The organism is Mesorhizobium sp. BH1-1-4 (assembly GCF_020165665.1).
In the GTDB taxonomy this organism is placed as follows: Bacteria; Pseudomonadota; Alphaproteobacteria; order Rhizobiales; family Rhizobiaceae; genus Mesorhizobium.
The window spans coordinates 1-54,345 of record NZ_JAIUIN010000027.1 but is presented as its reverse complement, the minus strand read 5'-3'; the positions used below and the strand labels follow the sequence as shown (position 1 = coordinate 54,345).

62 protein-coding genes (1 of these 62 only partly in view) are annotated in these 54,345 nt (G+C 64.2%); 32 read left to right on the top strand and 30 right to left on the bottom strand.

Features of this window, described 5'->3' with window-relative positions; genetic code table 11:
* Together LB569_RS28400 and LB569_RS28395 are read left to right on the top strand one after the other, a co-directional pair.
* Positions 1-81, top strand: partial view of a hypothetical protein gene (locus tag LB569_RS28400; RefSeq protein ID WP_224694944.1) — the end only. It extends 327 nt beyond the left edge of the window; only the last 81 of its 408 coding nucleotides appear in the window; the start codon falls outside the window, past its left edge; the stop codon is at positions 79-81.
* Between the two features lie 72 nt (positions 82-153).
* Positions 154-873 (top strand): helix-turn-helix transcriptional regulator, encoded by a 720-nt coding sequence (locus tag LB569_RS28395; RefSeq protein ID WP_208699615.1) that lies wholly within the window; start codon positions 154-156, stop codon positions 871-873.
* Positions 874-937: 64 nt separating this feature from the next.
* Here LB569_RS28395 and LB569_RS28390 read toward each other — a convergent pair whose 3' ends face one another.
* The 4 genes from LB569_RS28390 to LB569_RS28375 all read right to left on the bottom strand — a co-directional run bounded on the left by LB569_RS28390 (position 938) and on the right by LB569_RS28375 (position 4,648).
* Entirely contained in the window at positions 938-1,633 is a 696-nt protein-coding gene (locus tag LB569_RS28390) for a DUF1013 domain-containing protein (protein ID WP_015315358.1), read from the bottom strand.
* Between the two features lie 146 nt (positions 1,634-1,779).
* Entirely contained in the window at positions 1,780-2,862 is a 1,083-nt protein-coding gene (locus LB569_RS28385; protein WP_224694943.1) for a helix-turn-helix transcriptional regulator, read from the bottom strand.
* A gap of 266 nt (positions 2,863-3,128) precedes the next feature.
* Positions 3,129-3,269 (bottom strand): DUF1127 domain-containing protein, encoded by a 141-nt coding sequence (locus LB569_RS28380; protein WP_064987068.1) that lies wholly within the window; start codon positions 3,267-3,269, stop codon positions 3,129-3,131.
* 368 nt (positions 3,270-3,637) lie between these two features.
* Complete coding sequence (locus LB569_RS28375) at positions 3,638-4,648, bottom strand: NAD(P)H-quinone oxidoreductase (RefSeq protein ID WP_224694942.1); 1,011 nt, start codon at positions 4,646-4,648, stop codon at positions 3,638-3,640.
* Between the two features lie 121 nt (positions 4,649-4,769).
* On the opposite strand from LB569_RS28375, the gene LB569_RS28370 reads away from it, so the two are divergent.
* The 3 genes from LB569_RS28370 to LB569_RS28360 all read left to right on the top strand — a co-directional run bounded on the left by LB569_RS28370 (position 4,770) and on the right by LB569_RS28360 (position 6,594).
* Positions 4,770-4,964: a DUF1192 domain-containing protein gene (locus LB569_RS28370; protein WP_224694941.1), complete on the top strand. Its 195-nt coding sequence runs from the start codon at positions 4,770-4,772 to the stop codon at positions 4,962-4,964.
* An 87-nt stretch (positions 4,965-5,051) separates the two neighbouring features.
* Positions 5,052-6,299 (top strand): MFS transporter, encoded by a 1,248-nt coding sequence (locus LB569_RS28365; protein WP_140707964.1) that lies wholly within the window; start codon positions 5,052-5,054, stop codon positions 6,297-6,299.
* A 31-nt stretch (positions 6,300-6,330) separates the two neighbouring features.
* Positions 6,331-6,594, top strand: a complete 264-nt coding sequence (locus LB569_RS28360; protein ID WP_140707962.1) for an ArsR/SmtB family transcription factor — start codon at positions 6,331-6,333, stop codon at positions 6,592-6,594.
* Between the two features lie 32 nt (positions 6,595-6,626).
* On the opposite strand, the gene LB569_RS28355 is transcribed toward LB569_RS28360, so the two are convergent.
* The 4 genes from LB569_RS28355 to LB569_RS28340 form a co-directional block, all read right to left on the bottom strand.
* Positions 6,627-7,091, bottom strand: coding sequence for an SRPBCC family protein (locus LB569_RS28355; protein WP_224694940.1), 465 nt, complete (start codon positions 7,089-7,091; stop codon positions 6,627-6,629).
* Between the two features lie 11 nt (positions 7,092-7,102).
* Positions 7,103-7,438 carry an ArsR/SmtB family transcription factor gene (locus tag LB569_RS28350; protein ID WP_137930819.1) on the bottom strand — a complete coding sequence of 112 codons (336 nt, stop codon included), beginning with the start codon at positions 7,436-7,438 and terminating at the stop codon, positions 7,103-7,105.
* A 5-nt stretch (positions 7,439-7,443) separates the two neighbouring features.
* Entirely contained in the window at positions 7,444-8,100 is a 657-nt protein-coding gene (locus tag LB569_RS28345) for a glutathione S-transferase family protein (protein ID WP_224694939.1), read from the bottom strand.
* 117 nt (positions 8,101-8,217) lie between these two features.
* The gene (locus LB569_RS28340) at positions 8,218-9,054 is read right to left on the bottom strand and encodes an alpha/beta fold hydrolase (protein WP_224694938.1); all 837 of its coding nucleotides are present in this window, start codon (positions 9,052-9,054) and stop codon (positions 8,218-8,220) included.
* Positions 9,055-9,147: 93 nt separating this feature from the next.
* Between LB569_RS28340 and LB569_RS28335 the strand changes: the two genes are divergently transcribed.
* The 3 genes from LB569_RS28335 to LB569_RS28325 all read left to right on the top strand — a co-directional run bounded on the left by LB569_RS28335 (position 9,148) and on the right by LB569_RS28325 (position 10,577).
* A complete protein-coding gene (locus LB569_RS28335) occupies positions 9,148-9,669 on the top strand; it encodes a winged helix-turn-helix transcriptional regulator (protein ID WP_140707952.1) in 522 nt (173 codons plus the stop codon).
* 76 nt (positions 9,670-9,745) lie between these two features.
* Positions 9,746-9,979, top strand: a complete 234-nt coding sequence (locus LB569_RS28330) for a hypothetical protein (RefSeq protein ID WP_135863133.1) — start codon at positions 9,746-9,748, stop codon at positions 9,977-9,979.
* 166 nt (positions 9,980-10,145) lie between these two features.
* Entirely contained in the window at positions 10,146-10,577 is a 432-nt protein-coding gene (locus LB569_RS28325; protein WP_224694937.1) for a GlcG/HbpS family heme-binding protein, read from the top strand.
* Positions 10,578-10,580: 3 nt separating this feature from the next.
* Here LB569_RS28325 and LB569_RS28320 read toward each other — a convergent pair whose 3' ends face one another.
* The 3 genes from LB569_RS28320 to LB569_RS28310 form a co-directional block, all read right to left on the bottom strand.
* Complete coding sequence (locus tag LB569_RS28320) at positions 10,581-10,982, bottom strand: hypothetical protein (RefSeq protein ID WP_140707948.1); 402 nt, start codon at positions 10,980-10,982, stop codon at positions 10,581-10,583.
* A gap of 216 nt (positions 10,983-11,198) precedes the next feature.
* The gene (gene rpmF / locus LB569_RS28315; RefSeq protein WP_008834724.1) at positions 11,199-11,381 is read right to left on the bottom strand and encodes a 50S ribosomal protein L32; all 183 of its coding nucleotides are present in this window, start codon (positions 11,379-11,381) and stop codon (positions 11,199-11,201) included.
* Between the two features lie 141 nt (positions 11,382-11,522).
* Positions 11,523-12,284 (bottom strand): transglycosylase domain-containing protein, encoded by a 762-nt coding sequence (locus tag LB569_RS28310; protein ID WP_224537657.1) that lies wholly within the window; start codon positions 12,282-12,284, stop codon positions 11,523-11,525.
* Between the two features lie 78 nt (positions 12,285-12,362).
* Between LB569_RS28310 and LB569_RS28305 the strand changes: the two genes are divergently transcribed.
* Positions 12,363-13,280: a polyprenyl synthetase family protein gene (locus LB569_RS28305; RefSeq protein ID WP_224694936.1), complete on the top strand. Its 918-nt coding sequence runs from the start codon at positions 12,363-12,365 to the stop codon at positions 13,278-13,280.
* A gap of 170 nt (positions 13,281-13,450) precedes the next feature.
* Entirely contained in the window at positions 13,451-15,790 is a 2,340-nt protein-coding gene (locus LB569_RS28300) for a response regulator (protein WP_224694935.1), read from the top strand.
* Between the two features lie 7 nt (positions 15,791-15,797).
* Here the strand turns inward: LB569_RS28300 and LB569_RS28295 are convergent, their stop codons facing one another.
* From LB569_RS28295 to LB569_RS28275, 5 genes are all read right to left on the bottom strand, one after another.
* A complete protein-coding gene (locus LB569_RS28295; protein ID WP_224694955.1) occupies positions 15,798-16,550 on the bottom strand; it encodes a Stf0 family sulfotransferase in 753 nt (250 codons plus the stop codon).
* A 56-nt stretch (positions 16,551-16,606) separates the two neighbouring features.
* Positions 16,607-17,158: a phosphotransferase-like protein gene (locus LB569_RS28290; RefSeq protein ID WP_224537648.1), complete on the bottom strand. Its 552-nt coding sequence runs from the start codon at positions 17,156-17,158 to the stop codon at positions 16,607-16,609.
* Between the two features lie 28 nt (positions 17,159-17,186).
* Positions 17,187-18,041 (bottom strand): lytic transglycosylase domain-containing protein, encoded by an 855-nt coding sequence (locus LB569_RS28285; protein ID WP_224694934.1) that lies wholly within the window; start codon positions 18,039-18,041, stop codon positions 17,187-17,189.
* Positions 18,042-18,046: 5 nt separating this feature from the next.
* Positions 18,047-19,300: a flavodoxin-dependent (E)-4-hydroxy-3-methylbut-2-enyl-diphosphate synthase gene (ispG, locus tag LB569_RS28280; protein ID WP_224694933.1), complete on the bottom strand. Its 1,254-nt coding sequence runs from the start codon at positions 19,298-19,300 to the stop codon at positions 18,047-18,049.
* Positions 19,301-19,630: 330 nt separating this feature from the next.
* A complete protein-coding gene (locus LB569_RS28275) occupies positions 19,631-19,810 on the bottom strand; it encodes a YdcH family protein (protein ID WP_127278461.1) in 180 nt (59 codons plus the stop codon).
* A 239-nt stretch (positions 19,811-20,049) separates the two neighbouring features.
* Between LB569_RS28275 and LB569_RS28270 the strand changes: the two genes are divergently transcribed.
* The 6 genes from LB569_RS28270 (at position 20,050) to LB569_RS28245 (ending at position 23,899) form a co-directional block, all read left to right on the top strand.
* Positions 20,050-20,253 carry a YdcH family protein gene (locus LB569_RS28270; protein ID WP_140707933.1) on the top strand — a complete coding sequence of 68 codons (204 nt, stop codon included), beginning with the start codon at positions 20,050-20,052 and terminating at the stop codon, positions 20,251-20,253.
* A gap of 294 nt (positions 20,254-20,547) precedes the next feature.
* Positions 20,548-20,748 (top strand): hypothetical protein, encoded by a 201-nt coding sequence (locus LB569_RS28265; protein ID WP_224694932.1) that lies wholly within the window; start codon positions 20,548-20,550, stop codon positions 20,746-20,748.
* A gap of 46 nt (positions 20,749-20,794) precedes the next feature.
* A complete protein-coding gene (locus LB569_RS28260) occupies positions 20,795-21,334 on the top strand; it encodes a sigma-70 family RNA polymerase sigma factor (RefSeq protein WP_224694931.1) in 540 nt (179 codons plus the stop codon).
* A complete protein-coding gene (locus LB569_RS28255; protein ID WP_224694930.1) occupies positions 21,331-22,230 on the top strand; it encodes an anti-sigma factor family protein in 900 nt (299 codons plus the stop codon). Before LB569_RS28260 ends, LB569_RS28255 begins: the two co-directional genes overlap by 4 nt.
* Before the next feature lie 98 nt (positions 22,231-22,328).
* Positions 22,329-22,826 (top strand): 5-(carboxyamino)imidazole ribonucleotide mutase, encoded by a 498-nt coding sequence (gene purE, locus LB569_RS28250; RefSeq protein ID WP_140707925.1) that lies wholly within the window; start codon positions 22,329-22,331, stop codon positions 22,824-22,826.
* The gene (locus LB569_RS28245) at positions 22,823-23,899 is read left to right on the top strand and encodes a 5-(carboxyamino)imidazole ribonucleotide synthase (protein ID WP_224694929.1); all 1,077 of its coding nucleotides are present in this window, start codon (positions 22,823-22,825) and stop codon (positions 23,897-23,899) included. The genes purE and LB569_RS28245 overlap by 4 nt, the downstream gene beginning before the upstream one ends.
* A gap of 11 nt (positions 23,900-23,910) precedes the next feature.
* Here LB569_RS28245 and LB569_RS28240 read toward each other — a convergent pair whose 3' ends face one another.
* Positions 23,911-24,330 carry a lysozyme inhibitor LprI family protein gene (locus tag LB569_RS28240; protein WP_224694928.1) on the bottom strand — a complete coding sequence of 140 codons (420 nt, stop codon included), beginning with the start codon at positions 24,328-24,330 and terminating at the stop codon, positions 23,911-23,913.
* 243 nt (positions 24,331-24,573) lie between these two features.
* Here LB569_RS28240 and ykgO point away from each other — a divergent pair, with 243 nt between their 5' ends.
* From ykgO to LB569_RS28225, 3 genes are all read left to right on the top strand, one after another.
* Positions 24,574-24,699, top strand: a complete 126-nt coding sequence (ykgO, locus tag LB569_RS28235; protein WP_006327841.1) for a type B 50S ribosomal protein L36 — start codon at positions 24,574-24,576, stop codon at positions 24,697-24,699.
* A gap of 111 nt (positions 24,700-24,810) precedes the next feature.
* Positions 24,811-25,458 carry a tetratricopeptide repeat protein gene (locus tag LB569_RS28230; RefSeq protein WP_224537629.1) on the top strand — a complete coding sequence of 216 codons (648 nt, stop codon included), beginning with the start codon at positions 24,811-24,813 and terminating at the stop codon, positions 25,456-25,458.
* A gap of 112 nt (positions 25,459-25,570) precedes the next feature.
* Positions 25,571-26,638, top strand: a complete 1,068-nt coding sequence (locus LB569_RS28225) for an alpha/beta fold hydrolase (protein ID WP_224694927.1) — start codon at positions 25,571-25,573, stop codon at positions 26,636-26,638.
* A 64-nt stretch (positions 26,639-26,702) separates the two neighbouring features.
* Here the strand turns inward: LB569_RS28225 and LB569_RS28220 are convergent, their stop codons facing one another.
* The 3 genes from LB569_RS28220 to LB569_RS28210 form a co-directional block, all read right to left on the bottom strand.
* Positions 26,703-27,437, bottom strand: a complete 735-nt coding sequence (locus tag LB569_RS28220) for a L,D-transpeptidase (protein WP_224694926.1) — start codon at positions 27,435-27,437, stop codon at positions 26,703-26,705.
* Positions 27,438-27,650: 213 nt separating this feature from the next.
* Positions 27,651-29,084 carry a pyruvate kinase gene (gene pyk, locus LB569_RS28215; protein WP_224537623.1) on the bottom strand — a complete coding sequence of 478 codons (1,434 nt, stop codon included), beginning with the start codon at positions 29,082-29,084 and terminating at the stop codon, positions 27,651-27,653.
* Positions 29,081-29,527, bottom strand: a complete 447-nt coding sequence (locus LB569_RS28210; RefSeq protein WP_411970260.1) for a DUF1036 domain-containing protein — start codon at positions 29,525-29,527, stop codon at positions 29,081-29,083. Before LB569_RS28210 ends, pyk begins: the two co-directional genes overlap by 4 nt.
* 286 nt (positions 29,528-29,813) lie before the next feature.
* On the opposite strand from LB569_RS28210, the gene LB569_RS28205 reads away from it, so the two are divergent.
* From LB569_RS28205 to LB569_RS28195, 3 genes are all read left to right on the top strand, one after another.
* Entirely contained in the window at positions 29,814-30,611 is a 798-nt protein-coding gene (locus tag LB569_RS28205) for an N-formylglutamate amidohydrolase (RefSeq protein ID WP_224694925.1), read from the top strand.
* Between the two features lie 11 nt (positions 30,612-30,622).
* Positions 30,623-30,931, top strand: a complete 309-nt coding sequence (locus LB569_RS28200; protein WP_224694924.1) for a DUF1244 domain-containing protein — start codon at positions 30,623-30,625, stop codon at positions 30,929-30,931.
* A gap of 98 nt (positions 30,932-31,029) precedes the next feature.
* Entirely contained in the window at positions 31,030-32,211 is a 1,182-nt protein-coding gene (locus LB569_RS28195) for an MFS transporter (protein WP_224537616.1), read from the top strand.
* Here the strand turns inward: LB569_RS28195 and LB569_RS28190 are convergent.
* Positions 32,169-33,083 (bottom strand): LysR family transcriptional regulator, encoded by a 915-nt coding sequence (locus LB569_RS28190; RefSeq protein WP_224694923.1) that lies wholly within the window; start codon positions 33,081-33,083, stop codon positions 32,169-32,171. The two genes, LB569_RS28195 and LB569_RS28190, sit on opposite strands and share 43 nt — an antisense overlap.
* A 127-nt stretch (positions 33,084-33,210) precedes the next feature.
* Between LB569_RS28190 and LB569_RS28185 the strand changes: the two genes are divergently transcribed.
* Together LB569_RS28185 and LB569_RS28180 are read left to right on the top strand one after the other, a co-directional pair.
* Complete coding sequence (locus tag LB569_RS28185) at positions 33,211-33,420, top strand: DUF680 domain-containing protein (protein WP_140702289.1); 210 nt, start codon at positions 33,211-33,213, stop codon at positions 33,418-33,420.
* 146 nt (positions 33,421-33,566) lie between these two features.
* Positions 33,567-34,526: an SDR family oxidoreductase gene (locus LB569_RS28180; RefSeq protein WP_224537611.1), complete on the top strand. Its 960-nt coding sequence runs from the start codon at positions 33,567-33,569 to the stop codon at positions 34,524-34,526.
* Positions 34,527-34,591: 65 nt separating this feature from the next.
* Here the strand turns inward: LB569_RS28180 and LB569_RS28175 are convergent, their stop codons facing one another.
* The 5 genes from LB569_RS28175 to LB569_RS28155 all read right to left on the bottom strand — a co-directional run bounded on the left by LB569_RS28175 (position 34,592) and on the right by LB569_RS28155 (position 42,511).
* Entirely contained in the window at positions 34,592-34,750 is a 159-nt protein-coding gene (locus LB569_RS28175; RefSeq protein WP_140702293.1) for a DUF3309 family protein, read from the bottom strand.
* A gap of 96 nt (positions 34,751-34,846) precedes the next feature.
* Positions 34,847-38,023 (bottom strand): efflux RND transporter permease subunit, encoded by a 3,177-nt coding sequence (locus LB569_RS28170; protein WP_224694922.1) that lies wholly within the window; start codon positions 38,021-38,023, stop codon positions 34,847-34,849.
* A gap of 78 nt (positions 38,024-38,101) precedes the next feature.
* Complete coding sequence (locus tag LB569_RS28165; protein ID WP_140702296.1) at positions 38,102-39,277, bottom strand: efflux RND transporter periplasmic adaptor subunit; 1,176 nt, start codon at positions 39,275-39,277, stop codon at positions 38,102-38,104.
* A gap of 794 nt (positions 39,278-40,071) precedes the next feature.
* On the bottom strand, positions 40,072-41,202 hold the full coding sequence (locus LB569_RS28160) for a patatin-like phospholipase family protein (RefSeq protein WP_224694921.1): 1,131 nt from the start codon (positions 41,200-41,202) through the stop codon (positions 40,072-40,074).
* 220 nt (positions 41,203-41,422) lie between these two features.
* A complete protein-coding gene (locus LB569_RS28155; protein WP_224694920.1) occupies positions 41,423-42,511 on the bottom strand; it encodes a citrate synthase/methylcitrate synthase in 1,089 nt (362 codons plus the stop codon).
* 93 nt (positions 42,512-42,604) lie between these two features.
* On the opposite strand from LB569_RS28155, the gene LB569_RS28150 reads away from it, so the two are divergent.
* Complete coding sequence (locus LB569_RS28150; RefSeq protein ID WP_224694919.1) at positions 42,605-43,747, top strand: citrate synthase; 1,143 nt, start codon at positions 42,605-42,607, stop codon at positions 43,745-43,747.
* Positions 43,748-43,767: 20 nt separating this feature from the next.
* Here the strand turns inward: LB569_RS28150 and phaR are convergent, their stop codons facing one another.
* Together phaR and LB569_RS28140 are read right to left on the bottom strand one after the other, a co-directional pair.
* Positions 43,768-44,376: a polyhydroxyalkanoate synthesis repressor PhaR gene (gene phaR / locus LB569_RS28145; RefSeq protein ID WP_224537600.1), complete on the bottom strand. Its 609-nt coding sequence runs from the start codon at positions 44,374-44,376 to the stop codon at positions 43,768-43,770.
* 81 nt (positions 44,377-44,457) lie between these two features.
* On the bottom strand, positions 44,458-44,691 hold the full coding sequence (locus LB569_RS28140) for a hypothetical protein (RefSeq protein WP_140702304.1): 234 nt from the start codon (positions 44,689-44,691) through the stop codon (positions 44,458-44,460).
* On the opposite strand from LB569_RS28140, the gene LB569_RS28135 reads away from it, so the two are divergent.
* The 7 genes from LB569_RS28135 (at position 44,672) to LB569_RS28105 (ending at position 52,736) form a co-directional block, all read left to right on the top strand.
* Complete coding sequence (locus LB569_RS28135; protein ID WP_224537598.1) at positions 44,672-45,850, top strand: acetyl-CoA C-acetyltransferase; 1,179 nt, start codon at positions 44,672-44,674, stop codon at positions 45,848-45,850. The genes LB569_RS28140 and LB569_RS28135 overlap by 20 nt on opposite strands.
* Positions 45,851-45,971: 121 nt before the next feature.
* Positions 45,972-46,697: an acetoacetyl-CoA reductase gene (phbB, locus tag LB569_RS28130; RefSeq protein WP_140702307.1), complete on the top strand. Its 726-nt coding sequence runs from the start codon at positions 45,972-45,974 to the stop codon at positions 46,695-46,697.
* A 192-nt stretch (positions 46,698-46,889) separates the two neighbouring features.
* Positions 46,890-47,126 (top strand): hypothetical protein, encoded by a 237-nt coding sequence (locus LB569_RS28125; protein ID WP_224694918.1) that lies wholly within the window; start codon positions 46,890-46,892, stop codon positions 47,124-47,126.
* A 298-nt stretch (positions 47,127-47,424) separates the two neighbouring features.
* Complete coding sequence (locus tag LB569_RS28120) at positions 47,425-50,814, top strand: helicase-related protein (RefSeq protein WP_224694917.1); 3,390 nt, start codon at positions 47,425-47,427, stop codon at positions 50,812-50,814.
* A 13-nt stretch (positions 50,815-50,827) separates the two neighbouring features.
* A complete protein-coding gene (locus tag LB569_RS28115) occupies positions 50,828-51,214 on the top strand; it encodes an RNA-binding S4 domain-containing protein (RefSeq protein ID WP_140702310.1) in 387 nt (128 codons plus the stop codon).
* Positions 51,215-51,446: 232 nt separating this feature from the next.
* Complete coding sequence (gene fdxA / locus LB569_RS28110) at positions 51,447-51,785, top strand: ferredoxin FdxA (protein ID WP_015315302.1); 339 nt, start codon at positions 51,447-51,449, stop codon at positions 51,783-51,785.
* 369 nt (positions 51,786-52,154) lie between these two features.
* The gene (locus LB569_RS28105; protein WP_006327799.1) at positions 52,155-52,736 is read left to right on the top strand and encodes a CarD family transcriptional regulator; all 582 of its coding nucleotides are present in this window, start codon (positions 52,155-52,157) and stop codon (positions 52,734-52,736) included.
* Positions 52,737-52,815: 79 nt separating this feature from the next.
* Here LB569_RS28105 and LB569_RS28100 read toward each other — a convergent pair whose 3' ends face one another.
* On the bottom strand, positions 52,816-53,583 hold the full coding sequence (locus LB569_RS28100; protein ID WP_224537591.1) for an amino acid ABC transporter ATP-binding protein: 768 nt from the start codon (positions 53,581-53,583) through the stop codon (positions 52,816-52,818).
* Positions 53,580-54,260: an amino acid ABC transporter permease gene (locus LB569_RS28095; protein WP_027041978.1), complete on the bottom strand. Its 681-nt coding sequence runs from the start codon at positions 54,258-54,260 to the stop codon at positions 53,580-53,582. The genes LB569_RS28100 and LB569_RS28095 overlap by 4 nt, the downstream gene beginning before the upstream one ends.
* Between the last annotated feature and the right edge of the window lie 85 nt (positions 54,261-54,345).

Genomic DNA, 54,345 nt, shown 5'->3' with positions numbered 1-54,345 from the left:
AAGACGCCGACAACGAGGAAATTGTCCTTTGGCGCGGAATTCGTTGCCGCGCAGCGCAAGCGCGAAGGGCTGAAACCATAATGCATGCCGTTTGGAAGTGGATCCGGTCCGGGAGCCACGGCATGCATAGGGAAAACACTGGGGAAGCAAACGATGCGCCGCGCCGACAGGCTCTTTCAGATCGTGCAGCATCTGCGTGGTGGCCGTCTGGTCACCGCCCAGAAGCTCGGCACATGGCTCGAGGTTTCCGAGCGAACGATCTATCGCGACATAGCCGACCTGCAGTCGACCGGCGTGCCGATCGACGGGGAGGCTGGCGTTGGCTACATGATGAGGGAGGGTTTCGACCTTCCGCCGCTGATGTTCACGCGTGACGAGATCGTGGCGCTGGTCGCCGGCGCCCGCATGGTGCGCGCCTTCGGCGGTGCCGCCATGGCGCGCGCCGCCGACGAGGCGCTGGTCAAGATCGGTGCCGTGTTGCCCGACGCCGAGAAGGACCGCATCGCCCGCACCGAGATCCATACGCCGATGTGGGTGGTCAGCGACGCCGCCCGCGAGGCGATCGACCTGATCGAACGCGCGGTCGAAAAGCGCCAGGTGCTGACCATCGACTATTCCGACGAAGCCGGCCGCGGTACCGCGCGCGACATCAGGCCGCTCGGCCTGTGGTTCTGGGGCAAGGTGTGGACGCTGGTCGCCTGGTGCGAGATGCGCGATGATTTTCGCGCTTTCCGCATCGACCGCATCGCCTCGGTTGTCATCGCCGGCCGCGTCTTCAAGCCGGAACGCGGCAAGCAGCTCGCCGATTTCTACCGGGCGGTGGAGCGCAGCGAGGACTACGGCATGGCGCCGGACCGCGCGGCGCGAAGCTGAGATTTGCCGGATCGCACAAAAAAGCCCGCTCGAAGCGGGCTTTTTTGTCGAACTGGCGAAAAGCCTATTCCTCGTCGTCCGTATCGGTGTCCTTCGACTTCAGCGCCGACAGCTTGGCGAAGACGGCGTTGGCGTCGAGCTCCGCGTCCTCGTCCTTCGGCTTCTCCGGCGCCGGCACCAACCGCTCGGTCAATGCCGCCGGCAGCAGCGTGTCGCCGACCGGCTGCGCCTGTTCGCGGCCACGCGAGGCGCGGTTTACTTCCATGTCGAGGTCGATCTGCGAGGCGAGACCCAGCGTCACCGGGTCCATCGGCTGCAGATTGGCTGAATTCCAATGCTTGCGTTCGCGGATCTGCTCGATCGTCGACTTGGTGGTGCCGACGAGGCGCGAAATCTGCGCGTCCTTGAGTTCGGGATGATTGCGCACCAGCCACAGAATGGCGTTGGGCCGGTCCTGGCGCTTCGACAGCGGCGTGTAACGCGGGCCCTTGCGCTTGGATTCCGGCACCCGCACCTTGGGGTCGGAAAGCTTCAGGCGCTGGTTCGGGTCCTTCTCGGCGCGCGCGATCTCGTCGCGCGTCAGCTGCCCGGTCATGATCGGGTCCATGCCCTTGATGCCTTGCGCCGATTCGCCGTCGGCGATCGCCTTGACCTCGAGCGGATGCAGCCCGCAGAACTGCGCGATCTGCTCGAAGGAGAGCGCGGTGTTGTCGACCAGCCAGACGGCGGTCGCCTTGGGCATCAGCAGCGTATTGGCCATGTGCAAAAATCCTTCTCGTTCGCCCGCGTTCCCGCGCGGGCGGTGGTTTAGAGCCACCAAAATGGGAAATTCGCGGCCTGTATAACCGTTCCCTGCCTGCTTCGCAACGTTTTTGGATACACCCGCCTGAAACCGCGCACCGGTCGCTAGCGGAATGGCTCCGTGCCCTTGAGCAGCGCGACAAGCTGGCTCTGTTGGCGTGTTCCGGTCTTGGCGAATATCCGTTCGAGATAGGTTCGCCCGGTCTTTACGGTGATGTTGGCGCTTGCCGCCGCCTCCATCAGGGTTCGCCCTTGCGAAAGCGCCGAAGCCAGGCGCGCCTCGGCTGGCGTCAGGTCGAACAGTCCGGCGAGCAGCGTTGGCGACGGCACCATGGAACTGGCGTTCACCGCCGTCGCCGCGACCAGGATGTCGGCACCCGAGAATATCTCGTGTGCGGAACGGCGCAGCGGCAGAACATGAAGGATCAGTGGCGCCCTGTCGGCCGCGGCCGGAACCGGGATGGACCGTACCGAGGGTTCGGTTTCCCCGCGCGCGGCCAGGACGGCCTGCTGAAACAGGCGATTGGCATCAGCATCGGCGATTGCCATGCCGCCAAAAGCGACCGGCAGGAAGATCGAGCCCATGCTCTCGAACAGCGAATTGGCGGCGAGCACATACCCCCTCGACGAGAGAATGGCCGCCGGCAGCCCCATGGCGGTCATGACGGCAACGGTTCCCTTGGCGCGCTCCAGACCAAGCCGCGCGGCGATCAGGCTGGCGCGCGCCATGGCGGGCCGCAGACTATCGAGCACATCGAAACTCGCCGCGTCGTAGCGACCCTCGCCAAGCCTTCGCTGGAAGACAAAGATCGCCAGTTCGCCACTCGGCATCGGGATCGCGGTACAGGTATGCGCGCCGATGCCAAGCGCGCGCAGGCGGACCCGGATCGGGTCGTTCTCGATTTCCTCGGCTGTCAGGAAACCCTCGACATCGACGAAGCTCGCCGGCTGCACCGCGCACATGCGCGAGACCGCCGTGGAGAACTGCAGCGTATCGCCCAGAAGGAATTCGTTCAGCAAGTCCTGCAGCAGCGGCACCGTCCTTCCGCGTACCGGCTGCTCATCGGCAAACAGGAACACGGCGCCACCCACCGATGCGGAGACGCTATTTATGCCTTCCAGCACCTCCGGCCATAGGTCCGGAACGAAAGCAGCCTCGTAGATCTTGTCGTTAAGATCATCCAACATGGGCGTGGAAGCCTCTGGCGATGCCTGTCTGCCGGCGTGATGACCACGCCCTCACGCAGCCGCCGGTCCCCGCGCGGCAAGATGCCATGTTGAAAACAGAGGTCAAGCCGCCTGATGCTTGACAGGGATGACAGTGGCTCAAGCCGACTACCCCCAAAAGACAAAACCCGCCGGACAGGGTCCAGCGGGCTCGGAACCGGCGACGACAAGCGTGCGCGGCGGCTCTGCATTGCGACCCCTGCCTTGCGGCGGGGTCGCGCTTGCAATCAGATCGCCTGGCGGGCGATCCGTTCGATGTCGGCGCGGTTGATGCCGAGGTCGCTGAGCTGACGTGCGTTGAGGCGGTTCAACTCGCGAACGGTCTCGTTGTACATGCGCCAGTTACGGAAAGCGCGGATCGGGTTCATGGTAGTCCTCCTGAATTGGGTTCGTTTCGATGTTGCTTAAATAGTGATCATCGATGAGGACTTGAACGGCTGATTTTGCATGGCAATGATGCAAATGCTGCATTGCACCATTAAGCTTCTGTTCATCTTGTGGGCAGGGGACGACGGGCGCTGAACCCGGCCGTGTGGAGATTCAGGTCAGGCCGAGCCGAGAATGGTGGCTTCCGAGAACCGGAGCGGAGTGTACTTAAAATACGTGAGCACCGGCCTACGCCGGCCGAAGCCTTATCTTACTCCCTCGCCACTATCATGAATGCTTCGGCCGGCGAAGGCCGGAAGCGCAAGAGGCCGCCTTTCGCAGGTCGGCCTCGCCTGAATATCGGCACGGCCTAGCCCACGTCGAGCACGATCTTGCCGATATGATCCCCGTCCTCCATCCGCTCGTGCGCGCGCCAGGCATCGGTGAGCGGGTAGATCATGTCCATGACCGGCGCCACCTTGCGGGTGCCCAGCAGAGGCCACACCTGCGCCTCCAGCGCCGCCGCGATCGCCGCCTTGAATTCGACGGTGCGCGGCCTCAGCGTCGAACCCGTATGGGTCAGCCGCTTGACCATGATCTTGGAAAAGTCGGCGCTCGCCACAGCGCCGGCCTGGACGGCGATCTGCACGATACGGCCCTCGACCGCCGCGGCCTCGTAGTTTCGCTGGACATAATCGCCGCCGACCATGTCGAGGATGACATTGGCGCCCCGGCCTTCGGTCGCCTCCTTGACGGCGGCGACGAAATCCTGCTCGCGATAGTTGATTGCCCGGTCGGCGCCGAGTTTCAGGCAGGCGTCGCATTTCTCCTTGCTGCCGGCGGTGGTGATGACATAGGCGCCGAAGGCCGAGGCAAGCTGGATCGCCGTGGTGCCGATGCCCGACGAGCCACCATGCACCAGCAGCGTCTCACCCTTCTTCAGCCCGCCGCGCTCGAACACATTGTGCCAGACGGTGAAGTAGTTTTCCGGCACCGCCGCCGCCTCGGTGTGGGTGAAGCCGGCCGGCAGCGGCAACACGCTGCCGGCGTGCACCTTGACATATTCGGCATAGGCGCCGCCGGGCGTGAGCGCACAGACCCGCTCCCCGATGCGCCAGCGCGATATCTCGTCGCCAAGGGCCGCCACCTCACCCGACGCTTCGAGGCCCGGCAGGTCCGATGCGCCGGGCGGTGGCGGATAGGCGCCCTTGCGCTGCTGGACGTCGGGCCGGTTGACGCCGGCGGCATGCACCTTGATCAGGATTTCGCCGGGGCCGGGCAGCGGCACGTCGCGCGTCTCCGGCTTCAACACCCGCGGCCCGCCCGGTTCCGAGATCGCGATCGCCGTCATCCGTGCCGGAATTTTCTGTCCGCTCGCCATGAAGTTTCCCGTCTTTCCTCGCCAGCTTTTACCGGCTGTTTGCATCGACACCCCTGCCCTATGTATGCTGATTGCCAAATCAGGCAAATGGCCAATCTGGTCTGGCGGAGGAGGAGCGACGATGGCGATCTTCGACGACGAACCCAAGAAAAAGGCACGCCCGCACGAGATCGGGCAGGATCTGTCGCTGCTGTCCGTCGATGAACTGTCCGAGCGCATCGGCATTCTGCGCGACGAGATCGCCCGGCTCGAGGCCGAACGCGAGACCAAGGACAACACCAAGTCGGCCGCCGAGGCGCTGTTCCGCCGCGGATAATTGCTGACGTGGCCGTCCGCCGCCGAAAAGCCCGAATGCGACTGTCTTCAAACCTGCGTCCCTCCCAGCCCTCAGCCGGATCAAAAAATGCTCGCAGCCTACAGACCGATCCTTTCCCTGCTTCGCGGCACCGCCTTCCTTCTGGCGGCATCGGGACTGCACGGGCTGCTGTTGCCGCTGCGCGGTCAGGTGGAAGGGTTCTCGACCGCTTCGCTCGGCCTGATGGGCACGGCCTGGGCCGGCGGCTTCGTCACCGGCTGTTTCTTCGCGCCGCGCATCGTGCGCCGTGCCGGACATGTGCGCGCCTTCGGTGCCTTTGCCGCGTCCGGCGCCATCGTGGCGTTGCTGACCGGCCTGGTCATCGATGAATATGTCTGGATCCTGCTGCGCGCCTTCACCGGTTTCACCATGGCCGGCGCCTTCATGGTCATCGAGAGCTGGCTGAACGAGAAGGCCACCAACGAAAACCGCGGCACCGTCTTCGGCCTCTATATGATGGTCACCTATGCCTCGATCATGGGCGGCCAGATGATCGTCGCCGGCGGCGACGTGAAATCGGCGTCGCTGTTCATGATCACGGGGATCCTGTTCTGCCTGTCGCTGATCCCGACCGCCGTGTCGACGGCATCGCATCCCAAGCCGCTGCAGGACGTCAAGCTCGACGTCAAGGGGCTCTACGCCAACTCGCCGGTGTCGGCGATCGCCTGCCTCCTGATCGGCATCGCCAACGGCGCCTGGGGCACGCTTGGCGCGGTCTACGGCGCCCGTATCGGCATTTCCACGGCCGAGATCGCCTTGATGATGAGCCTGGTGGTCGTCGCCGGGGCCGCAATGCAGCTTCCGGCCGGGCGCCTCTCCGACAAGACCGACCGGCGCTTCGTGCTGGCCGGTGCCGCCTTCGGTGCAGCGCTGTTCGCGCTCCTGATCTTCCTGTTCGAACCGCGTTCCGGCGTCTTCGTCATCGTCTTCACCGCCGCCTACGGCGCTTTCGCCTACACGCTCTATTCGATCGCCGTGGCGCATGCCAACGATCACGCGCGGTCGGAGGATTTCGTCAAGGTGTCCGGAGGTCTGCTACTGCTTTACGGCTTCGGCACCATGATCGGCCCTTTGCTGGCCGCCGCCCTGATGAGCTGGATGCGCCCGGAAGGCCTGTTCCTGGCCACCGCCTTCGCGCATCTGTCGCTGGCGGGGTACACGCTGCTGCGCATCAGCCGCCGCGCGCCGGTGCCGATCGAGGATCGCGATGCCTTCAAGACACAGCCGGCCGACCGCTCGGTGACCCCAGAAGCATTGCGGCTCGATCCGAGAAGAAAAGCAGAAGCAAACAGTTGAGATTTGAAAAACTTTGCCTCACAAATGAGGCATGATGTTTTCCGACGCCTTCATGGCGATCGCCGATCCCAATCGGCGCCATCTTCTGGAAGAACTTCGACGCGGTCCGAAGACCGTCAACGAGTTGGCGTCCGGGTTGCCCGTCTCACGCCCGGCCGTATCGCAGCATCTGAAAGTGTTGCTCGACGCTGGATTGGTCAACGCCAAGGCTGAAGGCACAAGGCGTGTCTATACGGTGAGCAACGCGGGTTTCCTGAAACTCAACATCTGGCTCGATCAATTCTGGGAAGCCTGACCGTTTTCTGGCCGCGGTGCTCGCCCGCCCGGTCAGGATTGCGAATTCACGAAGGCGCCGAGCGCATCGAGCAGCTCGCCCGTTCCATGCTCGCGCGTGGCTGACGTGTCATGGCCGTCGAAGAAGGCGCCCTGCTCGGTCATCACCAGCCGCGTGCCGCCGTTTTCCGCGACAAATTCGATGGTCGCCAGCGACACCGAGACGCGGGTTTCGCCAAACAGCAGATCATAGCTGTAGACGATGCGCTGGTCCGGCACGATGTCCTGATAGACCGCGTTGAAGAAATGCATCTGTCCATCGCTCGGGCAGCCGGCATTGACCTCCTTGCCGCCGACACGGAAGTCCATTTCGTGCCGGCTTGGCGCCGGGTCATGGGGATCGACGAACCAGCGCCGCTTGGCATCCGGGTCGCTGAAGGCGGAGAAGACCTTCGCCGGGGCCACCGGATAACTCCGCTCGACGACAAAGGTGGAATGGACAACGGATCGTTGGCTCACTGGACTCTCCTTCATGTTTCGTCCTTGGTCTCGGCCAGGAAATCGCCGAGCCGATCCAGCCGGCGCTCCCAGGAGAGGCGCCGCTCGTTGATCCAGTGCTCGGCCGCTCGCAGCGCCTTCGGTTCGATCTGGCAGGTGCGTACACGCCCGACCTTTTGCGTGCGCACGAGGCCGCTCGCCTCCAGCAGATTGAGGTGCTGGACGACCGCCGACAGCGACATCGCCAGCGGCTCGGCCAACTGGCTCACCGAGGCGGGGCCGCGAGACAGCCGGTCGACCATCTGCCGCCGCGCCGGATCGGCGAGCGCCTGGAACATCAGGTCGAGCTGGGCGGGATCGTGCAGCATCGCGGTCAGCCGTTGTTGTAGGGGAAGAACTTGAAGTAGGGCTGCGCCTCCTCGATCACCCTGGTGAAGGCGGCGCGCTGCATCAGCCGGTCGTGATAGCGCTTCACGGCGGGATATTTGTCGCCGAACGGCTCGACCTTGTTGGCATAGAAGAGCGCCGGAGACGCCGCGCAATCGGCCATGGTGAAGGCATAGCCCACGGCCCATTCCCTCGACCGCATCTCCTGCTCGATGATGGCGTAGGAATTGCGCAACTGGCCGCGCGCCTGTTCGACGCCGTATGGATCGGTCTTGTCCAGCGGCCGCAACCTGTCGCCGACGATCTTCTGCATCGGCTCCTGCACATAGAAATCATAGAAGCGGTCGGCCTGGCGGATCGCCAACGCAAGGTCGATGTCGGCGGGCACGAGGTCGACCGGTCCCGGATAGTGCGCGGCCAGATACTCCACAACGATGGTCGATTCCAGCACCGTGCGGTCGCGTGCATCGTCGCGCAGCGCCGGCATCTTGCCGGTCGGCGAAATCTTCAGGAAGGCCGCTCGCGACCGCTCATCGCCGAGATCGACGATGACGGGCGCAAAGGGCGTGGCGTTCTCGTAGAGCGCGATCAGCGGCTTCCAGCAGAAAGAGGCCAGCGGATGGAAATGCAGCGTCAGGGACATTATTGGACTCGTCTGTTTCCGTGGCAACACTGAAGCATTCACTTAACTATTGCGGTGAGCCTCGCTCGTCAAGGCTCACCCGCAAAGTCTCACCCGGCAAGTCTCATCCGGCAGATCTCAACTGGATCGGACGTGGTCGACGATGGCCGCTTCCATCTCGGGCCAGTCATCCGCGTGCAGTTCGTGACCACCGCCCTCGACCCGAAGGAGTTTCGCGCCCGCAACAGCCTGGGCCAAGGCCTCGCCATGCTCGACCGGAAAGATCGGATCCGACGTGCCGTGGATGACCAGAAGTGGCGCCGCTATTTCGTGCAGGCGGCCCTTCCACTCGTCACTGCCCTTGAGCATGAAATGATTGGTTGCGCTAAGGAAGCCGCCGGACCTGGCATAATCCCGTTCGATGAACGCTCTCGTCGCGGCCTCGTCGAACGGATGGGCGGTGCTGGCGATCGCCCGCGCATCACTGACCATGAAGTCTATGACCTCCCGGCGGCCGGCCCAGTCGACTTTGGCGCCAGCGGCCGAATGTTCCAGATAGGCATCGGTCGTTTGTGGCAGGTGTGACGTGTCGATCCCCACGGGCGAACTGCTGATCACGGTCAGCGACGCGACGCGCAAGGGGTGCCTGAGCGCGACGCGCTGCGCGATCATGCCGCCCATCGACATGCCCGCGACATGCGCCTTGCCGACCCCGTGGCTGTCGAGAACGGCAATCGCGTCGTCGGCCATGTCGTCGAAACTATAGGGCGGCTGGCCCACCGGATATTTGGTCGACCGGCCGGTGTCGCGATTGTCATAGCGAATCACATACAGGCCAGCATTCGCCAGGTTCCGGCAGAAGGCCTCCGGCCACCAAAGCATCGAAGCCATCGCCCCCATGATCAACAGCAGCGCGGGATCCGACGGATCGCCAAACGCTTCGGATACGATCTCGGGACGGTCTTTGCTCGTCATTTCGTGGCCCTCCTCTTCTGCTTGCATTTTGCAATCGGTTGCACGATAATAAAACCGATACGATAATGCAACTGGTTTTGCGGAGAGAATCGAATGCCCCTCGATCGCCGGTCCGGCTGCCCGATCAATCTCTCGCTCGAGGTGTTCGGCGACCGTTGGAGCCTGATCATCCTGCGCGACATGATTTTCGGCGGCAGGCGCCATTTTCGCGAGCTGCTCAACGGCTCGATCGAAGGCATTGCTTCCAACATCCTCGCCGACCGGCTGAAGCGGCTGATGGAGCTCGGTATGCTGACCAAGGCCGACGACCCCAGCCACAAGCAGAAGGCGATCTACAGCCTGACCGAGATGGCCATCACCCTGGTGCCCATCCTTGCTCATCTCGGCGCCTGGGGCCGCATCTGGCTGCCGACCAGCGAGGAACTCTCGATCCGCGCCGAACTGCTGGAAAAGGGCGGACCGCCAATGTGGGAGAAATTCATGGACGAGTTGCGCCATGAGCATCTCGGCACACCCCTCGACACAGCGCCCGGCCCTTCTGTCCGCGCGACGCTGCAGGCCGCCTATCAGGCGGTGGTTGCCGCGAAGGCCCTCAACGCCAGCCCGGCCGCCTGACCAACTATTTTCCCCGTTGAAAGGCCGGCTCTGCTACAAGGGGCCAAAATCACACTTGACGGGATTGGATAGACTCTTGGTTGAGAACTCTAGGGACACTGCCCGCGCGCGTGCCGATCTGCGCTTCAAGAAGCAGGAAGAGGCGGCTACGGTTCGTCAAAAAGCCATGGCCGAATATGTCGCGGAGAGCGACGCCCGCAAGGCCAAGACCGACAAGCTGCGGGCGCTGCGGCTCGCCAAGGAAGCCGAAGATCTGGCCAACACGCCTGCCGCGCCTGCCAAGAAGCCGGCCCGCGCCAAGAAAAAGTAACGCCCCACCTCTCCGGCAATTTTCCTCACCCTCAATCGAACGATCGTGACGCCATCCGACAGGCGCGCCTTCGTCCCGCTGCTTCACAGGAAGCAATTTCAACCGAAACCGGGATAGCCTTATCAGGCCGACAGCCCATGATCGGGCTGTTCAACAGGAGATTGCCATGACCGCGCTGTCGCTCGAAAAAGCCATCGAGATCATCAATGCAGCCTTCACCAGGGGCGCCGATCTCAAGCTCAAGCCGCTCGGCGTCTCGGTGCTCGACGCCGGCGGACATCTGGTCGCCTTCCAGCGCCAGGACGGCGCTTCGTTCCTGCGCCCGCAAATGTCGGCCGGTAAGGCCTATGGCGCGCTGGCCATCGGCATGGGCTCGCGCAAGGTCGAGACCTTCGCCAAGGAGCGCCCGCATCTGGTTGCCGGCATTTCCGACGTGTCGGGGGGCCGCGTGCTGCCGGTCGTCGGCGGCGTGTTGATCCGCGACAAGGCCGGCTCCGTCATCGGCGCCGTCGGCATTTCCGGCGACACGTCCGACAATGACGAGGCGGCCGCGATCGCCGGCATCGAAGCCGCCGGTTTCACCGCCGATCCGGGCTGAACCTCAGTTTAAATTGATGTCGCGACTGGCCGACCGCATCGATACCGCGAATCCCGCCAGCACGTCGAACAGCGCGATGATCGTCAGCGTGAAGAAGATGGAGTGCGCGGCACCCTTCACCAGCAGGAACTCGACCAGGAAAGCGACGAAGACCAGCGTCGACAGGAGATGATCCATGATCGAGGCGCTCGTCGTGCGCGCCGACTTCACCATCTCAAGGAACAGGAAGATGAGCCCGATCAGCACGATCAGATCGCCGAGCGTCATCGAGAACACCCCGCCCGACATCATCCTGAACGAGAAGATCTCGCTCGCCCATGGATCGTCGCCGCCGCCGAATATTCCAAGCAGGCCGAGATTGTAGAGCACGAAAGGCACGATCAAAAGCGGGACGGCACCGAACATCTGGCGTCTCCATATGGGGGCACCCTCTGTAAAAGACGCCACGGGCACGGCGTCAAGATTTTTCGTGCGTGGCCGCAAACACGGTCGAAGACCGGATGCAACAACCATGTCAGCCGGGTGCGGAGCAAAGCAGCCTGCCCGCGCGCTGCCGCCGAACGCAAAAAGACCGGCCAAAGGCCGGTCTTTTGCAACTCAGTCGCTCGGGGAGAGCTGGTCTCAGCTTTCCTTGGGCGTCAGCACCTGGCGACCGCGATACATGCCGGTCTTCAGGTCGATGTGGTGCGGGCGGCGCATTTCGCCGGAATTCTTGTCCTCGACATAGGTCGGGGCCTTGAGGGCGTCGGCCGAGCGGCGCATGCCGCGCTTGGACGGAGAGGTTTTGCGTTTCGGAACGGCCATGGATATGCTCCACTACATGGTCAAAAGCCCCGCCCGCCCTCGTGAAAGGGCCATGTCGGGGCCTAAATCTGAGAAAGTCGGGTGCCTATACACGCCTGACACCGTTTTGGCCAGCGCTGCGGTGAATCTTTTTTGTACCGGCTAGTCGAGACAGCCGACATAGGCGCCTGACCGGCCGGCGCGCCGTTCGATCAAATTGGCGAGCCGTCTGAGGCCGGGCCCGGGTTTTGCCGGATTGCGGGCGATCGGATTGGGCAGCGTGACGGCGAGAAGCGCCGCCTGCCGTCTGGACAACTGCTTTGCCGGAATGCCGAAATGGTGCTGGGCCGCCGCCTCGATGCCGTAGATGCCCGGTCCCCACTCGGCAATGTTGAGATAGATTTCCATGATGCGCCGTTTCGACATCACCGCGTCGAAATAGACGGCCAGCGGCAGTTCGACGACCTTGCGCACGCTGCCCAGCGGCCGCGACCAGAGGAAGAGGTTCTTCACCGTCTGCATGGTGATGGTCGAGGCGCCGCGCGTCGCCTCGCCGGCCAGCGCATCGTCGACGACGCCCCTGAGTTCGCCGAGATCGACACCGCGGTGGAAGCAGAACTGCCCGTCCTCCGACATGATGACCGAATTGGCCAGCACCGGCGCCACATCGTCGATCGACACCCAGCGCCGGTCGTAGCCGGAGAAGGTCGCCAGATCCTTCAGCATCAGCGTCGACACCGGATGCACGAAGGACGGCAGGTAGAGAAAGGTCAGCACCACCGGGACAAGCGCCAGCACGGCGGCCACGACGATGCCGCGCCGGACCCAGCGCTTGAGACCGCGGCGGTTCACGCCTCGCGATCTCGTCGCCATGTCCAGCTTTTCGGTTTCATGATCGACGATCGGTTCCGCCAAGCCGCCCAACCCGTGCCTCTCCTTGCTCCGGCATAATGGCGCTTGCCTTCTTGCGCAACGTCTGAGTGTCGGCTACCGGTCCCGGCCATGACGAATGACGACGAAATGGCGTTCGAAATGGCGCTCATCAGACGGGCCGCGGCCGTCGAGGTGATGCTGCGTCGGTTGCTCGACGACCGTCCGCTTCCGGGAGAGATCGTACGGCCCGATCGTCTGATGGCGGCGATGCGCCACGGCGTGCTGAACGGCGGCAAGCGCCTGCGCCCCTTCCTGGTCATGGAGAGTGCGGCGCTGTTTTCGGCCGATGGCGAGGCGGCGCTGCGCGTCGCGGCCGCGCTCGAATGCGTGCATTGCTATTCGCTGATCCATGACGACCTGCCGGCGATGGACGACGATGATTTGCGCCGCGGCCAGCCGACCGTGCATAGGGCCTTCGACGAGGCCACCGCGATTCTTGCCGGGGACGCGCTGCTGACGCTCGCCTTCGACATTATCGCCGACGAGGTGACCGTTCTGCCGGCGGAGCGGCGGGCAGCCCTTGTGCTGGCGCTGGCCCGCGCCGCCGGCGCCGGCGGCATGGTCGGCGGCCAGAAGCTCGATCTCGAAGCCGAGCAGGCGCGGCCGGACGAGGCTGGCATCATAACGCTGCAGGCGATGAAGACCGGCGCACTGATCCGCTTCGCCTGCGAGGCGGGCGCAATCATCGCCGGCACACAATCGGAAGACCGCGAGCGGCTGGGCGAATTCGGTTCGGCGATCGGCCTTGCCTTCCAGCTCGCCGACGACCTGCTGGACTTGACGGCCGACGCCAGGCAGATGGGCAAGGCGACCGGCAAGGATGCCGCCGCCGGCAAGGGAACGCTGGTGGCGCTGCACGGCGCGGATTGGGCACGCAAGCAGCTCGACGGTCTCGTCGGCCAGGCGCACGCGCTGCTCGAACCCTATGGCGAAAAGGCGGTACTGCTCAAGGCCGCCGCGACTTTCGTGGCAACCCGCAACAGCTGACGACAGGCCCATATCGGTTGCCCATGGTCGACCGCTCGGCGTCACCGTATCGATCCGATCCGCCGCGACCCGCCAGGGCATGCATTGACCTGCGGTGCGCCAACGAAATCTTAATGTAAATGAAGCGTAATCCCGACCATTAAAATAATGCGTATGTGTTGGGGTTGCGCATGCCGGAATATTCTTCCTTCATCCGGTCCGTCCGGATACGTTATCTCTCCGGATTGTTGGTTTTCGCGCTGGCTTCAGCCGCCATCATGGTTGCGCTCAACCGCGTCAATTCCTTGCGCCATGAAATCGATGCGCTGAGCAGCAATCTCGTCGTCTTTACTCGCGACCTGCGCAACGCCACCAGCTTCGCCGAGACAACCAGTTCCGCCTGGCGGGTCGAGACGCGCGATGCGCTGACAGCCTCGGCGCGTGACCATTCCGAGCGTCTGACCGGCGAGATCGAGACCCTGACCGCCCAGCTCGCCGCGATCCGACCGCGTCTGTCGGCCAAGACCATCAACGAGCTCGCGGCTGCCTCCGTCAATGGCGATCTGTTCTGGTCGCCGCGTGACATGGTTCGCAACTTCAACCTGATGTCGGTGGCGCAAAAGACCGACGAATGGAGTTCTCGCGAAATCCGCAACCAGAACGACCTGTTCGTTCAGCCCATGTTGGTGCGTGTCCGCACCGCGATGGACGACGAACGCCATCTGGCGGACGCCTCCAGCGACCGGCTGCTTTTGTGGGCGAGCGGCCTTTTGTTCGCCGTGCTCGCCATCGTCGCCTTCTGGATCTTCCGACCGATGGAGCAGGCGATCCGCCGCGCCTTTGCCCAGTCGGCCGAATCCTTGTTCAAGGCCGAGGCGGCCGACCGCGCCAAGTCGGAATTCCTGGCCAATATGAGCCACGAGATCCGCACGCCGATGAACGGCGTGCTCGGCATGGCCGAATTGCTGGCCAAGACCGAGCTGACCCCACGCCAGAAGACCTTCACCGACGTCATCGTCAAATCCGGCAACGCGCTGCTCACCATCATCAACGACATCCTCGATTTCTCGAAGATCAACGCCGGGCAGCTGACGCTCGACCCTGCTCCTTTCCGTCTCTCCGAAGCGGTCGAGGACGTGGCGACGCTGGTCTCGGCGCGCGTTGCCGAAAAGAACCTTGAGCTGATCGTGCGGGTCGACCCGCGCCTGCCGGCCTATGTCGTCGGCGACGCCGGCCGCTTCCGGCAGATCGTCACCAATCTGGTCGGCAATGCGGTGAAGTTCACCGAGAAAGGCCATGTGCTGATCGATGTCGGCGGCGAGACCGTCAACGACGTCGTCCAGCTCAAGCTGCGCGTCGAGGACACCGGCATCGGCATCCCGGCCGAGAAACTGCAGAACGTGTTCGAGAAATTCGCTCAGGTCGACGGCTCCTCGACCCGCCGTCACGAAGGCACCGGCCTCGGGCTCGCCATCGCCGCCCGTCTCGTCGACCTGATGGCCGGCAAGATCGGCGTCGAGAGCGAGATCGGCCGCGGCTCCGTCTTCTGGTTCGCCGTGCCGCTGCCCGTCCACCGCGCCGAGGCGCGCGACGCGATCGTGCCGGTGGATGTCACCGGCGCGCGTGTGCTTGTCATCGACGACAATCCGGTCAACCGCGAGATCCTGCTCGAACAGCTCAGAAGCTGGAGCTTCGACTGCGCCGCCGCCGAAAGCGGTGCGGTGGGGCTCGCCTTCCTCGATCGCGCCTGCCAACTCGGCGCCAGCGTCGACTGCATCATCCTCGACTATCAGATGCCCGGCATGAACGGCGCCGATGTCGCCCGCGCCATCGCCGCCGACAGCCGGCTGTCGGCCATCCCGATCGTCATCCTGACCTCGGTCGACCAGGTCGATTTCGGCAAGATGATCATCGACTTCGGCATTGCAGCGCACCTGACCAAGCCGGCGCGCTCCGCTGTCCTGCTCGGCACGGTCATCTCGGTCATCCAGAAGGCACGCTCGCAGGTCGGCAAGGCGCAGTTCATTCGCGAACCGGTCCAGTCATCCCCCCAGCCGCCGGCACCTGCCTTCACCGTCATCCGCGGTCCGGCGCTGCCGGTTGCCGCGGCGCCGGAATCGGCCGCCGCGCCGAACAGCCCGATCGACATCCTGATCGCCGAGGACAATGACGTGAACCAGATGGTGTTCGGCCAGATCCTCAACGGACTCGGCCTGAGCTACCGCATCGCCGGCAATGGCCGCACCGCGGTCGAGATGTACCGCTCGCTGCATCCGAGGCTGATTCTGATGGACGTCTCGATGCCGGAAATGAACGGCTACGAGGCGACACGCGCCATCCGGGCGATCGAGGCTTCGTCGGGCGGCCACATCCCGATCATCGGCGTCACCGCGCATGCGCTGAAGGGCGACCGCGACAAGTGCATCGAGGCCGGCATGGACGACTATCTGCCGAAGCCGGTTTCGCCCGATCGCCTGGGGACGAAAATCGGCACCTGGCTCAGCGAGACGGTGGTGGCGAAGACGGCTTAGCCATCCCTTAGCCAGCGGCCTCCAGACGATAGCGGCGCATCCAGTCGAGAGTTGTCTCGTCGGCAAGTTTCGCGACACCTGGCCGCACCGCCTCGGCATCAGGCGTTTGAACGCCGAGAGCCTCGCAGATGCCGAGCAATGCCGCTGCCGGGTCGGCCGAGAGTCGCTCATAGCCAATCCGCAGCGGGGTCAGGCCTTGCGCCGCGAACCAGGTGTTCCAGGCCGCGTCATAGGCTTCGAGCTCGGCAAGCTCACCTTTGATCCGCTCGAAATCATATTGGGGTTCCTGTGCCGGCCCGACCCTTTCGATCTCGGTGCCGTCAGGCGCAATGTGCCAAAGACCGGTCTGCTGTGCCTTGATCAGCGAGACAGCCTGCGCGAGCTTGTTCTCGCGCGAAAGGTGTATGTAGAGAACGCGGCCAAAGGCTCTTTCGAAACGCGCTGTGTCTGACGCAAGCCCGGGATAGACTTGGTCGAAAATCGCCGACAGCTCACCCAGGTTTTCGCGCATCAGTCGCAGGCCGAAGACATCTGTCCCGCCCTTGCCGGCGGCGATCGCGGCTTCGAGATAGGCAATATTGAATTCACGCTCGCCTATCGTATCGCGACCGGGCAGCTTCCATTCCTCGGCCCATTCGGCCACGTCCTGTCGCCGATAGAAGGAGTGAGGAGCGCCTGATCTACCGGTGGATTCCAGCAGCTTGCACAGCAAAGTGCTGCCGGTTCTCGGCGTGCCGCAGATAATGTATGCCTCGAACATCCCGTTGCCCTTGTCGTTCATCGCAGGCAGGGCGACCCCGGCCAGTCCGCCACCGCCTATAATTGAAATCGTTGCTGGATGCGACGGGCGCATTCCAATGGAGAATGCACACTGGTGTCGACTTCGAGATCGTAGCGTATCCCCTCGTGCACGCGTTCGAACTGCCAGCGCGCCAGCCCCGGCAGCCTGTCGGCTCGCAGCGCTTCGCGCGCCTCGAGCACATTGAGGGGCGCCATGACGCCGACCAGATGCAGGTCGAAATCCGACAGCAGGTCGATATATTCCTGTATTTCGCCATTGCAGAGCACGTCATCGACAATAAGATTGTTGCCCTGCCCAGCCATGGCCGCAACGGCATGGCGCATGCCGCGCAGGGTTTTCTCGCCCACCGGCCCAGTCCTGATGACGACCGAAGGCTTGCCGTCCTGCCGAACGGTTTCGTAGGCAAGGCCGTCGGCATGGTCCTGCAAGGCGTCGGGCAGCATCTCGAGAAAGCTGTCCATCTGAACATGCAGAAACGGCTCGGTGGTTATCCCCTGCAATGCCTTGGCTGTCGAAGACTTACCAGCACTGCCGACGCCGTTGAGCAGAACGATCCTGGCTCTCATGGTAAGGCCTCTTTCGGACATGAGCCGGCTACCGGTTCCGCACCACCACGCAGGCGCCGCCGACGCTTTGCAGCTTCTGACAGATGACATTGGCGGCGGCGCGGTCGTCGATTCCGATCCTGACGGCGTAGATGCCGCGCCGGCCGATCGGCGTGCGCACCCGGCTGACCACCGGATCGTGACCGCTGAGCAATGCCGGAAACCGGCTCCGCACCCTGAGCCACTGGCTGATCGCGGCACTGCGGCGGAAATTGCCCGCCACCTGGACGCCCCATGGCTTGATGTTGATCGAGGCCATCGCCACGGTCTTCGACATGATCACCGGCAGCTTGCGGCAGGCAGTCGCGAAATCCAGCTTGGCATCGAGTGGTTCGACTTTACCGGCATAGGCCCGGTCGGTGAACTTGTCGACCGGCTCGCCCATCACGTCGAAGACATAGCTTTCCGTCTCCATCGGCAGGAAGCCACCAGAATTCAGCCAGCGCGACACCCGGCTCTCGCCGGCATTGTAGGCAGCGGCCGCCAGACCGAGATTGCCATAACCGGCCTTCATCTCGGCCAGATATCGAGCCGACGCCGGGATCGCCTGGTTGATGTCGAAGGAATTTTCGAGCCCCCGCATCTTGGCGGTACCCGGCATGAACTGGGCGATGCCTTCGGCGCCGACGGGGCTCACTGCATTGGGATCGAAACGGCTCTCCTTCCAGATCAGGCGGGCGAAGAATTCCCTGGGAAGACTGTTCTGGTCGGCATTGGCCTGGATCAGGTTGCAGACCTTGTCGATCAGCCTCTGCTTGGCCGATTGCGGCGGATCGGCCTGACCGAGTGTCGACCAAACCAACCCACAGAGCAGGGTCAGCGCCACCCACGGGAAACGCTGCATCTGGCCTACTCTGCCGCGGCCTTGCCGCCCTGACCGAACCGTTGGTCAATGTAGTCGGCGACCATTTTCTCGAAATCCGCCGCGATCGACGGTCCGCGCAGCGTCGCCGCTTTCTTGCCGTCGACGAAGACCGGTGCGGTCGGCGTCTCGCCGGTGCCGGGCAGCGAAATGCCGATATCGGCATGCTTGGATTCACCCGGGCCGTTGACGATGCAGCCCATCACCGCGACCTTGAGGCTCTCGACGCCCGGATATTTCTCACGCCACACCGGCATGTTCTTGCGCAGATCCGCCTGGATGTTCTGCGCCAGTTCCTGGAACACGGTGGAGGTGGTGCGGCCGCAGCCGGGGCAAGCGGCGACGATCGGCACGAACTGCCGGAAGCCCATCGTCTGCAGCAACTCCTGCGACACCTGCACCTCGCGGGTGCGGTCGCCATTGGGCTCCGGCGTCAGCGAGATGCGAATGGTATCGCCGATGCCTTGCTGCAGGAGGATGCCCATGGCGGCGGAAGAAGCGACGATGCCTTTCGAGCCCATGCCGGCTTCGGTGAGGCCGAGATGCAGCGCATGGTTGGAGCGGGTGGCGAGTTCGGCATAGACGGCGATCAGGTCCTGCACGCCGCTGACCTTGGCCGAGAGGATGATTTTTTCACGGCCCAGGCCGATCTCTTCGGCCATCTCCGCCGACAGGATCGCCGACTGCACGATCGCCTCGCGAGTCACCTCCTGCGCCGTCAGCGGGAAACCCTTGTCCTGGTTGTCGTCCATCAGCCGCGTCAACAATTCCTGGTCGAGCGAACCCCAGTTGACGCCGATGCGCACCGGCTTGTCATGTTTGATCGCCATTTCGACGATGTCGGTGAACTGCCGGTCTTTCTTGTCCTTGAAGCCGACATTGCCGGGGTTGATACGGTACTTGGCCAGCGCCTCGGCGCAAGCCGGATGATCGGCCAGCAGCTTGTGGCCGATATAATGGAAATCGCCGACCAGCGGCACGTTGATACCGAGCCGCTGCAGCCGCTCATGGATGCGCGGAACCGCGGCGGCACTCTCGTCGCGGTCGACGGTGATGCGCACGATCTCCGAGCCGGCGCGGTGCAGCGCCGCCACCTGCGCGACCGTCTGGTCGACATCGGCGGTGTCGGTATTGGTCATCGATTGCACGACGACCGGCGCGCCGCCGCCGACGACCACGCCGCCGACATCGACGCCGACCGAAGTGCGGCGGGGGAAGGGAAAGGAAAAATACCCGGTCATGCCGGCAGCCTTTTGTGTCTCTGGAGCGCTATGCGTCTCTCTGAAGCCCGTGCGTCCGCCTGGACGCATAAGCCGGGTCCGATGCGCTGAAGTCCGGGCATGAGGTGGAGGAGCAAAGATGGCTTGTCAATGGCGACAGGTCGCCACTGGCAGCAATTGGTGCCGGCTAGGACCCTGAAACGGCGCACGACCCGGCGGTGGCCGGTCATATCGGGCCTGACGAATATTAGTTCCGGCTTGTGGGATCGCTGAAATTAAAACCACTGCACCGGCGGCTGGCGCCGCCGGCAAGGAAGACCGCCAGTGGTGAGCGGCTATATCAGGTGAGGATCAATGCGTGGTTGGTTGCGCCCTCAGTTTCTCAATCGCATCCTTGAGTGCCAGCTTGCGTCGCTTGAGATTCACGATTTCGAGGTCGTCCACCGACGGGTGGTTCATCGCGTCATCGATTTCGCGTTCGATGTCGCCGTGTTTCCGCTGCAACTCATCAAGATGGGATGCAAGAGACATGATTGGTTCTCCCTTTCATGGTTTCCTCGATTGCAGCCGTCAAAGGCACGTCCACCGCAGGTCGTATCTGTGACGGCACAATGACAGTGTGCCACCATCGGACAGCGATGTCGAATGCTGCGTGGTAGCATTCCACGACAATGTGAAATGTGATAAGGGCTGCAAGCCGGTGGCAGAAATTGCCGCCCCCGCCCAATCAGGCCCAGTTTTGGGCGCCGCAGACGTGCAGACGGTAGAGAATGTCCGATCAGGAACAGGCCGATACTCGCCTCGAATTTTCCCGGCTGAAGCAGGAACACGCCGATTTCGATGCCGCGATCAACGCGATGATCGCCACTAACTGCGACCCGCTGCAGATCCAGCGGATGAAAAAGAAGAAGCTGGCCCTCAAGGACCGGCTGATGAAGCTGGAAGACAGGATCATTCCAGATATCATCGCCTGAGCCCGATCTGGCCCGTCGCCATTCGGGCTCAATACCCTTCCGTCTTGAGCAACTCGATCCGGCTCGCCCGCCGTCATCATCGGCATATTCACGTGCAACGATCATGTCCGCGACCGCCATCAGCAAGGATCTTCCGGCCGTGTGCGAGCCGGATTGAACGCTGGCGGACTGGCAACCCCAAAGGGCACGGAGATCACGCGACTGTGAACAGCCGATTTTAGGCGCGGCGGGAATAAACCGGCCCTGCGACAAGTCTCCTGTACAGGCGCCACTTCCGGCGTTGAGGAGTTCGGCATGCCCTGTCATTGCGAGCACAGCGATCATGGCTGCGGTACAGGCCGTGACCGTGCGCTGGCGAGCAGGATCGGCAGCCTCTTCTCCGTGACGCTTGACACTGGTGACGCGGATGAATTCACTTTCAGCAAGGCAGGCGCCTTTGCCTGCTTCGGGGGACTTTGTCCCCATGGGCAAGGCAAGGTCGCCATCGCCTCGTGAGACGGCACGGCCAATCCTTTCAGGAGTGCCGGATCATGGTGCTATTTTGAACGAAAAGGCTTTGGCAGAGCGCTTCAACGAGGTGGTGCTGCCGCATCTCGGCGACGCGCTGGCGCTGGCCCGCTGGCTGACCGGCAATGCCACCGATGCCGAGGACGTCGTGCAGGACGCCTGCATCAAGGCCCATGCCGGCATGCCAGGCTATGCCGGCGGCAATGCGCGGGCCTGGCTGCTGACCATCGTGCGCAACGCCTCCTACACCTGGATGGCGCGCAACCGGCCGCGCGGCATGATGGCCGTTGGCGATCTCGGCGATCTCGACGACATGGCGGCCGCCCATGGCACCAGCCTGCCGGACGAGGACGGCCCGGAGGCGAGCCTGATCGCCAGGGCCGATACGGCCGCCGTCGAGGCTGCGATCGCTGCCCTGCCGCGCCCGTTTCGCGAAACTCTGGTGCTGCGCGACATCAACGGCCTCAGCTATCGCGAGATAGCGGTCATGCTCGACGTGCCGATGGGCACGGTGATGTCCAGGCTTGCCCGCGCCCGCGGCCTGCTGGCCTCTGAACTGGGGAGAGCGCCATGACCGGCCATGACGACGGACTGCCCAATGACCCCGAAGGTATCGGACTGATGATCCACGCCCTTGTCGATGGCGAACTCGATGCGGCGGCCGCCCTTGCGGTGGAGCGTCGCATCGCCGCCGACCCCCGGCTTGCCGCCGAGCATGCCCGCATCCTTGCCTTGCGCGGCGCGGTCAGCCGCTTGCCGCGCCCGGACGTCGGCGACGCCTTTCTGGCCCGCATCGCGGCAATCGGCGCGCCGGCCACGCAGGCGCGGGACGAGGAGCCGCAGCGGGGCACGCAGTCGGCGCTGCCGGGATTGATCGCGGGTGCCGGCCCGGGCCAGAGACGGGAAGCGGGGACGCGTCCTTCGCAGGTGCGGCCTTCGCCAAGGGCGCGCCGCTTCGGCTCGTTCGACTGGCGCGCCATGGCCGCGTCGATCATGATCAGCGCCGTGCTGGCCAGCGGGGCGACGCAATGGGTGATGCAGAGCGGCGTGGACGATGGCTTTGCCGCGGCCGTCGCCAGCGGCCATCGACGCAGCCTGCTTGCCGCGAGCCCGATCGACATCGTTTCCTCCGACCGCCATACGGTCAAGCCGTGGCTCGACGCCAGGATCGGCGTCTCGCCGCCGGCACCCGATCTCGCACAGGACGGCTTCGCGCTGATCGGCGGCCGGGTCGAGGTGATCTCGGGCCGGCCGGTACCGGCGCTGGTCTACCGCCATCGCGAGCACCTGATCACCCTGGTCGCCGAGCCGCGGCAGGGCGGCAAGGCCACCCAGCCCGATGACGTTTCCTCCGGTGGCTTCTCGATGGTGCACTGGAGCGACGGCGCCTTCTCCTACTGGGCGATTTCGGACATGGAGCGGCCCGAGCTCGACGACTTCGTCGCCCGCTTCCGCAAGGCGGCGGTATGAGCTGGATGCGGCCGCCGGCATCTCGCCGATGGCCTGAAATCCTTGCGGCCCCGCGCGAATTCCGCTAAGGCGCGCCTTTGTCGCCGGGGAGCAAAGGCTTGAACGATCAACGCGCCGACGTCGCCATCATCATGGGCAGTCAATCCGACTGGGCGACCATGCGCCAGGCAGCGGAGACGCTTGAGGCGCTTGGTGTCCCCCACAGACGGTTGATCATTTCGGCGCACCGCACGCCCGACCGGCTCTATGAGTTCGCCAAGGGCGCCAAGGCGGCCGGCTACAAGGTGATCATCGCCGGCGCCGGCGGCGCCGCCCATCTGCCCGGCATGACAGCGGCGATGACGCCGCTGCCGGTGTTCGGCGTGCCGGTGGAATCGAAAGCGCTGTCGGGCCAGGATTCGCTGCTGTCGATCGTCCAGATGCCGGCCGGCATTCCTGTCGGCACGCTCGCCATCGGCAAGGCCGGCGCGGCCAACGCTGCGCTTCTTGCCGCCGCCGTATTGGCGCTCAATGACGACAAGCTGGCCCAGCGGCTCGACGCCTGGCGCGCTTCGCAGACCGCCAAGGTCGCCGCCGAACCGACGGACACGCCGTGAGCCTGCCCACCGGATCGACGATCGGCATCATTGGCGGCGGCCAGCTCGGCCGCATGCTGGCGATGGCGGCCGCCCGCCTCGGCTACCGCACTGTCGTGCTGGAGCCGCAGCAGGATTGCCCGGCCGCCCAGGTGGCCAACCGGCAGATTACGGCCGCCTATGACGATCCGGCAGCACTTGCCGAACTGGCGGCGGCCAGCGCCGTCGTCACCTACGAGTTCGAGAACGTGCCGGTAACCGCCGCAACCGCGCTTGCCGCCAAAGTGCAGGTCTATCCGCCAGCGCGTGCGCTCGACGTGACGCAGGACCGGGTGAGCGAGAAGACATTCCTCAACGGCATCGGCATCGCCACCGCCGATTTCCGACCGGTCGACACGGACGACGAGTTGACAACGGCGCTCAAGGCCTTCAGCGGCAGCGGCATCCTGAAGACGCGGCGCATGGGCTATGACGGCAAGGGCCAGCGCGTCTTCCGCAACATGGAAGCCGGTGGCTTCGCCGGGACCTGCGAGGCGATGGGCAGCGTGCCGCTGATCCTGGAGAGCTTGGTGCCGTTCGAGCGCGAGATTTCCGTCATCGCCGCGCGCGGGATCGATGGTGCGGTCGCTGCTTACGATCCGGCCGAGAATGTGCACCGCGACGGCATTCTGCACACCTCGACCTTGCCGGCCGCTGTCGCGCCCGCGACCGCGCGCGCCGCGAAGGACGCGGCGACGAAAATCCTGTCCGCGCTCGACTATGTCGGCGTCATCGGTGTCGAGTTCTTCGTGCTGGCTGACGGTTCGCTGCTGGCCAACGAGATCGCGCCCCGCGTCCACAATTCCGGCCACTGGACGGAAGCCGCCTGCGTCGTTTCGCAGTTCGAGCAACATATCCGCGCCATTGTCGGCCTGCCGCTCGGCAGCCCCGACCGCCATTCCGACTGCGTGATGGAGAACCTGATCGGCGACGATGTGCTGCGCGTACCGGCCCTGCTCGCCGAGCCCGACCTGATGCTGCATCTCTACGGCAAGGCCGAGTCGCGGCCCGGCCGCAAGATGGGCCATTTCACCCGCATCGGCTCGCGCACTTAATTCGCGAACACCTATTGCACCTCGTCGCTGTCCTCGCCGGGACTGGCGCAACTCACATCGCCTTCCTCGCAATTGGCCGAGGCGGCGAGTTGCTTGATACGATCATTGGTCAACCTGGTCAGGCATTGCGACACCGCCATCGCATGGATGGAACCGCCCTGGCTGGCGGCGGTGGTATGGGCGCATTCGGCGTCGCGGAAGGCGATCCAGGCCCGCTGCGCCGCCTGCAGCAATCTCTTGGCATCGGCGTCATCGGAGCCGATCAGGTCCTGATAGGCCTTGTTGAGCCTCGCGTCGGCGGCCTGATAGTCCTCGCCGGCACAGATGTTCATCATTTGCTGGCTGTCGTCGGAGCGGTCGCATTCCTGCGCGCGTGCAGCCGCCCCTGCCGCCAGGACGGCGAGACCGGCGAACAGGAAAATTCGGCCCATCTTTGTCCCCAAATCAGTTGATGGTCGCGGCATCATCCCAGCCCGCCCATGGCCATGCAATGCCACGGGGCCGACTTGGCGGATATTTGATGATATAGGGGGCGCGGTGCACGCTTGCCGTTGACTTACGGTTGACATGGGCAAGGCTCCTCGTTTATGAGCCACCCACCGTTCAAAAGGCGCGTCTTCTGGCGCGCCTTAAAATTTCGACCCGGAACCGGGTCCACACCGACAGGCAAGACCATGAAGATCAAGAATTCGCTCAAGGCGTTGAAGGCGCGTCACCGCGACAACCAGCTGGTTCGCCGCAAGGGCCGTGTCTACATCATCAACAAGACCGCCCCGCGCTACAAGGCGCGCCAGGGTTGAGTTTTCGGCCGGAGGCCTTTTTCGCCTCCGCCCATTGATGCTTGTCGGCCAGCCGACCTTCTCACGCTAAAATCACTTTGATGTTCCGCCGCCCGGGATTAAACTCGGGCGATGCGGATTCTTTTTGCGTTTTTGACGACTTTCCTCGTTTCCGGCGTCATTTCCCTGCCGACGCGGGCCAGTGACCAGCCGATCGCGGCGGCGGTGCCGGATGGTCAGCCCGCCCCCTCCGATGCCCAGCCCGCGGCGCCGGACGCCCCGGCCCCGCCGATGACCAAACAGGCCCGGCTCGACAAGCTTTTCTCCGACCTGAAGCGCGAACGCAACGAAAAGGCCGCCGAGCGCATTGCCGGCAGCATCTGGACCGAATGGTTCCGGTCCGGCAGCGCCTCGATCGACCTGATGATGCAGTGGTCGCAAAAGGCGATGAACGATCAGAAGTTCGACGTCGCGCTCGATTTCCTGGACCAGGTGGTGACCTTGCAGCCAAGCTACGCCGAAGGCTGGAACCGCCGCGCCACCGTGCATTTCATGATGAAGAACTACGGCAAGTCGATGGCCGACATTGACCGCACGCTGCAACTCGAGCCACGCCATTTCGGCGCGCTGTCGGGCCTGGCCCAGATCATGGCGGAGACCGGTCACAAGCAATCGGCGCTCGAGGCCTGGCAGAAGGTGCTGGCCATCTATCCGATGATGCGCAGCGCCCAGAACCAGGTCGCGACCCTGTCGGAGGAGCTTGCCGGCGAGGGAATTTGAGGCCGTAGGCATTAGTCAGTAGTGAGTAGTGAGTAGTGAGTAGTGAGTAGGGCAGGTATCGAGGGAACCTACTCCCTACAACTTATCTCCCCTCCACCCCGTATATCCCCGCATGAACCTGATCTACGCCGTCCTCGCTTTCCTCGTCGCACTCATCTTGACCCTTGTCGGCGTGACCCGCGTCGGCTCATGGCTGGTCGAGCGCCGCGGTCCGCCGGTCGGCGTGTTCGCCGACATTGGCGGTGTCCGCATCCACTATGTCCACGTTCCCGTGCCCGCCAATGCGGATCTGCCGCCGATCGTCTTCATCCATGGCGCCAGCGCCAATCTGAAGGACCAGATGCTGCCGCTCAGGCCGTTGCTCGAAGGTCGCGCCGAAATGCTGTTCTTCGACCGACCGGGAGCCGGCTGGTCGGGACGCGGTCCCGGCAACAATGAAAATCCATCGGCACAGGCCAACACCATCGCCGCGCTGATGGACCATCTCGGCATCAAGAAGGCCATTATTGTCGGCCATTCCTTCGGCGGCGTGGTGACGGCGGCCTTCGGCCGCGAACATGCCGACAAGACGCTCGGCCTCGTCTTCCTGGCGCCGGCTACCCATCCCTGGCCTGGCGGCGCGACGTCCTGGTACTACGATGTGACCACTCTTCCGGTGATCGGCCGGCTGTTTTCCGAAACGCTGACCTATCCGGCCGGATCGCTGCGGATGGCCGATGCCACGACCTGCGTCTTCTCGCCCAACAAAGTGCCGGACAATTATCTCGCCTCGGCCTCGATCCCGCTGGTGCTGCGGCCATCGGCCTTTCGCGCCAACGCCACCGACGTCGCCCGGCTCTATCGCTATGCGCTTGGCGCGGCACCCCACTACAAGGAGATCACGGCGCCGACCGTGGTCATTTCGGGCGACAGGGACAAGGTCGTCTACGCGCATATCCATTCCGTTGGCCTGGTGCGCGACATAGCGGGCGCCGAGCTTGTCTGGGTTCACAATCTCGGCCACAAGCCGGACTGGATCGCCTCGGATCTCGTCGTCGGGGCCATCGAGAAAGTCGCTGGCAAGGATATCGATCTTGAGGCGATGGCCAGGACGGTCGAGACCCGGATATCGGGCGACGCCTATGGCGTGGGCAAATGCGCCGACATCAAGGAACCTGAAGCGGAGCTTGCGCCGACTTGACGGATGTCATCCAGGAGTCATCCGACGCGTGCGCCCTTCTCGGCAGACGTCGCCAGCCGCTAGTCTAGATGACCAGCAGTGGCGTCTTGCCGGGAACCCGAGCGTAGAGGTCCATGACGTCCTGATTGAACATGCGCACGCAGCCGGATGACGCGGATTTGCCGATCGATTTCCAGTCCGGCGATCCATGGATCCGGTAAAGCGTATCGACCCCGTCCTTGAAGATGTAGAGCGCACGCGACCCGAGCGGGTTGCTGATGCCGGGCTGCATGCCCTGGCGCCATTTTTCCAGCTTCGGATCCCTGCGGATCATCGCCGAAGGCGGCGTCCAGGTCGGCCATTTGCGTTTCCACTGGACGATCGCGCGGCCCTTCCAGGAATAGCCCTGGCGCCCCAGTCCGACGCCGTAGCGCATGGCCTTGCCGCCTTCGAGCACCCAGTAAAGGTGCTTGTCGGTCGTATTGACCACGATCGTGCCGGGTTTTTCGCCTGTCGGATCGTCGACGATCTGCCTCAGGAACCGCCCGTCGACCTTGGCGAACGGGATTGCCGGCAGCGCATGGCCGCCGTCTTCGACCGCACTGTACATGCCCGCATAGTCGGGCGACGCCGGGCTTACGGTTTCAGGCGCGGCGGCGTCGATGGTCGCCTTTTCCGGTTTCGGTTCGAGCGGAACCGGGGCAGGCGTGCTCGCCAAGCTGATCGACTGCCTTGGCAGTTGGGCACAGGCGGAGATGGTCGAAACGCCAATAAGCGAAAGCCCGGTCAGCAGGGACCGGCGTGAAACGGCAAATGACATTCAATATACTTTCAAGCGAAGGAAATTCAGGCGGGTGAGCGGCCGTTAGCGCCGCCTCACCGTGTCTTGTAGAGTGGATCGCGGCAGCCCTGTGTCGAGACAAGGGCGGCGATGATTGTCCAGACTTTTGTTGCACTGTGGCCACAGTGGGCTCTGCGCCAATGCATGTCGCCCAAAGGTGACGTCGGTTCGTGCGGTGTTCCCTCGGAAGGCTTACCGGCCGGCTGTTTCCGACCCCACATAGGCGATGCGCAGCATGTTGGTCGATCCTGGCGTCCTGAGCGGCACACCGGCGGTGATGATGACGCGATCGCCGGGCTTGCCGAATTCTTCTTCGAGCGCAATGCGGCAGGCGCGGTTGACCATGTCGTCGAGATCGGTGGCATCGGGCGAGACGACACAGTGCGTGCCCCACAAAAGTGACAGCCGCCGCGCCGTGTTGAGGATCGGCGACAGCGCGATGATCGGCACTTGCGGCCGCTCGCGCGCGGCGCGCAGGCCTGTCGTGCCTGATGCCGTGTAGGTGATGATCGCCGACAGTTTCAGCGTCTCGGCGATCTCGCGTGCGGCCAGCGAAATTGCGTCGGCGCCCGTTGCTTCCGGCTCGGAACGCTGCGCGTTGATGATGCCGGCATAGGTCGGGTCGGTTTCGACCTTGGCGGCGATGCGGTTCATCATCGCCACGGCTTCGACCGGATAGGCGCCCGCCGCCGATTCCGCGGACAGCATGATGGCGTCCGCGCCCTCGAAGACGGCGATCGAAACGTCGGAGACCTCGGCGCGGGTCGGCACCGCGGCGGTGATCATCGATTCCAGCATCTGCGTGGCGACCACCACCGGCTTGCCGGCGCGGCGCGCGGCGCGCGTGATCTGCTTCTGGATGCCGGGCACGGCTTCGAGCGGCATTTCGACACCGAGATCGCCGCGGGCGACCATCAGCGCGTCGGACAGTTCGATGATCTCGGCCAGCCGGGCCACAGCCTGCGGCTTTTCGATCTTGGCCATGATCAGCGCCCGGCCGCGGGCGATCTTGCGCGCCTCGGCCAGATCCTCCGGCCGCTGCACGAAGGATAGCGCGACCCAGTCGACGCCCGTCGCCAGCACCGCGTCGAGGTCCTTGCGGTCCTTCTCGGTCAGCGCGCCGACCGGCAGGTCGGTGTCGGGCAGGCTGACGCCCTTCTTGTCGGAAATGGTGGTGCCGGCAATGACGGTGCAGACGATCGACTTGCCGTCGCTCTTCACCGCCTTCAGTTCGAGCTTGCCATCGTCGATCAGGAGGCGATGGCCTGTTTCGACCGAGCTCAGGATTTCGGGGTGCGGCAGATAGACCCTGGTCGACGTGCCGGGCTCGGGATTGTCGTCGAGCGTGAACGTCTGGCCCGGCGTCAACACTTCCTTGCCATTGGCGAACTTGCCGACACGCAGCTTCGGGCCTTGCAGGTCGGCCAGGATGCCGATCGGCCGGCCGACCTTTTCCTCGACGGACCGGATACGGCCGACCAGCGTGCGCATCAGCTCATGATCGGTATGGCTCATATTGATGCGGAACACATCCGCACCGGCTTCGAACAGCTTCTGCAGCATCTCCTCGGACGAGGAAGCCGGACCGATTGTGGCTAGGATCTTGACCTTGCGGCTACGTCTCATTGACTATTCGTTCCCGGGGCGGCTGGGGCGCCTCCCGTTGCGGGCTCGTCGGTCAGCTGGACCATCCAGCTTGCCTGCTCGCCCGTGTCATATTCCTGGAATCCGGCGCGCTGGAAGCCCCGGGCGACGCAGTCGTTTACGCCGGCGATCTTGAACTCTTTTTCAGCCACGCACATGTTGATCGGGCCGTCCCAGCGTCCACCGCGCTCGGCGTCTTCTGCATAAAGATAGTAAAACCTTGATGACAGCGGCCCTTCGATCAACGTCTTGCAGCTCGATCCTTCGATGTGCCACCAGCCCTCGGTGATCCAGCCGGCCTTGGCGCGGTAGCCGATGCCGACGCCGACCAGGTTTTGCGTGGCGTTGCAGACGCGGAAATCGGCGCGCGCCGGTGAGGCCGCCACCATCGCGGACAGGCCCACGCCGAGCGTCAGGAGCGGCATGGCAAAGGCAAGGCGCGCGCGCTGCCCGCCGACGGAACCCATCCCAAAACCCCTGAAGAACCACATCAGCATCTCTCTGCGCCCCTTTTCGGAAAAGTCCGGGCGCATGTCAACGCGCCGTTTTGACCAATTCCAATCGATTTAGGAAGGCTCCCGGCGCACGATCCGTCGCCCTTGCCAGATTTCCCGGGAAACCTTGGCCAAACAACGGCATTGCGCACACGTCGTCTTCGTGGAATGACGATAGCATCCTCCCCGAAGGCCAGCGAACGACCATTTCCCGCCAATGACCCGATCCACAGTTTTCGCGCCCTTCGATATTGTCGAGGGCGACCGCAAGCGGGGCGTCGTGCTTCTGGCCGATCATGCCCGCCGCGACCTGCCGGAGGAGTATGGCAGCCTGGGCTTGCCTGCGGCCGAGTTCGATCGCCATATCGCCTATGACATCGGCGTCGAAGCGGTGACGCGCGAACTGGCGGCCCTGCTGGACGCGCCGGCGGTGCTCGCCAATTTCTCGCGGCTGCTGATCGATCCCAACCGGGGCGAGGACGATCCGACCCTCATTCGCCAGCTATACGACGGCACCATCATTCCGGGTAATTATCCCCTGGCGCCGGAGGAGCGCGAAAGGCGGCTCGATCGCTTCTACCGTCCCTATCACGATGCGGTCGGCGCCATGATCGCGTCGGTGGCGCAGGCTTCGGGGCAAGCGCCCTTCATCTTCTCGGTGCATTCCTTCACCCCGGCCATGCAGGGCAGGCAGCGGCCCTGGCATGTCGGCATCCTCTGGGACAGGGACGACCGCGTGGCGCGGCCACTGATCGACATGCTCGCCGCCGATGCCAACCTCGTCGTTGGCGACAACGAGCCCTATGACGGCGCGCTGCGCGGCGACACCATGTTCAAGCATGCCATCGTCGATGGCTATGCCCACGCGCTGATCGAAATCCGCCAGGACCTGATAGCGGACCAGAAGGGCATTCTCGCCTGGGCTGGGCGGCTGGCCCCAATCGTTGACGCGATCGACCGCCGTGCCGATATACATGCGGTAAAGATGTTCGGCTCGCGCACCGGGCCGTTATGACGGAGGTTTCGATGACCCAACTCAGCGACGAGCAGAAGCGCGACTTCGAGGCCGCCGCCTTTCGCCGGCTGGTGAGCCATCTGCGCGAACGCAGCGACGTCCAGAACATCGACCTGATGAACCTGGCCGGCTTCTGCCGCAACTGCCTATCGAACTGGTATCGAGAGGCGGCCAATGCCGAGGGCGTCGATCTCGGCAAGGATCAGTCGCGCGAGGTCGTCTACGGCATGCCTTATACCGAGTGGCAGGCGCTCAACCAGACAGAGGCTTCCGACGCCAAGAAGGCCGAGTTCGAGGCGCGGCGGCCTAGGGATCACTAAGTCCGTTTGGCCCAAATGCTTTCCCACAACAGCGCTTGACTGGAAATTGAATCGATCTAATTTGCCTCGCAAAGCCATTTTCTGACCGGAATCGACCCATGAATGCTTCCAACGCCATGCAGACGGCCATCCGCGGGCGATGGGCGGTGGCGGCCATTTTCCTCGCCAACGGTTTCCTGACCGGCAGCTGGGCGCCGCAGATCCCGGTGTTCCTGACCCGGCTGGATATTTCGAAATTCACCCTCGGCCTGCTGATCCTTCTGTTCGGCGCCGGCGCGGTCACCGCCATGACCTGGTGCGGTCACCTCATCTCCAGACATGGCTCGCGCACCGTGCTGCGCTGGTTCGCCCTGTGCGGCAGCCTCGGCCTGCTGGTCGTGGCGCTGGCGCCCGATGTGCCGCTGGCGGCCGTCGCCATGTTCATCTTCGGCGGCTCGATCGGCGGCATGGATGTCGCCATGAACGCCAATGCCGTGGTGGTGGAACGGCGGCTGGGGCGCGCCATCATGTCGTCCTCGCACGGCTTCTGGAGCCTTGGCGGCTTTGCCGGCGGCGCCCTTGGCGGCTTTGCCATCCAGACCTATGGCCATCTCGCCCATGCCGCGGTGGTGACCGTGCTTGCCTTCGCGGCCATCGCGGCGGCGGTGCCCCATATCGTGGCCGAAAACAGGCCGCAGGTGGCCGAGCATCATAAATTTACGTTGCCGGCAAACCCGTTGGTCTACCTGATCGGCCTGATGGCCCTGCTGACGATGATTTCCGAGGGCGCGGTGCTCGATTGGGCGGCGTTGTATCTGCGGCAGGAACTCGGCGCCGACCTTGCCGTTGCCGGTCTTGCCTATGCGGCCTTCTCCGGCGTCATGGCGATCATGCGCTTCTTTGGCGATGGCGTCCGCAACCGCTTCGGCGCGGTGACGACGCTGCGCGGCTCGGCCATCGTCGCGGCCGCCGGCATGCTGATCGCCGGCCTGTCACCCTCGCCCTGGCTGGCCATCGCGGCCTTCGCGCTTTGCGGGTTCGGCATCGCCAACATGGTGCCCATCATCTTTTCGGCCGGCGGCAACCAGGAAGGCATGTCGTCGGGTACCGGCATGAGCGTCGTCACCACCATGGGATATTCCGGTATTCTGGTGGCGCCGTCGGCGATCGGCTTCGTCGCCGAACATTTCAGCTTCGGCCCGATCTTCATCGCCATGTCGGCTCTGCTGATCGTCGTGCTTCTGATGGCCGGATTGGCTCACCGCGCCGAGTTTGCGGCCGAGCCGGCGCCTGCCGAATAGCGTTTCAAGTCCTCGTGCAGAAAGTCCGCCACGCGGCGGATGCGCACGCTGGTGCGCACGTCGCGATGCATGGCCAGCCATACCGGGAGGGTGGGCAATGGCAGCCCGGGCAAAACCTTCTCCACCAGCGGATCGCGGTCCGCCAGCGGATCCTGGCCAAGACCAATGCCGTTTCCCGCCCGCACCGCTTCCCATAGAACGATCTGGTTGTCGGCCCGGAAACGAAAACTGTTTCGGTTGACCGAGGCGCCATACTGGGAAAAGGCTCGGATCATCTCGTCGCTGCGATCGAAGCCTATCAGGGCGTGATTGACAAGATCGGCCGGCTCCGCCGGGCGGCCGCGCCTGTCGAGATAGGAGGTCGCCGCACAGGCACAGAGCGCGATATCGCACACCTTGCGCGCCACCAGTTCGTTCTGCGCCGGCTTGACCATGCGAATGGCGATGTCGGCATCCCGGCGCAGCAGGTTCTCGACCTGGTTCGAGGCAACGATCTCGACCTCGATGCCGGGTTCCTCGATGCCCAGCCTTGCCATCATGTCGGGCAGCACATAGGCCGCCACCACTTCGCTTGCGGCAATACGCACCGTGCCCTCGATCGCCTCGACCGAGCCCAGCGCGAGCCGTGAAAAGGCACTCGCCTGTTCGCTGACCGCCTTGCCGCGTTCGAACAGCGTGGCTCCCGCTTCCGTCAGCGCATAGCCGCTTCGCCCACGCCGGAAAAGCGTGACGCCGAGCACCTGTTCCAACTCCCCGATGTGACGGCCGAGCGTCGGCTGGCTTGCCGACAGCTTTCGCGCCGCAGCCGACAGGCTGCCGGTTTCCGCCACGGCGACGAAGCTCTTGATCAGGTTCCAGTCGATGTCGTCCATTCAATAATGAATATCAAGACTGCATTCGTAGTCAATTTTAATTCATCGATGAAACGGCGATATTCACCCTGCAGACACCGATAAGGACTGCAACAACCATCCATCCAACCAACCAGGAGAAACTCAAATGACCAAGATCGCACTCACCGCCGCCGCCCTCCTCATCGCCGCCAGCACCGCTTTTGCCGGCAGCGACAAGTTTGGCTCGGACAATGCGAGCCAGCCGGCCGTCGCCAGCACCGACAACACGGTCACCAATTCGATCCGCAAATCCGAGGCGACCAATCAGAAGCCTGTCGTGCAGGGCAGCAACCGCGACCTCTTCGGCAGCCGCTGAACGGCGATGCCGGAGGATCCGGAAAGCGGCGGGCTTGGCCCGTCGCTTCAACTCAACCCCAGCACTTAAAAGCAAACCCCGCACTTCAAGGCAAACCCGCACTTCAAGGCAAACCCCGCACTTCAAGGCAAGCAAGGAGACCAGAAATGACCAAAATCGCAATTCTCGGCGCCAATGGCCGGCTGGGCCGCACAGTCGCCAAGGCCTTCATAGACGCCGGCTACGATGTGCGCGCCGTCACCCGCAACGGCAAGGTACCAGCTGAGCTCAAAGGCGCCACCGCATTTGCCGGCGATGCGCTGGACCGCCAGTCGCTGATCCTCGCCACGCAAGGTGTCGACATCATCTTCAACGGCTTGAACCCGATCTACACCGACTGGGGCAAATGCCTGCCGATGGCCGAAAACGTCATGGCCGCCTGCCATGCCAACGGTGCGCTACACCTCTTCCCCGGCACGGTCTACAATTACGGCTCGCCGATGCCGGTGGTGTTATCGGAAGATACGCCGTTCCATCCGACCACCGAAAAAGGCCGCATTCGCTGTGCCATGGAGGATCTGTTCCGCCGCGAGGCCGAGGCGGGCAGGGTGCGCACCATTCTCCTGCGCGCCGGCGACTTCTTCGGCGGCACCGGCAGCGGATCGTGGTTCGACCTGATCGTCGCCGCCAAGATCAACAAGGGCATCTACACAGCACCCGGTCCCGCTGACCTGGTACATGAATGGGCCTATCTGCCGGACTTCGCCGCCGGCTTCGTCGCGCTTGCCCGCAATCTCGACAAGCTCGGTTTCTATGAGGCGCTGAACTTCCCAAGTCACGCCGTCACCGATCTCGAGATCAAGGCCGCCGCCGAGAAGGCCGTCGGCCATCAGTTGAAGATGACCGCGATGGCTTGGTGGGTGCTGCGCGTCGGCAGCCCGTTCGTGGCGATGTGGCGCGAGATCGTCTCGATGTCCTACCTGCGTTTCGAGCCGCATCGGCTGGCCTCGACGCGTCTGGAAAGCATCATCGGCGAGATTCCCCACACGCCTCTCGACCAGGCGGTGAACAAAGCCTTGCAGGATATTGGTATCGCCGTCGCACCCTCCCGGCGCCAAGCCGCCTGATCACTGAACTTGCTGGCGTGAGAACGGCCGGGCTCGGTAAAGGCCCGGCCCTGAATCGTTGCCGATCAGATCCTTCCCATCACCAGCAGGATCAGCACCACGACCAGGATGACGCCGACAATGCCCGAAGGGCCGTAGCCCCAGGAGCGCGAATGCGGCCATGCCGGCACAGCGCCGATCAGGATCAGGATCAGGATGATAACGAGAAGTGTGCTGATCGTCATTTTAAGCCCTCGCCGTCTGGTTGCATTGGAGGGAACAATGCAAAAGGCCGCCCGGTTGTTCCCGGACGGCCTTTGTTGCTTGGCTTGCGAAACGCTCTATTCCGCGGCCTTCGGGAAGCTGACTGCCGGCTCGGCGCCGACATCCGCCAGAGGCTCATGGGACGAGATCTCGCCCTTGCCGCGCCGAAACAGCCGGCTGAACCAGCCGCGTTTGGCGCCCGGCTTGACCTTGGCGCGGGTGAACACCATCAGCATCGACGGGGTCACAACCAGCGTCAGAATGGTGGCGAAGGACAGGCCGAAGACGATCGCCGAAGACAGCGAAATCCACCATTGCGTCGACGGCGCGTTGATCGTCGTCTCGTGATGGAAGATTTCCAGGCCAAGGCCGAAGGCGATCGGCAGCACACCAAGAATGGCCGACACTGCGGTCAGCACGACAGGGCGCGCGCGCTCGCGGCAGGTCTGCAGCACCGCCTCCATCTTGTCCCAGCCTTCCTCGCGCAGCCGGTCATAGGTGTCGATGAGCACGATGTTGTTGTTGACCACCACGCCGGCGAGCGCGATGACGCCGATGCCCGACATGACGATGCCGAACGTCTCGCCTGTTATCAGCAGTCCGAGGAACACGCCGATCGTCGCCATGACGACGCAGGACAGCACCAGCCAGACGCTGGTGAACTTGTTGAACTGCGCGAGCAGCACCAGGAAGATCAGGAAGATCGCCGCGCCGAAGGCCTTGCTGAGGAAGGCGCTGGCTTCCGCGCTGTCCTCGTTCGAGCCGGCCAGCTTCCAGCGTATGCCGCTGCCCAGATTCATGTCGGTGACGGCCTGGGTGACCTCCTGCTGTACGACGGCGACTTGGCTGCCGGCCGTGACGTTGGCCTGCACCACCACGGTGCGGGCGCCGTCGATGCGGTTGAGGATGCCGACCGTCGGCTCGGGCTTGCGCACGACGAAGTTCGAGATCGGAACCGACCCTTGCGAGGTCTGCACCCTGAGCTCGTCCAGCGTCGACAGCGTGCGTCGGTCTTCCGGCAGACGCAGGCGGATGTCGACGGCGTCGTCCGCGCCGGCGGGCCGGTATTCGGAGAGCTTCAGCCCGTTCGTCACCAGCTGCACCACGGTGCCGACCGAAGTCGGGCTGATGCCGTATTGGGCGGCCTTGGCGCGGTCGACCTCGAGCGCCCAGTCGACGCCAGGCGGCGGCAGCCCATCGGAGATATCGATGACGCCAGGCACCTTGGCGATACGCGCCGCCACGGCACGCGCCTTGTCGTCGAGGCCGGCGGGATCGACGGCCGAAAGCCTGATCTGGATCGGCTTGCCGGTCGGCGGGCCGGCTTCCGGCACGCGCACCTCGACGTCGACGCCGGGAATGCCGGCCATGACACCGCGCAGATCGCTCAGGATCTGGTTGGCGGATTTGCGTTCGCGCCAATCGATGAATTCGTACTGGATGACGCCGACCACGTCCTCGGGCACATCCTGGCCGCCGCCCTGCGTCTTGCCGACTCGGGTGTAGACCGATTTCACGCCGGGCCAGCCGAGCAATCTGTTTTCGGCGATCTTGGTCGCCGTATCCATTTCGGCCAGCGAAAGGTTGCCGCGGGCATGCACGTAGAGCAGGCCGTAATCCGGTTCGACACTCGGGAAGAACTCGACGCCCGCGCCATATTTCGAATAGCCAACGAAGATGCCCGCCAGCAGGACGACGGTCAGCACCAGGACCGTGATGGGAAAGCGCACCGCTTGCTTGACGACGGCCATGTACCAGCCATCGCGGTTGTCGTCTTCGTGATGGTCCGGCGCCTTGGCGAAGATGGCGCCCAGGGTCGGCGCGAACACCAGCGCATAGAGCATCGAGGCCGACAGCGTCACGATCAGCGTGATCGGCATGTATTTCATGAAATCGCCGATGATGCCGGGCCAGAACAAGAGCGGCGAGAAGGCGGCGATACGCGTCATCGTCGCGGCGATGACAGGGCCGGCCATGCGCTTGGCGGCCAGCGCGAAGGCCTCCTGCTTCGGCATGCCCTCGCTCATGCGTCGTTCGGCGAACTCGGTGACGATGATGGCGTCGTCGACCAGCATGCCGACCGCCAGGATGAGGCTGAACAGCACGATCATGTTGATCGTGTAGCCCATCATCGCAAGCAGCAGGATACCGATCAGGAAGGACGACGGAATGGCCAGCCCAATCAGCAGCGAGGCACGGCCGGAGAGCGCGTAGAGGATGACGATGAACACCAGGATTACGGCGATCATCACGTGGTTCTGCAGGTCGCCGAGCAGCTGGTTGACGAAGACAGACTTGTCCTGCGTGTAGGTGACGTGCATGCCTTCGGGCATGGTCTTGACGAAGGCGTCGGACACTTCCCTGACCTTGGTCAGCGTGTCGATCAGATTGGCGCCGATGCGCTTCTTGACCTCGATGGCGATGGCCGGCTTGCCGTTGAGGCGCGTGATCGTCGTGGCGTCGGCGAAGGTCGAGCGGATGGTCGCGATGTCCTTGGCCTGAACCACCGCATTGGGCCCGGCGACCACGGGAAGTGCAGCGACATCCTCGGGCGTCTCGATCAAGGACGGCACCTTGACGGCATATTTGCCCTGCGAGCCCTCGATGTTGCCGGCCGCGACCAGGCTGTTGGAGGCGCCGACCGCGCCGATCAGCTGGTCGAGTTGCAGGCCGTAGGAAGACAGTTTCATCGGATCGATGACGACTTCGACGAGATCGTCGCGCGAGCCCTGCAACGAGCCTTCGAGAACGCCGGGCACTTCCTCGATGCGATCGCGCAGTTCACGCGCCGCTGCCGTCAAGACGCGCTCGGGCAATTCGCCCGATAGCGTGACGACGAGCACCGGGAATTCCGAGATGTTGACCTCGGTGACGACAGGCTCCTCGGCCGCCTGCGGCAGGTCGGCCTTGCCGTCCTGCACCTTGGAGCGCGTATCCTGCAGTGCTGCCGCCAGGTTCGTCTGCGGCTGGAACTCGACCAGGACGTAGCCGCCGCCCTGGAACGCGGCCGAGCGCATCTCCTTGAGGCCCTTCAGGCTCTTCAGCTTGCTTTCCATCGGCCGCAGCAGAAGGCGCTCGGAATCTTCAGGCGAAATGCCTTGATAGATCAGGCTGACATACATCATCGGAATCGGAACGTCCGGTTCCGCTTCCTTCGGCGTCGACTGATAGGCTATCCAGCCGGCGATCAGCAGGAAAACCAGGACCGAGATGGTCAGGCGGGCATTGTTGATTGCGAGTCTGACGATATCCATGACTTATGCCTGCTGTTGGCTTCGGGAGTGGCGAACGGACATGCTGTCGCCGGGCAAGCCCGGGGCCGGCGCCCTGCGCTACTGCGTCCCGGCAGTGGCTTCACCGATCAGCTTGTTGATGGTCGCCTGGTCGGCCTCGACCGGGTTGACCTCGTCGCCTTCCTTCACCAGTTCCTGGCCGGCGACGATGATGCGCGCATCGGCCGGGATGCCGCCAAGCACGAGACCGGTCGGCGTGTCGTCGACCAGGTCGATCGGGAAGAACGCCACCTTGTTGTCCTTGCCGACGGAGCGGATGCCGAGATCCCCCTTGTCGCCCAGCGTCACCACCGAGCGCGGCAAAAGCACCGCGTCGGTCGGCAAGGCGCTGAGCTGGATTTCCGCCGTCATACCGGCCGGCACCGAGCCATCGGCATTTGGGATGGCGATCTCGACGCGGAAGGTGCGGGTCGCCGACGAAGCGTCGCGGCTGATATAGCGCACGGTGCCTTCGACGGTCTGGCCGCTGACCAGCCGGACGTTGGCCTTGTCGCCGATCTTTAGATAGCCGAGGTCGCGCTCGCTGATCTCGCCGCGCGCGATCACCGGGTCGAGCTTGAGGATGGTAGCCACCTCGCCGCCCTGCATGACGGAGCTGCCGAGTTCCACCGGCACCCGGTCGATGACGCCGTCGAACGGCGCCTTCACTTCGTTGCGGTCGAGCTCGGCCTGCGCGGTATCCAGCTGCGATTGCGCCAGGGTCAGATTGGAGCGAGCGGTGTCGAGCTGCAGCTTGGGCAAATTACCGGTCCTCATCAGCCGCAGCGAGGCGTCCAGTTCGGCCTGCCGCTGCGCGACGAGTTGCTTGGCATTGTCGCGCATCGAGATCTTTTCTTCCGCCGCCAGCATCAGCACCAGGTCGCCGGTCTTGACGTGATCGCCTTGCTTGACCGGCAGCTTTTCGATGATGCCGGCGACGCGGGTTGCCAGCACCGCGCGCTTGTCGGCCTCGGTCAGCCCCGAAATGCGGATGGCGCGCGCATAGGTCTTGCGCGGCGGTGTCACCACCGCGACGGTGCGCAACGGGGCCTTGGGTTCGGCTTCCGCCGTCTTCGGCTTGCTCGCGTCCGGCGCCTTGCCCTGCTCGACCTCGGCTGCCTTGGCCTTGTTGGCCGCTACGCTGCCGACCGACGAGAACTCGCCTGTCGCCATCCAGGCCGCGAAACCGATGAGCACAACAATGGCTGCAAGCTTGTGAAACCTGATTTTAGGCATCGTCGTTTTTCCGTTGCGGGTTCGGCCAGCACCGCGCCTTGCGTAGCGCGGGCGCGTCGCCGATATGGGTGCGCGCCTGACTGTGTTCAAATTGCCGTGATCGGCGAGCGCGCTTCTACATCAAAGTTGCACCGCAATATAGTCCGAAAGTTGCAGCAGCATTGCGTAGCCGGACAAGGTGTGACCGCGATGAAACGGTTCTCGTGACTTGCCCTGTTACTCTGCCGATGCCTGCCCCCGGTTGCCGATCCGCCCTTGAAACGCCGACCACGGGCGGCCGGTCCGGCCGGCCATGGGTCCGTCCGCAGGTCCCGAAATACGGCCGCCATGCAAATCGCGTCTCTGATTGGAAGCGCCGGTATGAAGCCAACGATCCTTATCCGTTCGGTTGGCAAGGGTCGATTGCCGTAGCGCGGCCAAATAACTGAAATTGCTTTAGAAATGGCTTCACAGTTCCTTCAGGTCGCGTCCGCCGACCGCCGTCCGCCGAAGTCCAGACAGATGCTGAAGACGCCAATGCGTCGGCGCTACGGAGCCCGGATCGGTGTATCTTGACATGCGCGAGATCGGCCCCGAAGCGACGACAGCGCTTGTATCTCGCCCCATTGCCGATTCGTTGTCGACCGTTGCGCCCTTTGTTCGCGACCCGCCTCGGACCCGCGCCGCTCAATCCCTCGGTGGCAGCAGGCGTCAGCATGATGTGCGCTCGCACGCACGCCAGGGTTGCTGTCAGGCCAACAAGCTTTCTCCTCCGCGGCCCTTGCAATGCGTGCAGGCAAACGATGCCGACGGGCTCAGGCCCGACGGCGCTCTGCCTCCGGGTTCTTGCGCACGGCGAGGAATTCCTTCACCCGGCGGCCGGGTGCGGGACCACGCACCGGCTTGAAACCGTCATCGAGTTCGCCGGAAAGATCCAGCGTAGCGCGCTTGCCGACGGCGTCGTAATTCTCTTCAAGCCAGTCGCTGGCTGCGGTGCGGCCGAGGTCGCGCAGATAGGTCAGGAACGCCCATTCTGCGTTGACCTTCGAGGATGCCGACAGATCCTTGAACGCCTCGTCGGCATCAATGCGATGCATGCGGATGTCGCGGTATTCGCCATGCGGCAGGCGGCCGGCGGCGATCAGTTCCTTGACGAAGGCGATCGAGCGGAACTCGCGCAGCAACCCGGCATTGAAGGTGATCTCGTCGATGCGGTTCTGGATCTCGTTGGCGCTTCTTGGTGTCCCCTCGCGCACCACCGGATTGATCTGCACCAGGAGCACGTCCTCGGTCGCCGCCGTCTTGAAGAACGGATAGAGCGCCGGATTGCCGCCATAGCCGCCATCCCAGTAGGGCACGCCCTTGATCTCGACGGCGCGGAACAGTTGCGGCAGGCAGGCCGACGCCATCACTGTGTCGAGGTCGATCTCGCCATCGGAAAAGACCCGCAACTGCCCCGTCTCGACATTGGTGGCGGAAATAAACAATTCCATCGACTTGCAGGCGCGGACATTCTTGAAATCGATCTCTTGGGCGACCACGTCGCGCAGCGGATTGAGGCCGAGCGGGTTGGCGACATAGGGCGAGAACACCCGCGACATGGTGTCGAAGAAGACATAGCCCGGCGTGTTCTCGATCGACCAGTTGCCCCAGGCAATGTCCCAGGGCATGCGTTGCACCGGGCTGAACCGGCCCTTGGCCGCCACCGCGTGCCAGAAATCGTCGAGCTTTTTCCGCGCGCCCTCGACCCCGCCGCGCACGAAACCATCGGCCAATGCGACCGCGTTCATGGCGCCGGCGCTTGTGCCGGAAACGGCCGATATATCCAGCCTGCCGTCCTCGAGCAGCCGGTCGAGCACGCCCCAGGAGAAAGCGCCGTGCGAGCCGCCGCCCTGGAGCGCGATGTTGATCTTCTTCTTTTCCTCCGCCTTGCCGTTCTTCGTCATGGCGTTCCTGTCATCCCGATGCGGCGGCCTGCCCTTACGTCATTGAAAGGAATCAGCTATCGCCGGCTTATGTTGCAGTGCACCATATAAGGACGAACCTAGGCAAGAACAGGAACACGGTCGCGTGATCACATGAAATTTCGGTCATGAGAAAAAGTCCTCCGCCGTGCAAGACGGAGAGGCGGGAGCTTCCAAACAGGCATGAACTTGGCGGACAGGGCTAGGCGACGAGGTCCGGCACCGGCCCGACATACCGTGACTGCGGACGGATCAGCCGTCCGGTGGTCTGCTGTTCGCGGGCATGCGCAACCCAGCCGGCGACGCGCCCGGCGGCAAAGACATTGCTGAACGCGTCCGGCGGAAAGCCCGCCGCTTCCAGGACGAGCGCGGTGTAGAACTCGACATTGGTCTGCAGCGAGCGCTGCGGCTTGGCGATCCGAAGCACCTCGAGCGCCGTCTGCTCGATGGTTTCGGCGAAGGCCAGCCGGCGGCCGGTCTCGCCGTCGCCGCCAAGCTTGCGCACCACCGCTTTCAGCACATCGGCGCGCGGATCTCGCACGCGGTAGATGCGATGGCCGAAGCCCATGATGCGCCGGCCTTGCGCGATCTCGTTACGCAGCCAGCCGGCCGCGTCGCCATGCGCGGCGATGGCGTCGAGCATCTCGATGACCGGCCCGGGCGCGCCGCCATGCAGCGGTCCCTTGAGGGCACCGAGGCCCGCCAGCACCGACGACGTCAGCCCGGCCTGCGTCGAGGCAACCACGCGAGTGGCGAAGGTGGAGGCATTGAGGCCGTGGTCGCAGACGGTCACCAGATAGGTGTCGAGGGGCTTGGCCAGCTCGGGCGAAACAGACTCGTCGTTGAGCATGCGCAGCATGTCGGCGGCATGGTCGGCCTTGCCGTATGGCGCGACCGGCTGCTCGCCGCGCCGCAGGCGCAGCAGCGCCGGCGTCAGCACCGCGGGCGCCGCGATCAGCCGCAAGGCGTCCGTCAGCGTCTCGCCATCCGGCAGCAGCGCCATGCCGGCGCGCATGGCGCTGTAGACCTCAAGCGGGGCCAGCAAGGGCAGCGCTGGCACGACCCGGTCGAAGACATCGACGCGTGCCTCACCCAGTCTTGCCGCCAGTTCGGCGTCATCGGGCAGATTTTCGAAGAATCCGTCCAGCAGCAGGCGCACGACCTGGACGAAGCTCCATCGTCCAGCCAATTGCGCGAGCGCATGACCGCGGATCGTCAGATGACCGCCAAGTCCGTCCACATCCGACAGCGAGGTTTCCGCCGCCACCACATCATCGAGCCCATTCGCCATAGCCTTGTCTCCTTGAAGCTTTTCCCGATGGGAGATAAGGGTGAGCGCCATACCCATCAATCTTGATCAACAGAATCAATATCAGGGCCAAAAATGTCGGAATGGTTGTCGCGGGAGGAGGCACTGGAAAGGCTTCGCGTGAGGCCGCAGACACTCTACGCCTATGTCAGCCGTGGCCGCATCGGCATGCGCCCGGACCGCGACGATCCGCGCCGCAGCCAATACCGCGCCGACGACATCGTCGCGCTGGCAACGCGAAGGGCGCGCGGACGCAGCCCCTCGGCCATCGCCGAAAGCGCGATCGCCTGGGGCGAGCCCTCGATCGTCACGGCGATTTCGACCGTCTGGCACAGCCGCCTCATCTATCGGGGCCGGGACGCCGTTGCGCTGTCCGACCATGCCACGCTGGAAGAAACCGCTGGCGTGCTCTGGGCCATGCCTCAACCCGTTCGTTTCGAAGCGCCACCAACAGATGCGCCCCGCCCGCCCGGCCGCGCCCAGGCCTTTGCGCAACTCGCTCTGCTTGCCGGCCAGTCGCGGCCTTCCCTGGGACGGAGTGCCGCCTCGCTGTGCGCTGATGCCGCGCATGCGATCGGCGTGCTGGCCAGCGCCCTCGGCGCCGAGGCGGGGCCGGATCCGGTGCATATGCGATTGGCACGGGGCTGGTCGGTGGACGACGATGGCGCGGACGCGATCCGGCGCGCCCTTGTGCTGCTCGCCGATCACGAACTCAACGCTTCGACCTTCGCCGCCCGCGTCGCCGCCTCGACCGGCGCCTCGCCCGCCGCCTGTCTGATGACGGGCCTGGCGACGCTGTCCGGTCCCCGCCACGGCGGCGCCGGCGAAGCGGTGATGCAACTGGCCGAAGACGCGGCGCGGCATGGCGCCGATGCCGCGATCCGGCGCTGGCTCGGCCACGACCGGCCGCTGCCGGGTTTCGGCCATCAACTCTATCCCGAGGGCGATCCCCGGGCCACGGCGCTTCTGGCGGCCATCGACAACACCGACGAGACATTGCGGTCGCTGGAAACCGCCGCCATTGCCGCGACCGGCGCGCCAGCGAATATCGACTTTGCCCTGGCCGTGCTGACGCGCGGCCTTGGCCTGCCGCGCGATGCACCGTTCCACCTGTTCGCGCTTGGACGCAGTGTCGGCTGGGCCGCGCATATGGTCGAGCAGATCCTGAGCGGCAGCATCATCCGGCCGCGCGGCCGCTATGAGGGATTGCTGCCGTAAACGGCGTGAGCGCTATGTGCTCACGACATCGTGTCGAGCTTGCGCTGCATGGCCGCGATCTGGCTTTTCAGCTCCTGAAGGTCGTCGGACTTCTCAGGCGCTTCCTTCCTGGCTGGCTCGGTCGGGGCAGCGGCCGGCGCCGGGCCAACGGGCGGAAATGGTGTGAACAGCCGCATCGCGTTCTGGAACATTTCCATGTTGCGCCGCGTCTGCTCTTCGAGCGCCTTCATCGGCGTCGCCATCTTCATCACGTCGAGCGGCGACTTGCCGATGGCGCCCTTCATCTGCTCGCGAAAGCGCTCCTGCTCCTTGGAGAAAGCCAACATCGACTGTTCGAGGAAGCTCGGCACGATCATCTGCATCTGGTCGCCATAATAGGCGATCAGCTGACGCAGGAACGGGATCGGCAGCATGTTCTGCCCGTCCTTGTTCTCCAGCTCGAAGATGATCTGGGTCAGCACCGGATGGGTGATGTCGTCACCGGTCTTGGCATCCTGGACGGTGAATTCCTCGCCCTTCTTGACCATCTCGGCCAGATCCTCGAGCGTCACATAGGTGCTCGTCCCCGTGTTATAGAGGCGGCGGTTGGCGTATTTCTTGATAATGATCGGGTCGTCTTTTGCGGCCATCTGCATCCTCCCCGGACACCGGCAAGCCTGCGTAAGCAGCCGGTAACGATTGCGCCCTTTTTGAGGATATGCGCAAAAGCCTCACAATTCCAAGCAGTTTGTGCACTGCGGGATCATATAATGCTGCATAGCAGGCAAAACATGCTGCGCGGCAGCGGCCGTACCCTCGGCGCGGCGAGACGCGACCTGCTTGCGGCGCATGGGCGCCATGCCGATTTCCGGTTTGACTTGGGGTTGGGAAACGGCAAGAAAAGTCCCCAACGGCACAACAACACCTTGAAGTCTGGAGAAGAAAATGTCCGCTTCCATCGTCATTGCCAGCGCCGCGCGCACGGCCGTCGGCTCCTTCAACGGCGCCTTCGCCGCCACCCCCGCGCATGAACTCGGCGCCGTCGTCGTCAGGGAACTTTTGGCGCGTGCCGGTGTCGAGGCGGCCGAGGTGGACGAGGTCATCCTCGGCCAGGTGCTGACCGCGGCGCAAGGTCAGAACCCGGCCCGCCAAGCCTCGATCCTTGCTGGCCTGCCCAAGGAAACCACCGCCTGGGGCCTCAACCAGGTGTGCGGCTCGGGCCTGCGCGCCATCGCGCTCGGCATGCAGCAGATCGCCACCGGCGACGCCAAGGTGATCATCGCTGGCGGCCAGGAATCGATGTCGCTGTCGCCGCACGCCGAGCACCTGCGCGCCGGCGTCAAGATGGGCGACTACAAGATGATCGACACCATGATCAAGGACGGGCTGTGGGACGCCTTCAATGGCTATCACATGGGCAACACCGCCGAGAACGTGGCGCGCCAGTTCCAGATCACCCGCGACGACCAGGACCAGTTCGCGCTGGCCTCGCAGAACAAGGCCGAAGCCGCGCAGAAGGCTGGCAAGTTCAAGGACGAGATCGTCGCCTTCACCATCAAGGGCAAGAAGGGCGACACCATTGTCGACCAGGACGAATATATCCGCCATGGCGCGACGATCGACGCCATGACCAAGCTGAAGCCGGCCTTCGACAAGGACGGCACGGTGACCGCCGCCAACGCCTCCGGCATCAATGACGGTGCGGCCGGCGCGCTGCTGATGACCGAAGCCGAAGCCGCCAGGCGCGGCATCACCCCGCTGGCGCGCATCGCCTCCTGGGCGACCGCCGGCGTCGATCCCGCCATCATGGGCACCGGCCCCATCCCCGCCTCGCGCAAGGCTCTGGAAAAGGCAGGCTGGTCCGTCGGCGATCTCGATCTTGTCGAGGCCAACGAGGCTTTCGCGGCGCAGGCCTGCGCCGTCAACAAGGACATGGGCTGGGATCCCTCGATCGTCAACGTCAATGGCGGCGCCATCGCCATCGGTCATCCGATCGGCGCCTCGGGCGCCCGCGTCTTCAACACGCTGGTCTACGAAATGCGCCGTCGCGGCGCCAAGAAGGGCCTCGCCACGCTCTGCATCGGCGGCGGCATGGGCGTCGCCATGTGCGTGGAAGCGCTCTGAAGAAAGTGAGCAGTGAATAGGAGTAGCGAATAGGGAAGAATGGCTTCAGCGCGGCGGGACATCAAATCCCTACTCGCTATTGGCTACTCCCTACTCACTCTTCCGACCAAAGGGAGGACATATGACCAAGGTTGCAATCGTCACGGGCGGATCGCGCGGTATCGGCGCGGCCATCTCGATCGCTTTGAAGAACGCCGGCTACTCGGTTGCCGCCAACTATGCCGGCAATGACGAGGCCGCGGCGAAATTCAAGGCCGAGACCGGCATTCCAGCCTACAAATGGTCCGTCGCCGATTATGACGCCTGCGCCGCCGGCATCAAGCAGGTCGAGGCCGATCTCGGCCCGGTCTCGGTGCTGGTCAACAATGCCGGCATCACCCGCGACGCCATGTTCCACAAGCTGACGCGAGAACAGTGGAAAGAGGTGATCGATACCAATCTGTCCGGTGTTTTCAACATGACGCATCCGCTGTGGGGCGGCATGCGCGACCGCAAGTTCGGCCGCGTCATCACCATCTCCTCGATTAATGGCCAGAAGGGCCAGGCGGGCCAGGTCAATTACTCCGCCGCAAAGGCCGGCGACATCGGCTTCTCCAAGGCGCTCGCCCAGGAAGGCGCGCGCGCGGGCATCACTGTCAACGTCATCTGCCCCGGCTACATCGCCACCGAGATGGTCAAGGCGATCGACGAGAAGGTGCTCAACGAGCGCATCATCCCGCAAATCCCGGTCGGCCGCCTCGGCGAACCGGAGGAGATCGCGCGCTGCGTCGTCTTCCTTGCTTCCGAGGATGCCGGCTTTATCACCGGCTCGACCCTCACCGCCAATGGCGGCCAGTATTTTGTCTAGGCGTTGATTTTCGACTGGCCCACCGGCCGGCGGCCTTGACCGGCGAAACAGGTCGGGAAACCCATCCGTTTTTCAATTGATGCTCTGGAGCTACAGCGCCCCGCTGCCACCTGCTGCCCCAATCCGGCACGCAAGGGTTAATGGGGGTGGCGCCTCTGTGCGAAACCGTGTGGCCAAATCTGTGGATTATCGGTGGATAAGCTGTTCACAACACAAGATATTGAGGGAACAAACCAAGAAAATATCGCCGGCGCCGCTTTGTCGCCGATTCGTTCCGGCTTTGAGCGCAATGTTAACATTAATGGCCACGATTGCCTGCAATTCCTTAACACCGAGTTCAGAAAGATTAACAATATCATAATGTTGAGCGCGTCGCGCCATGCCGCGCGTATCGTTTACCGGCAAAAGTTAAGGGCAGGATACACTTAGCATAAAACGGGCCAGTTCGGTGATTCAGCATGTGGTGAGACTCATGGTCATAAAATCCATATCTAGCCGTGAACAAAAGCTGAATCTGACGGAGTCACCGATTCGTCGCTGATTCGTTCCAGACTCGTTCCAACTGTTAAGCAGGGGCTGATTTGCGGGCTGACGCGGGCACCCTCGGAACCCGGACGGAACATTCCGCTTTCGCTTCGCGCCTGAAATCCCTATGTGTCGGCTGTCATACGCGCCGTCCAGGCACGCTCCCGACAACGAGAGGCCAGAAAGCCTTATTTCCGAGCCGATGAACATCCAGCAGAAACACACCGAGCCGCTGATCCTGTCGGGCCGCGACGTGACCGCCGTGCTTGGGCCGACCAACACGGGCAAGACCCATCTCGCCATCGAGCGCATGGTGGCGCACGAAACCGGCGTCATCGGCTTGCCGCTGAGGTTGCTGGCCCGGGAGGTCTACAGCCGCGTCTGCGAAAAGGTCGGCGCCCACAAGGTCGCGCTGATCACCGGCGAGGAGAAGATCCAGCCGCCGGGCGCCAAATATTCGGTCTGCACCGTCGAGGCCATGCCGCGCGAGACCGACGCTGCCTTCGTGGCAATCGACGAGGTGCAACTGGCCGGCGACCTCGAGCGCGGCCATATCTTCACCGACCGCATCCTGCATCTGCGCGGCCGCCAGGAAACGCTGCTGCTCGGCGCCGCCACCATGCACGGCATTCTCCAGCGGCTGCTGAAGGGCGTCTCCGTGGTGACGCGGCCAAGACTGTCGCATCTCGCCTATGCCGGCTCCAAGAAACTGACCCGCCTGCCCAGGCGCACCGCGATCGTCGCCTTCTCCGCCGACGAGGTCTACGCCATCGCCGAACTGATCCGCCGCCAGCAAGGTGGTGCGGCCGTCGTGCTCGGAGCGCTCTCGCCGCGCACCCGCAATGCCCAGGTGGCGCTGTTCCAGTCCGGCGACGTCGACTATCTCATTGCCACCGACGCCATCGGCATGGGCCTCAATCTCGATCTCGACCATGTCGCTTTTGCCCAGAACCGCAAGTTCGACGGCTACCAGTACCGCAATCTGACCGCGGCCGAGCTTGGCCAGATCGCTGGCCGCGCCGGCAGGCATCTGCGCGACGGCACGTTCGGCGTCACCGGTCAGGTCGATCCGCTGGACGAGGATCTGGTCCAGAAGATCGAGAGCCATGATTTCGACCCGGTGAAGGTGCTGCAGTGGCGCACCGCCCAATTCGATTTCGCCAGCCTTGAGGCGCTGAAGCGCTCGATCGAAACCAACGCCCCGGTCGAGGGCCTGACACGCGCGCTGCCGGCCGTCGACGCGCAGGCGCTCGAACATCTCTCCCGCGACGAAGACATCCGCGCGCTCGCGACCAATGCCAAGCGCGTGGCGCTGCTTTGGGAAGCCTGCGCGCTGCCCGACTACCGCAAGATCGCGCCCGCCCAGCATGCCGACCTGATCGCCTCGATCTACATGGACCTCGCTCGCCACGGCCATGTCGACGAAAACTACATGGCCGAGCAGGTGCGCCGCGCCGACACCACCGAGGGCGACATCGACACGCTGTCGCACCGCATCGCCCAGATCCGTACCTGGACATTCGTGTCGAACCGGCCCGGCTGGCTGGCCGATCAGGCACACTGGCAGGAAAAGACGCGCGAAATCGAAGACAGATTGTCGGATGCGCTGCATGAGCGGTTGACGAAACGCTTCGTAGACCGCAGGACTTCCGTCCTCATGCGGCGCCTTAGAGAAAATACCATGCCTGAAGCCGAAATCAGCCCTACCGGAACCGTCCTTGTCGAAGGCCATCACGTCGGCGAGTTGCAAGGGTTCCGCTTCACCGCCGATCAGACCGCCGGCGGCGAAGACGCCAAGGCCGTGCGCACGGCCGCGCAAAAGGCGCTGGCCGCCGAATTCGATGCCCGTGCGGAGCGCTTCGGCGCCTGCGCCAATGGCGACCTCGCGCTCGGTTCGGACGGCACGCTGCGCTGGATCGGCGCGCCGATCGGCACGCTGGTTTCGGGCGAGGACCCGCTGAAGCCGCGCCTCGTGCTTCTGGCCGACGAACAGCTCACCGGCCCGGCGCGCGACAAGGTCGCCGCGCGTGCCGAGCGCTTTGTCAATTTCCAGATCGAGTCCCTGCTGAAGCCGTTGGTCGACCTGAAAAATGCCGAGCAGATTTCCGGCATCGGCCGCGGCATCGCCTTCCAGTTGGTCGAGAATTTCGGCCTCATCAACCGCCGTGACATCGCCGAGGAGATGAAGTCGCTCGACCAGGAGGGCCGCGCCGCACTGCGCCGGCTCGGCGTGCGCTTCGGCGCCTACCACGTCTTTGTACCGGCGCTGATCAAGCCCGCGCCGGCCGGACTGGTGACCTTGCTGTGGGCGTTGAAGAATGACGGCAAGGACAAGCCTGGCTTCGGCGACGTCGTCCATGCGCTGGCATCGGGCCGCACCTCGGTTGTCATCGATCCGGCCTTCGACAAGGCCTTCTACAAGCTGGCCGGCTACCGCAATCTCGGCCGCCGCGCCGTGCGCATCGACATTCTGGAGCGGCTGGCCGACCTGATCCGCCCGGCGACCAACTGGAAGCCCGGCCTTGGCCAGCGCCCGGACGGCGCCTATGACGGCCAGGCCTTCATGGTGACGCCGCCGATGATGTCGATCCTCGGCGCCACCGCCGACGACATGGAAGAAATCCTCAAGGGGCTCGGCTATCGCGCCGAGCCGAAGCCGGCGGCGGAAGTCAAGGCACGGCTGGAAGCGCAGGACAGTGCCGCGCGGGAAGCCGCAGCGGCCAAGCTCGCGGCCGAAGAGGCAGCGCGCGCCGAACAAGCCAAGGCAGCGGAAGAGGCGGCGGCGCCGGCCGTCGTCGAGGGTTCGGAGTCGTCGCCCGATGTGGACGCGGAGACCGTATCCGAGGTTCCAGCCGAAATCGTTGCGGACGCCCCGGCGGAGGCTGTCGCGGAAGAGCAATCAGAAGCGACCGCCGAGGTTGCGGATGAGGAGACGCCTGTAGCTGAAGCCGCCGAGCCGGCACAGGTTGAACCACAAGCCGAACCTGAAACCGCCGAACCTGAAGCTGCGGCGGTTGAAGCCTCGCCCGCGGACGAAGCAGCGCCGGCGGAGCCGGCCGCTGACGCTTCCACCTCGACGGAGGCGGCCGAACCCGTTGCCGTGTCGGAAGCCGCGGCTGAACCGACCACCGAAGCCGAAGCGCCAAAGCCTATCCTGCTGTGGCGGCAAGGGCGCTTCGACCAGCGCCCCCGCCATCACGAAGGCCGTAACAATCGCCAGCGCAACGGCCAGGCGCGCGGCCGCGGCAACGCGCCGGCCGATGCCGCCGCCGCACCCGCCACGCCAGGAGAGCGTCCCGCTCATGAAGGACGCCGCGACGGCGCCGGCAAGCCGCGCTTCGACCGCTCGAAGTTCAAGCCCAAGCCTGGCACCGAAGGCGAACAAAGGCGCGACGGCCGCCCGCAAGGCGATCGTCCCGAGCGCCGCGAAGGCCGGCCGGACTGGAAGGGCGGCAGGCCGGAAGGCAAGGGCGGGCCGCAAGGCGGCAAGCCTGCATTCCAGGCCAAGCCACGTGAGGAGCGCCCGGTGCGCTTCGACCCGGATTCCCCCTTCGCCAAGCTCGCCGCCTTGCGCGACCAGCTAAAGAAGTAGGCTCGGCACTTCGATGGTTGCTGAAGGCCGCCAGCGCATCGACAAATGGCTGTTCTTCTCGCGTGCGGTCAAATCGCGCTCGCTGGCGGCCAAATTGGTGGTCGCTGGCCGCGTGCGCATCAATCGCGACAAAGCAGCGCAGGCTTCCGATCTGGTCAAGCCGGGCGACGTGCTGACGATCACGCTCGACCGGCGTATCTTCGTCTGGAAGGTGCTTGGCGCTGGTGCGCGACGCGGCCCGGCCGAGGAAGCCCGCACCCTTTATGAAGACATGTCGCCGCCGCCCACACCCAAGGGCGACGCCCTTCCCGATGCCATCCCGGCGCTGCGCGAGGCTGGCAGCGGCCGCCCGACCAAAAAAGAGCGCCGCCAGACCGACCGGTTGCTCGACGAAGATTGAGCCCCCGTCGAACAGAAGCGGAGTGCTCCGCAGGGCAACCGCAGGCAAAAAACAAAACCGGCGCCGGCAAACGGGCGGTGCGCGAGGCATGCCAGGCCTTCGCGGCGGCGCCCTTGCGGATTTCCATTCCCAAACCTTGGCGACGCTGGGAATGGCCACCCTTGCAAGCGACCGATAAAGGCGTTACCTCACGGAAAAAGCCAGCAAAAACTGGACGTCCCGGAGCCGCCCGATGACCTATGTCGTGACCGACAACTGCATCAAATGCAAATATATGGACTGCATCGAGGTCTGTCCGGTCGACTGTTTCTACGAAGGCGAGAACATGCTCGTCATCCATCCCGACGAGTGCATCGACTGCGGCGTCTGCGAACCGGAATGCCCGGCCGACGCGATCAAGCCCGACACGGAGTCGGGCCTCGACAAATGGCTGCAGATCAACACCGAATATGCCGACAAATGGCCCAACATCACCGCCAAGAAGGAGCCGCCGGCCGACGCCAAGAGCTTCGACGGTGAGGCCGGCAAGTTCGAGAAATACTTCTCCGCCGAGCCCGGCGAAGGCGATTGACAACACCGCTGTAAAGGCTTGTATGACGTAGCGTAACAGGCAAGTCGGATTAACCGCCTTGACAGGCGGCGATTGGTTATGGCCTCCGCTTACGCAGCAAAACCTTGATTCTTCCGACTTTTTGTGTTACATCAGCGAAACATGCCGGTGACACAACGTCGATTTATGGCGCAGACGCCCCAAATCACTGAAAGGTGAAAATCCCACTCCGGACCAGAGCGATCTGGGCCAGGCGGTCGCAATTCGTGCGGTTTGCCGGTCCCGGCTTTTCCGGTGGGTTCATCTGTTGTGCGGCTAATGATCGGTGACCCCGATCACGTGAGTTCAGCCGGCACCGCCGCCGGCCCACAACAAGGAGTTCAGGGCGTAATGGCAACGATCACCCCGCAGAAGAAGTCCACGGCCGCGCGTCACGGTTTCAAGACCGGCGAGTACATCGTCTATCCGGCGCATGGCGTCGGCCAGATCGTCTCGATCGACGAGCAGGAAGTGGCTGGCCACAAGCTGGAACTGTTCGTCATCGACTTCCAGAAGGACAAGATGCGCCTGAAGGTGCCGGTCGCCAAGGCGACCTCGATCGGCATGCGCAAGCTGTCGGAAGAAGATTATGTCGAGCGCGCGCTGAAGGTCGTGCAGGGTCGCGCCCGCGTCAAGCGCACCATGTGGTCGCGTCGCGCCCAGGAATATGATGCCAAGATCAATTCGGGCGATTTGATCTCGATCTCGGAAGTCGTGCGCGACCTCTACCGCGCCGACAACCAGCCGGAACAGTCCTATTCCGAACGCCAGCTCTACGAGGCGGCACTCGACCGCATGGCCCGCGAGATCGCGGCCGTCAACCGCATGTCGGAAACCGAAGCCGTGCGCCTGATCGAGGTCAACCTTAACAAGGGACCCAAGCGCGGCGCCAAGGCCGATAACGAGGAAGCCGAGCAGGAAGAAGCTGCCTGAATCCCCTCGTCCTATAGTTAACGAAAAACCCGGCCTCGCGCTGGGTTTTTGTCTTTGGCATTGCCGGAGATTGCCGCGGCTATGCGCCGCCTTCCTTCTCCGCTTCCTGCTTCAGCGTCGCGATGAATCGCTTGGTGCGTTCGCGCTCCGGATTGCCGAACAGCGTGGCGGACGGCCCCTGCTCGACGACAACGCCGGCGTCGAGGAACACCGCTTCCCGGGCGATCTTGGAGGCGAGGCGCAGATCATGCGTTGCCATCACCATGGTCGTTCCCTCGCTGGCGAGTTGACCGAGCACATCGACCACCTCCTGCGCCAGCTCCGGGTCGAGGGCGGAAGTCGGCTCGTCGCACAGAAGCACCTTGGGTGACGGCGCCAGCGCCCGGGCGATCGCCACGCGCTGCTGCTGGCCGCCCGACAGCGTCGCCGGCCAGGCATCGACCTTGTGTGCCATGCCGACCTTCTCCAGCAGGGCCAGCGCCCGCTCACGGGCCCGTGCCTCCGGCCATTTCAGCACCGTGACCAGGCCTTCCATGACGTTCTCGATGGCCGTGCGGTGTGGAAACAGCTGGAAATTCTGGAACACCATGCCGGTCTGCAGCCGCAGGCGCCTGATGTCCGCGGCCGGCACCTTCACGCCCGGGCGGAACTCGAGCGTCTCGTCGCCGATACGCACCGTGCCCGAGGTCGGGATCTCCAGCAGGTTGATGCAGCGCAGCAGCGTGCTTTTTCCGCCACCCGAAGGGCCGACCAGCGCGGTGACACTGCCTTCGGCAATGGTAACCGTCACGCCCTTCAGCACGAGATTGTCGCCGAACCGCTTCTCGATGTTGGTGAGGCTGATCATGAGCGTGCCTCCAGGAAGCCGCCATAGCGGTTGAGCCGGGTTTCCAGCCGCGTCTGCAAGGCCGAAAGCACCGAACTGAGAGCCAGATAGAGGATCGCCGCCTCGACATAGAGGATCAGCGGCTCATAGGTGGTGGCGACGATGCGCTGCGCCGCCTGGAACATTTCCGGCACGGTGATGGCGGCGGCCAGCGAGGTGTCCTTGACCAGCGAGATGAAGGTGTTGGAGAGCGGCGGCACGGCGACCCGGCCAGCTTGCGGCAGGATGGTGCGCCGCATCGCCTGGCTCCAGGTCATGCCGATCGAATAGGCGGCCTCCCACTGGCCTTTGGGTACCGAGCCGATGGCCGCGCGGATGATTTCCGACGTGTAGGCGCCGATGTTGAGGGTGAAGCCGATCAGCGCCGCGGTAAAGGCATCGAGCAGGATGCCGACCGAAGGCAGGCCGTAGAAGATCAGGAACAGCTGCACCAGGAGCGGCGTGCCGCGGAAGATCCAGACGTAGAAGCGCACGAGCGCCACAAGCGGCTTGGGGCCAAACAGCCGGCCGAGCGCCGCGCCCAACCCCACCGTCAGGCCAAGCACGAAGGACAGCAGCGTCAACGGCACGGTAAAGATCAACGCGGCCCACAGCAGCGAAGGCAGCGACTCCAGCATCAGTTGCAGCCAGTGCGGCACGAAAGATCCTCCGGAATGGACGAGCGGCGTCATCGAACGCGAATGCGTCGGCCATATCACGACAAAAGCGGCGCGCCGTCAAAGA

Bases quoted from the DNA above. Each gene is read 5' to 3' on its own strand.
- LB569_RS28275 (WP_127278461.1), bottom strand. From the start codon at position 19,810: ATGTCTCTTGCATCCCATCTTGATGAGTTGCAGCGGAAACACGGCGAC.
- LB569_RS28385 (WP_224694943.1), bottom strand. From the start codon at position 2,862: ATGTTGGATGATCTTAACGACAAGATCTACGAGGCTGCTTTCGTTCCG.
- LB569_RS28360 (WP_140707962.1), top strand. From the start codon at position 6,331: ATGATGTTTTCCGACGCCTTCATGGCGATCGCCGATCCCAATCGGCGC.
- LB569_RS28325 (WP_224694937.1), top strand. From the start codon at position 10,146: ATGACCGCGCTGTCGCTCGAAAAAGCCATCGAGATCATCAATGCAGCC.
- rpmF (WP_008834724.1), bottom strand. From the start codon at position 11,381: ATGGCCGTTCCGAAACGCAAAACCTCTCCGTCCAAGCGCGGCATGCGC.
- LB569_RS28135 (WP_224537598.1), top strand. From the start codon at position 44,672: ATGTCCGCTTCCATCGTCATTGCCAGCGCCGCGCGCACGGCCGTCGGC.
- LB569_RS28170 (WP_224694922.1), bottom strand. From the start codon at position 38,023: ATGGATATCGTCAGACTCGCAATCAACAATGCCCGCCTGACCATCTCG.
- LB569_RS28120 (WP_224694917.1), top strand. From the start codon at position 47,425: ATGAACATCCAGCAGAAACACACCGAGCCGCTGATCCTGTCGGGCCGC.
- LB569_RS28200 (WP_224694924.1), top strand. From the start codon at position 30,623: ATGACCCAACTCAGCGACGAGCAGAAGCGCGACTTCGAGGCCGCCGCC.
- LB569_RS28335 (WP_140707952.1), top strand. From the start codon at position 9,148: ATGCCCCTCGATCGCCGGTCCGGCTGCCCGATCAATCTCTCGCTCGAG.
- LB569_RS28345 (WP_224694939.1), bottom strand. From the start codon at position 8,100: ATGTCCCTGACGCTGCATTTCCATCCGCTGGCCTCTTTCTGCTGGAAG.
- LB569_RS28265 (WP_224694932.1), top strand. From the start codon at position 20,548: ATGCCCTGTCATTGCGAGCACAGCGATCATGGCTGCGGTACAGGCCGT.
- LB569_RS28395 (WP_208699615.1), top strand. From the start codon at position 154: ATGCGCCGCGCCGACAGGCTCTTTCAGATCGTGCAGCATCTGCGTGGT.
- pyk (WP_224537623.1), bottom strand. From the start codon at position 29,084: ATGAGACGTAGCCGCAAGGTCAAGATCCTAGCCACAATCGGTCCGGCT.
- LB569_RS28230 (WP_224537629.1), top strand. From the start codon at position 24,811: ATGCGGATTCTTTTTGCGTTTTTGACGACTTTCCTCGTTTCCGGCGTC.
- LB569_RS28305 (WP_224694936.1), top strand. From the start codon at position 12,363: ATGACGAATGACGACGAAATGGCGTTCGAAATGGCGCTCATCAGACGG.
- LB569_RS28270 (WP_140707933.1), top strand. From the start codon at position 20,050: ATGTCCGATCAGGAACAGGCCGATACTCGCCTCGAATTTTCCCGGCTG.
- LB569_RS28150 (WP_224694919.1), top strand. From the start codon at position 42,605: ATGTCGGAATGGTTGTCGCGGGAGGAGGCACTGGAAAGGCTTCGCGTG.
- fdxA (WP_015315302.1), top strand. From the start codon at position 51,447: ATGACCTATGTCGTGACCGACAACTGCATCAAATGCAAATATATGGAC.
- LB569_RS28220 (WP_224694926.1), bottom strand. From the start codon at position 27,437: ATGTCATTTGCCGTTTCACGCCGGTCCCTGCTGACCGGGCTTTCGCTT.
- LB569_RS28350 (WP_137930819.1), bottom strand. From the start codon at position 7,438: ATGCTGCACGATCCCGCCCAGCTCGACCTGATGTTCCAGGCGCTCGCC.
- LB569_RS28160 (WP_224694921.1), bottom strand. From the start codon at position 41,202: ATGACGAAGAACGGCAAGGCGGAGGAAAAGAAGAAGATCAACATCGCG.
- LB569_RS28175 (WP_140702293.1), bottom strand. From the start codon at position 34,750: ATGACGATCAGCACACTTCTCGTTATCATCCTGATCCTGATCCTGATC.
- phbB (WP_140702307.1), top strand. From the start codon at position 45,972: ATGACCAAGGTTGCAATCGTCACGGGCGGATCGCGCGGTATCGGCGCG.
- LB569_RS28195 (WP_224537616.1), top strand. From the start codon at position 31,030: ATGAATGCTTCCAACGCCATGCAGACGGCCATCCGCGGGCGATGGGCG.
- LB569_RS28190 (WP_224694923.1), bottom strand. From the start codon at position 33,083: ATGGACGACATCGACTGGAACCTGATCAAGAGCTTCGTCGCCGTGGCG.
- phaR (WP_224537600.1), bottom strand. From the start codon at position 44,376: ATGGCCGCAAAAGACGACCCGATCATTATCAAGAAATACGCCAACCGC.
- LB569_RS28140 (WP_140702304.1), bottom strand. From the start codon at position 44,691: ATGACGATGGAAGCGGACATTTTCTTCTCCAGACTTCAAGGTGTTGTT.
- LB569_RS28185 (WP_140702289.1), top strand. From the start codon at position 33,211: ATGACCAAGATCGCACTCACCGCCGCCGCCCTCCTCATCGCCGCCAGC.
- LB569_RS28180 (WP_224537611.1), top strand. From the start codon at position 33,567: ATGACCAAAATCGCAATTCTCGGCGCCAATGGCCGGCTGGGCCGCACA.
- LB569_RS28365 (WP_140707964.1), top strand. From the start codon at position 5,052: ATGCTCGCAGCCTACAGACCGATCCTTTCCCTGCTTCGCGGCACCGCC.
- LB569_RS28380 (WP_064987068.1), bottom strand. From the start codon at position 3,269: ATGAACCCGATCCGCGCTTTCCGTAACTGGCGCATGTACAACGAGACC.
- LB569_RS28155 (WP_224694920.1), bottom strand. From the start codon at position 42,511: ATGGCGAATGGGCTCGATGATGTGGTGGCGGCGGAAACCTCGCTGTCG.
- LB569_RS28340 (WP_224694938.1), bottom strand. From the start codon at position 9,054: ATGACGAGCAAAGACCGTCCCGAGATCGTATCCGAAGCGTTTGGCGAT.
- LB569_RS28240 (WP_224694928.1), bottom strand. From the start codon at position 24,330: ATGGGCCGAATTTTCCTGTTCGCCGGTCTCGCCGTCCTGGCGGCAGGG.
- LB569_RS28295 (WP_224694955.1), bottom strand. From the start codon at position 16,550: ATGTTCGAGGCATACATTATCTGCGGCACGCCGAGAACCGGCAGCACT.
- LB569_RS28375 (WP_224694942.1), bottom strand. From the start codon at position 4,648: ATGGCGAGCGGACAGAAAATTCCGGCACGGATGACGGCGATCGCGATC.
- LB569_RS28115 (WP_140702310.1), top strand. From the start codon at position 50,828: ATGGTTGCTGAAGGCCGCCAGCGCATCGACAAATGGCTGTTCTTCTCG.
- LB569_RS28100 (WP_224537591.1), bottom strand. From the start codon at position 53,583: ATGATCAGCCTCACCAACATCGAGAAGCGGTTCGGCGACAATCTCGTG.
- LB569_RS28165 (WP_140702296.1), bottom strand. From the start codon at position 39,277: ATGCCTAAAATCAGGTTTCACAAGCTTGCAGCCATTGTTGTGCTCATC.
- ykgO (WP_006327841.1), top strand. From the start codon at position 24,574: ATGAAGATCAAGAATTCGCTCAAGGCGTTGAAGGCGCGTCACCGCGAC.
- LB569_RS28370 (WP_224694941.1), top strand. From the start codon at position 4,770: ATGGCGATCTTCGACGACGAACCCAAGAAAAAGGCACGCCCGCACGAG.
- LB569_RS28300 (WP_224694935.1), top strand. From the start codon at position 13,451: ATGCCGGAATATTCTTCCTTCATCCGGTCCGTCCGGATACGTTATCTC.
- LB569_RS28285 (WP_224694934.1), bottom strand. From the start codon at position 18,041: ATGCAGCGTTTCCCGTGGGTGGCGCTGACCCTGCTCTGTGGGTTGGTT.
- ispG (WP_224694933.1), bottom strand. From the start codon at position 19,300: ATGACCGGGTATTTTTCCTTTCCCTTCCCCCGCCGCACTTCGGTCGGC.
- LB569_RS28255 (WP_224694930.1), top strand. From the start codon at position 21,331: ATGACCGGCCATGACGACGGACTGCCCAATGACCCCGAAGGTATCGGA.
- LB569_RS28390 (WP_015315358.1), bottom strand. From the start codon at position 1,633: ATGGCCAATACGCTGCTGATGCCCAAGGCGACCGCCGTCTGGCTGGTC.
- LB569_RS28210 (WP_411970260.1), bottom strand. From the start codon at position 29,527: ATGCCGCTCCTGACGCTCGGCGTGGGCCTGTCCGCGATGGTGGCGGCC.
- LB569_RS28320 (WP_140707948.1), bottom strand. From the start codon at position 10,982: ATGTTCGGTGCCGTCCCGCTTTTGATCGTGCCTTTCGTGCTCTACAAT.
- LB569_RS28225 (WP_224694927.1), top strand. From the start codon at position 25,571: ATGAACCTGATCTACGCCGTCCTCGCTTTCCTCGTCGCACTCATCTTG.
- LB569_RS28205 (WP_224694925.1), top strand. From the start codon at position 29,814: ATGACCCGATCCACAGTTTTCGCGCCCTTCGATATTGTCGAGGGCGAC.
- LB569_RS28105 (WP_006327799.1), top strand. From the start codon at position 52,155: ATGGCAACGATCACCCCGCAGAAGAAGTCCACGGCCGCGCGTCACGGT.
- LB569_RS28290 (WP_224537648.1), bottom strand. From the start codon at position 17,158: ATGAGAGCCAGGATCGTTCTGCTCAACGGCGTCGGCAGTGCTGGTAAG.